The sequence below is a fragment of the Acinetobacter courvalinii genome, assembly GCF_014635545.1.
In the GTDB taxonomy this organism is placed as follows: domain Bacteria; phylum Pseudomonadota; class Gammaproteobacteria; order Pseudomonadales; family Moraxellaceae; genus Acinetobacter; species Acinetobacter courvalinii.
Window position 1 is genome coordinate 346,028 of sequence record NZ_BMDA01000002.1, and the last position, 57,061, is coordinate 403,088.

Here is a 57,061-nt window from a genome sequence, read left to right on the forward strand (position 1 = left end):
GAAGATATTTCGGAATCAATCGCGCCGTTTATTCCATACAAAAATGACATTTCAGTATTAATTACCCACGTACCTGCATTTATTCGTGAGATTGATGCAATTGTTCAAGATAACTATCCTGACTTTGAAATCTGCTGGTTTGGTCATATTGGTGACGGTAACTTGCACTTAAATATTCTAAAACCTGAAAACCTGACCAAAGATGAGTTCTTTGCCAAGTGTCAGGTGGTGAATAAATATGTGTTTGATACCGTGAAAAAATATGATGGTTCGATCTCTGCTGAGCATGGTGTCGGTATGACCAAAAAGCCATATTTGGAATATTCACGTTCGCCTGAAGAAATTGAATATATGAAGGCATTGAAGTTGGCGTTTGACCCGAACGGGATTATGAACCCGGGCAAATTATTTGATCTTTAATGCTTGATTAAATAAAACAAGCTCTGCTAAAAGCGTATCGAAAGATGCGCTTTTTTTATTATTAGGAAAGAATAAATGATAGAAAAACAAATGATTTGTCAGGGATATATTTGCTTACATCGCAAAGACATGGCTGCTGACTACGTTGATTTTCATAACAAGAATAATGATTTATATATCAGTATGATCTTGTTTATGAAAATAGAAGATTCAACTCATATGATACGCTTATATCTGAAAGATGACGAAAAGAAAATTTTGGATGAGTTCTTGGTCTGTGAAATTGTATTTGGACAATTTTTAGATCAAATTTCTTTGATGAAAAATTATTCAATATTGGATTTTCAAGGTAAAAGTGTAGGAATCGCTTATCTAACAGAAATCGGAGAATAAAGAGGGAATACCTATTTTCTTCTATACGCTTTCCAACCTGTCAAAATATGATAAATCAGCGGTAAAAGACAGAGTGCAAAGAAGCCACAAATCGCAACAGCCCAGACAGGTATATTCTGTGGGTTGCCCAAAAAGAAATAAGCAAAAACCGAATAAGACAGCATCCCAAACATCACCATTGTGCCGAGTGGAAGGGTAATTCTAAAAATTAAGGCGTTAGCAAAGGCTTTGTAAGGCTCCATATTCCGATTCAAAGCATAGGCAATAATCATGACCAAGATATAGCCCATAATAAACAGCATAAATAGGGTAGCGGCAAACAGTAAACCTGTGCGCCAACTCTTTTCTTGAGCAGACTGATCACCTGCCTCATAAACGACTTGAATATGATCTCCGACTACAGGTACATCACCTGAACGGATTGAATTGTCCACGACTAATGTTCTGTTTTGAGCATCTTTGAATTGCACCTGAGCCGTATGCATTAAGGTTTTGGTTTTGTATTTACGCCCGTTGGAATCTGTACGTTCGGTATCGACCCATTCAGAGGTATAGCTCACGATAGTTGCATCGTAGCTCGGTTTGGTTGCTAAACCATATACAGCTTGCGACACCCAATAAGTAAAAGGGAAAAATAGGGAGCTGATGCTAAACACCACAACAAATAAATAAGCAAATTCAAACTTACTGCTGTTGCGATTTTTAGCTAAACGTTTTAGCCAAAACTTTGTCAGCACAAAAGACCAGACACACAAGATCGCAACCACCACCAAGAAAACCTGTCCCGCATAAGTCAGTTGCATGCATGATCCTATTTGTTATATTGAATAGAGATTGATTTTATCAAACGATAATTTTTTTAAAATCAAATTAATGAGTACGATAAAATAGTATTGTCTCTCACAAGTATAAATTTTTAAATAATGTAGTCATCGCAATGAATATCCATCACGAAATCGAAAAACTGTTTCAACAACGTCAAGATATCCCACTGTTTTATATCGAAAGTGGCAGCCGTTTATGGGGCATGGCCAGTCCTGATAGTGACTACGATGTGCGTGGTTTTCATCTACCCAGCAAAGACCAATATTTTGATTATAAAAAATATCGTGATCTGATTGAGATCATGGATGGGGATTTTGACTTTGTTTCTTATGACCTCGATAAAATGTTTGGGCTACTGACAAAAAGCAATCCAACCGTTTTAGAGTGGGTGAGAGCGCATATAGTGTATTTTAATGCCTTTCCAGAATGGCAAATTTTTCGAGATGGCTTGCTAGAGCGAATTGATTATAGCGCGTTGTATCACCACTATTTATCATTGGCAAAAGGTGGAATGAAAGTGATGCAAACCGCGGATAACTTTACCTATAAAAAAGTGTTTTATTCGATTCGTGGTTTGATGTCAGCAGAGTTGGCAACCCAAGAGCAGATGCCTGAATTATTGATTACCGATCTGTTTGCGCAAGTGGATGTAAATGATCCATTACGTCATTGGGCAGAAGATTATCTGGAAATTAAAAAGCAGCAACAAGAAAAAGCACAGCTACCCCAAGCGGAGCAAGCTGCAATTCTTCAGTTGTTGGAAAGCAAGATAGAGCAATTGGCAGCAAAATCGATGCCCAAGGCTGATCGTCGTGCCAGTTTGGAAGCTTATTTAACGGATTATAGCCGTCATTTAAAGCAGCATTACTATCAGTAAAACAAAGCGTTTATTCGTCAGCTGAGTTCGACTTAAATATTCAATAATTCCATATTTTGTCGGACTCAGATTTATGATGTTATCTGTTAAATCCCGCTTTCCAGAATACGAATATTCACATTAGCCACATGGTCTTTGGTTGCTTCAAAATGTTGCTGCATATGGGCAGTTTGCATGTGAGCTTCTAGATGAGCAGTACTTTGCCATTTCTCTAACATGACAATGGTATTCTCATCAGTGGTCTGCATCTCAATTGCAGGCAGGTGATCAATCAAGGCTTCATAACCATGACAGCCATCTTCTGCCAGTACGGTTGGCGTCACTTTTTTAAATGCATCTAATACCGCTTGACGATGCTCGGCGCCTGCATGGGTACGGATTTCGGCAATAATAATTAGCATGATCTGTTCTCGCTTAATGTGCTGCAAATAATTGATCTAAATGCGCTTTGTACGCTTCAAGATAGCTTGGTACATTCGGTGCCTTGATCACATCATTGACAATAAATGTTGGAAGCGATTCCATACCCAGGAATTGATTGGCTTTGTGGAACGGGAGATAAACACCATCCACACCAACACCGTGGAAGAACTGGTCAGGATCGGTAAAGGCTTCCATCGGTGCATTCCAGGTTAAAGACAACATGTACTTTTTACCCTGGATTAAACCACCTGAACCATATTTTTTAGAGGCATCTGAACGGCTGCGACCGTCGCTGGCATAGAGTGAACCATGCCCGATGGTGAAGATATCATCAATATATTTTTTCATGGTCCACGGTGCACCCATCCACCAGCCTGGCATTTGGTAAATCACCACATCTGCCCATAAATATTTGGCAATTTCGGCCTGAATGTCATAGTCACTGTCGGTACGCGTCACCTGTACCTGATGACCTAAGCTGCTTAGATGTGTTTGAGACATCTCGGTCAGGGTGTCATTCAATTCACCATTGGAATGTTCAAACTTTTTCGCGCCGTTAATAATTAAAATATTGCTCATGGGATTACTCAAAAATAGATACTAAAAACTGAGCGTATTTTAGAAAATCTATTCATGAGTAAAAATGCATAAATGAGCAAAATACTATTGATCAAAAGTCAATAATTAAACTAGTCAGCTTTTGACTTTTTTGCCTTATAGCAACGGCGAATACCCCATAAAATTGCAATCGCGAGATACAACGGCCATAACATCACGAGCCAGATGATCGTCTCTCTTAAGCCATAAAGCCCGATTTTAATCGCTTCCCAGATTCGGCTGAGTAAAGGATCGCTGTCTAAGGTTGCAATGCGATTGATATTGAGATCACGGGTCTTGCGCACTTGCGCTTGCTGGAAAAACTCTAGTCGGATGGTGCTATAGGCCAAACGGTCTTTGACTTCCAGATTGGTCAGTTGCTGCAATTGGTTGTTGACCACATTTGATGCACTGTTACTTTGGTTGGCGGTATTCAGTTTTTCTTCAAGCAGTTTTAATTCATAACGTTTGGCTTCATAGCTTTGGCTATTAAAGTTCAACATCAAGGGTAATAACTGATTCAGGAAAGGCGTAACCTGTTGATTGGGGATACGGACCGTGAGTTGTACCGTGGGGGTGATTTTTTCATAAATATCGACACTGCCATCGATACGATCCCGTTCAGATCGGTCACTGACTTGATAATTAATCTGTTTCTCTTCGATATAGCCTTGGTATTGCGATAACTGCTGTTCCAGTGCCGATGTGGTTTTTAATACGTCTTTGACTTCAAAATGGAGTTGGGCACTTTTAACCAGTTGACGGTTCTGCTCCAAGGCATTTTGTTGCTGACTCACCAGTTGTTCCGGATTTTTCGCGGCATTGTCCTGAATCGCTTGACTGTCTGCAGCGGCAGTTTCAGTTGCAACAGCAGCCTCATTTGCCGCATGATCTGGATGTTTTGAACAGGCAACCAGGCTACTGCTCAGTATTAAAATAACAGTTAATTTTTTAGTAAAATCTGACATCTCTGCATGCCTAAATTGTTGTGATATGAAGGTCGTAAAATCAGTATCTTCGATTTATTTGTTTATTTATAAGCAGATTGTTGAATCCAACAAATCTCTAGCACGTCATAACATTTTGTTGCCTGACCATGCAGTTTTGTATAGTAGCATAAATGAGCAACATGAAGTGCAGAGGGCAAAATGTATAAAACTGCAATGATATTGGGATGTGCTTTATTCCTCAGCGCATGTAATCAATCGATTACTGAATCGCAACAACAAGCGGCAGTTCAAAAAAGTACGGCCATGCATGCGGTATTACTGGATCAGCCGAATTTATTTCACGATGATAATAATCTAAAGATAGATCAGCAGTTTAATACGGCAGAGAATCCAAGCGATGCACAGATTACGGTGGAACAGGCGCAACTAGATGATTCTGTGGTGGCGGTGCGTACCGAATATCAATTAAAGCGCGATCAGGACGTCTGGAAAATTGTGAATAAAAAGCAGAGCTACCAATGTGCCAGAGGTGAAAATACCGAAACTTTCCAGTTTGAGTTATGCCCATAATGATCGGGACTCTATTGTCCAGTCTAAAATCTATTCAAAAATGTGGATAACTTTCAGGTTATTCACATTGTCACAATCGCTGTGGAAGATGGATTCAAATTGCTGTCATTTTAAAAAAGTGCTAAAGTTGCGCCTGGCGATTGTGCCAAAAGGTAAAACATTTACCAGTCTCACGTAAATAGATTGTTTTTCTTATATACACCTAGTGAATACGGTGTTTTCACATTTATCACATGCTTTTTTAGGGCATGAAATCAAAATTTAATTCTAAACCATAAAATCTCGTGGTCGTGATCCTGTTTTCTTTTTTTGAAAATGGGACGGGCACTAGTTGGTTATTTTTGTGAATAAAACATGATGACGAATAATCAGAACATGACGTTAAACCGTATAACGCTCATGTTTCCTTTAGCTTTAGTGCTATTTGAATTTTCGGTTTATATCGGTAATGACCTGATTCAGCCAGCCATGCTGGCCATTACCGAACAGTTTGCCGTGAGTGCAACCTGGGCGCCTTCATCCATGTCGTTCTACCTGTTGGGTGGGGCCAGTGTGGCATGGTTACTTGGCCCGCTTTCAGACCGGCTGGGACGAAAAAAAGTATTACTGGCAGGTGTAGCTTTCTTTACGATCTGCTGTTTACTGATTTTGCTGACGCATAATATCGAGCAGTTTTTAACGCTACGTTTCCTGCAAGGCATGGGTTTATCGGTGATTTCAGCAGTGGGTTATGCTGCGATTCAGGAAAGCTTTGCAGAGCGTGATGCCATCAAGGTCATGGCACTCATGGCCAATATCTCTTTGCTTGCTCCTTTGCTCGGGCCGGTACTGGGTGCTTTCCTGATTGATTATGTGTCATGGCATTGGGGCTTTGTCGCCATTGCGGCAGTGTCTTTCATGAGCTGGTTTGGTTTAAAGAAATTTATGCCTGCCACACAGGAAAGTCGCAAACAGCCGAAACAGCCATTTAGCTATATCTTGGATGACTTTAAAAAAGTGTTTAGCAATCGCCGTTTTCTTGGTTTAAGTATTGCTTTACCTTTGGTCGGTATGCCGTTAATGCTGTGGATCGCCTTGTCACCGATCATTCTGGTAGATGAGTTAAAGCTCAGCAGTGTGCAATATGGCTTGGCCCAGTTCCCGGTGTTCTTTGGCCTGATTATCGGTAATGTGATTCTGATCAAGATTATTGACCGTTTCCCTTTAGGTAAAACCATTTTAATGGGCTTACCGATCATGTTACTGGGAACGCTGTTCTTGGTGCTGGGAGTGATCTGGCCCATTTATCTGGTGTCATGCTTATTGATTGGTATGACCTTGGTCAGTTTAGGCGAGGGGATCAGTTTCTCAGTGATGTACCGTTTTGCCTTGATGTCTTCTGAAGTATCAAAAGGGACGGTCGCTGCGGCGGTTTCAATGCTGATGATGGTCAGTTATTTTGTCATCATTGAACTGGTACGGGTGCTGTATACCCATGTGCATATCTGGGCCTTTGCACTGGCGAGTGTGGTGCTGATTGGATTCTGGTTTGCACAACCGCGCAAGGTGTTAAAACAGGTGATGCTGGAGCGTAAAGCAGAAGGTATCAACTAATAAAAAAAGCTGAGATCAATATCTCAGCTTTTTTTATGCTGCTCAAAACAGCAGCAAAACTGTGGATATCTTTTTAGATACCCACAGTATTTAAATTATTTAATCACACCACAGGCAATACGGTCTCCGCCACCACCTAAAGGTTTTGGTGAGTCAGAATAATTATCGCCACCGACATGGACCATGATGGCCCGACCCTGAATATCAGCCAGTTTTAAACGTGGTGCAATCACAGGTTGGGTGGCAAAGCCTTTTGCATCTACAACCAGAACCGGTAAATCACCCAAATGACCATTTTCCGGGGTACCGTGATGAGGGGCCTGATTCGGATTCAAATGACTACCAGCTGCAAGCGCTGCACCCATTTTGCCATCTTTCATTGCGGCTTCACATGAGCCATTTTCATGAATATGGAAACCATGTTCACCCGGCGAAAGCTTGCCGAGCGCAGGGGTGATGAGCAAGCCTTTTGGCGTTTCCTGAAAAGCCACTGTACCAATAGAAGATCCCACACCTTTGGTATCGACCTGATAGACCTGTACCAGTTGTTTTTGTTGTTGCGTGGTTGATTGGGTCTGGATTTTTGATGCATTGTGATCTAAATCAGCAGAAGAACAGGCAGCAATACTCAGGCCCAGACAGCCCAGTAAAGAGAGTTTTTGAATCGTTAAAGTCATTGCGAAGATATCCTTATAAATTATCTTTATTTGACGATTCAAACAAAGTCTGGGATATCCCGCAAGCAAGTTAATCAATTGGTGACAAAAAATTAAACAAAATAAACCTATTTGGTTTCAGATGGAGCATCCAGTGTTGCAACCGGTTCATCCACATTTTCATGCAGCCATTCACGCCAGATCGCCAATAGAATCGCCAGAATCACAGGACCAATGAATAGACCGACCAAACCAAAGCTGGCAATACCACCCAGTACCCCAAACATAATCAGGATAAACGGAATCTGGGTTGCGCCTGAAATCACCAATGGACGAATCACATTATCCGAACTGCTGACAATCAATACACCCCACAGCACCACCCCAATCGCTTCCATAGTTTGGCCTTGCGCAAAGAGCCATAGGCCAACACCCAGATAGGAAACCGGTGTGCCAAAAGGAATCAGCGCGAGGATAAAAGTCACCATAGTAAGTAGCATCGGATTCGGTACACCTGCGACAAAGTAGCTCAGACCTGCCAGCAGGGCTTGTGCCACTGCAGTTAAACCAACGCCATAGACTACGGCACGGGTAGTTTCTGAAATGGTGTCCAGATAATGATGCACACGTGGGCCAATTACCATTTCCAGAGCACGACTCACCTGAGCCAGAATCATTTGCCCGTCACGATAAAAGAAGAACAGGGTCATGATGGCAAAGGTCAGTTTGACCAGATTACGGCTAATTTCACTCAGCACAAAACGTCCATAACTCAAGTGGCTTTGAATCCATTCTGCAATATTCTTGGTAATGCTGTTCGGATCATTGCTGAGTTCATTTACGGTACGGCTGATATCCTTACCAATGATGGGCAGGTTCCTGATAAAGTCCGGAATCTGGATATGACCCGAGAATAGTTGACGTTGTAAATTAAAATATAAATTGCGTCCTTCCAGTTGCAACATGAAGATTGCAAAAATAAAAGGAATTCCGATCACTAAAATCACCAGCGTAATCATTAGTGTGGCATTTAGGGTAGGACGGTTTTCACCAAAGAAACGACGCTGTACCCATAAATAAACAGGCCAGGTCATATACGCAATAATGGCCGCCCAAAGTACAGGGACAATAAAGTATTTGAGAATACTGAATCCCAAAAAGAGCAGGACAAAGAACAGTCCAAATAGCAAAACGCGTTGTAATATGGGAGCGTATTGTTGCACAAGCGTCCGTCTCTAAAAGTAAAATGCGAATAAAATCATATTAACTGAAAAATCTGCACAGTAAAATTTCATTCGGTAATTTCAGCTTTAAATGTTTTACTCCAGCAACAGCATAAAATTTAAAAGGTCAGCGCGTTCGATGGTGATACATGTAAAAAACAGGAAATAATGTTCAGCACAAAATACATGAACTCACGCTGGCAACATTTACTATCGAGTTTAATACAGGAGTCGGCAACGAGTTACAAAGCGTATTGTTAGATTAAATCCATCACGCATCCATAAATGAATTTTAAGGAGTAGTTCGATGGCTTATTCAAATAATCACAATCAATCACCTGAAAAAGCAGAATCGCAGAATCAAGCAAAAACGAATCCTAACGATGTTTCCCAGCCCAATGACAACGTTGCGAACCTATTCAATAACGATAAAGCCAGCTATCAAGAGATTGAAGGGCTCACAGACACCGAGCAATTGCAACAGAGCTTAGACCAGAACGCAACTTCGCAGAACCCTGAGGGAAGTCATGGTAATGAAAATATTCGTAAAGCAGTTGAAAATCTGGACCGTGACGAAATGAAGCATAATCTGAAAGATGAAAGTGCTGAAAAAGACGGGCCGAGTGAAAACCCTGCTCCGTTTATCAGGCCTGAATAGACATTAAAGCTTGCTAAATCGAGCGATATCGAGAACCAAGCCTTTCACTGGTTTCATCTTTATGATGGAACCAGTGTATTTAAAACCATTCACTGGGATCGTCGACTAACTGGTTTAACACCGGTTGCCACTGGCTTTGGATACTGACAAAGTTTTTCTGGGTTTTATCAAAAATACTGAGGCCCTGCATGGCCAATGTACCATAGGCACTCCGCTCTGAAATCCAGGCCACAGGTTCCTGTTCAATCTTGTTAAAGAAGTCCTGAATATCTTTAGAGCTGGAACTGTTCGGTTTGACCCGATTGGCAATCAGCAGGATTTGGACCTTTCCTTTACGAATGCGTTTAATGTCTTGCAAATGCTTGAGGAAACGGCGGGTACTATCAATGTCAAAGAACGAAGGTTGCAGCGGCGTCACGATGGCATGCGCTTCGCTGACCAGTTGCTCCGCATGTTCACCTGACAGCGCACCAGGCGCATCAATAATTAAATAGTCCAGATTTTTTGGTGCTTCACCGATCGATTTTTCATGTCGCCAATCCAGACTCTGAATGCCAGTCACCGTCGCCGGACGCTGCTTTAACCATTGTAAAGAAGATTTCTGGTTGTCTGCATCGGCCAGCGCGACCTTATAGCCTTTTTGTGAGAGTGCGGCAGCGAGCGTGATCGCCGTCATGGTCTTGCCACAGCCACCTTTTTGATTTGCGATTAATATGGTTTTCATGAAATTAGATTTATTTAACTTGGCTCTCGTATTCAACCATACCTTAGCATCTTTTTAGCGCCAGTGTGTTACACATGACAAAAGTTTAATGTTGCAGTTAAATAGCGATATTCAGAAAAAGGAAGGTTTTATGTCGGTTTGGCTTGCAATGTTGATCGGTGGCTGTATTGGCGTCGTCATCACCACCATTATTTTGTCCAGTACCCGCAATGGTCGGGTACAGGCCGAATATGAAAAGTATATTGCCGAGCTGGAACTGGAACATAAACAGGCCTTGCTGGATGCACAGAAGCGCAGTGTCAATACCAGTCGGGCGGTGTTGAAGGGGAAAATGGCGGAACAGTTTGCACCGATCTTGCCTGAATTCCAGTATCTGCCTAGTGATGCCAAATTCCTCGGTGATCCTGTCGATTATGTAGTGTTTGATGGTTATACCGATTTCCGTGATGGTGACGGAACTGCCGAAGATATCGAAGTGATCTTGCTCGACATCAAAAGCGGTGGGGCACGCTTAAGCAAAGGGCAGCAGGCCATTGCCCAAGCGGTTCGCGAAGGCCGGATCCGTTTTGAGACCTTAAGAATCGATTTTGAAGATTAATGCGGGATCTGTAATTTCTGTGCCCGGGCGAACAGCATCTTTTGCGCAATGGCCGGAATGCCTTCCGCATCAAAATATTGTTTTTCGATCAGTTTAAATTTAGCTTGTAACAGGTGTCGCTCCATATCGCGATTGAGGTGGCAACCATCAGCAATACGTTTCTGGATCGGGGTGAGTAAAGTTTGCAAGGACTGTATCTTCGCAGAGTCTGGATGTTTGACATGTTCTACCAGATGAAAGGTCCCTGTCGGCTTGAGCACGCGATAGATTTCTGCCAGTGCCTGATCAAGCTGGGCAATACTGCACAAGGTCCAGGTTGAGACCACATGATCCAGAGATGCGGTGGCAAAAGGCAGTTTTTCTGCACTGGATTGGATATGCTTGATAAAGAATGGCGCCTGTTGAACCCGTTCAACCGCAAGCAGATAAATGTCCGGATTTGGCTCCAGCGCATAAAGCGTATCGACATTGCCATAGAAGGGAATATTCAGACCTGTACCAAAACCAATCTCGAGGACTTCTCCTTCGATCGGGAGCAATAATTCACGACGTCGATCCATCAGGCTGGCGGTTTGCATGACCTGATTCAGTAAATGAGGGAATATACGGCGTTGGTAAAATTGGTAAATCATACAAATCCATTCATTGATTCAAAATAAGCGGAGGGTCACTGCACCACAAAAATATGACCAAAGTGAGTTTGATTGTTACTAAAAAAAGCACTTTTTTTCACCATCTAAGCATACTATGAAGAGACGTGCTTTTCTAAGTTTTTCGTTATGTTGAGGATGATTGAGCCATGAAAAAACGTCTGTTGATGAGTTTATGCATGGTTGTTGCAATTGGGCAGACACATGCATCGACCAATGGGGAAGAATACAATATTGCCAATGGTTTAGCGCCCGTTGTGAAATATCAGTCGATTTCGGTACTCAAGCCGTTTGACGGCAACTTCCGGATTCTCGGTTCAAAACTCTATCATGACGATGAGCAAGCCAAATTTTCTCCGATAGATTATGCGGTCAGTTTGGGTCTGTTTGCGAATCCCGAGATTGCGCGAACCATTGATGTTCAACAATATGACCGTTACCTGAACTGGAAAATGAAAACCTTACCGGTCCCACCCGATCAGGCCATCAAAATGGTATCGAATATGCACATTATTCCTGCCAATCCAGAGATTGCCAAACAGATTAAACAGGTGAAACGTGGTGATCTGGTGCAGTTAAAAGGTGAACTGGTTGAGATTCGTGATAAGGATCTGGTGTGGAAATCATCGCTCACTCCAGGTGGTGTCGGTGATGGGGCCTGTGAACTGTTCCGTGTCAGTTCAATTCAGTGGATTGAGAAACAGAATATTTAACTTGATGCTGTATTTAAATAAAAAAGAGGGCGCGAAATCCCTCTTTTTTTATGCATGTCAATTATTCTTCCTGTGCTTTTGTTTCAGCGGACTGAGTACTTCTCCAGTGATGTAACTGGCTTTGAGCATGTAGATATTCATTGAGCTGATCGACCGGCTGGCGAGTCTCTGTTTTAGCAGTACCCGTCTGGTCCAAAATTTTTGCCTGCTGTTCCCAATAATCATACAGTAAGCCTTGAATATAACGGCCTTGCTCGGTTTTTAGTTCCAGATCTTTCAACATCGACAGCGCAGATTTAACATTGTCCTTTTGGCGTTGCTGTTCAAATTTCGGGGTTAAGGTATTGGCTTCTTTCATCTTGGCCAATTCCATTTCCATGCTATCGCTCATATCGGTAAAGCGGCGGTCATAGTCATCCAGTATGGCAATATCATGGCCATCATCTGCGGTTGCAGGGAACTGTTTGATCGGCAACTGCTTTAATTGACCAATCTCATCGTGGGCCGAACTGCTTTGCTGCTCCTGTTTGGCTGTCGGTTCTTTATCTTTATTACAGGCGCTCAAGAGCAGGGCTGAACTGAGCATACAGCTCAGGGCAAAGGTGGTTTTCATACTCGGCATGGATCAACTCGACAAATATTTAGTTTGCAATTTTCTGAAAATGATATGCAAAGGTGGTATAGGGGAAATCAATCTGATCTTGCGCAGTTAGACCGGTAAAATCAAATACGATTTGTTCGAACTTTGCTTTTAACTGTTGCTGTTCTGCGACCGGCATGGCGGCAATAAAACTGGTCGACAATAAACGCTTACTCACCACTTGCTCAACCGTACCGTGATGTTTCTGCTGGAAGGTTTGTAATTCAACAAAGCTAAACAGTTGCTGCTGTTCAAATACCTGTTTCCATTGCTCACTGTGATAACGTGGAGTATCTCCTTCTAGCGGAGCAATTTCCTCCGCCAGTGCGTTGACCCAGTCCACCGTGGTGTCGCGTTGATTCCAGATCAGCCCTAAATGTCCCGACGGCGTTAATACCCGATGCATTTCCGTCAAGGTTTCAAGATTGGCAAACCAGTGGAAGGATTGGGCACATAGAATCGCATCAATCGAGGCATCTGCCAGTGGCAAATGATCACTGGATGCCTGTATACATTTCACCTGTGGATGGTTGTGCTGAAGCTGTTGTAACATTTCAGCGACAGGCTCGACCGCAATCACTTTGGCCTTGCTTTGCAACAGGTAGGGTAAGAATTTGCCAGTCCCGGCACCGAGGTCAATAACAGTGGAATTTTCACCTATCTGGAGGCGATCTTGCAGCCAAACCGCAATATCTTGCGGGTAACTGGGGCGAACCTGCTGGTACAGTTCGGCACCTAAACTAAAGCCTTTTTGAGCGGCAGGGTGTAAGGATTGTGTCATCTTTTGCGCTTTTTAATCTGTCTTATCTCTATAAAATAAGATACTCCGCAATTATGGTTTGGCAAAGCCATCATTTGGTGACTTTTTGCTACAGACCCTGGATCAATTTCTCAGTGTGAGCATGGATAAGCAAATCGTATTTGAAGATGAACATATTCGCGTTATTTTTTTAAAAGGTTCAAGTGACACTTTAGTGGTTTCGTTCGGCGATTTGATTAGTCGCGCCAAAGGAATGTCCATTAATGCTGAAAAATCATTAATAAAATATCAATACAACGTCCTTGGCATAATGCCAAAACAAAAATCATGGTTTCCTAAAAGCAGCATGCTGCAAATGCAGCAACAGATTCTGCCAATTTTGCAACAGTTTAAACAGATTGTCGGCTATGGCGGCTCCATGGGGGGCTATGCTGCAATTAAATATTCCAACTTGTTGGATATGCAAAAAGTGGTGGCTTTTGTCCCACAGTATTCGATCGATCCCGATGTGGTTCAAGATCGCCGTTATGCCGAGTTTTTTGATGCCGGCATTCATCAAGACATGCAGATTCAGGCTGATGAAGTCGATGTATCGCGTGAATATATTATTGTTTACGACCCTTATTTTGCCGAAGATAAAGAGCATTTCTTAAAAATTCAGCCTTTATTGCCGAAGATGCATGTCATTCATTTGCCATTTACTGGCCATGAAGCACTTTCGGTGCTGGCAAGCTCGCAATTGCTGAATGATTTTGTCGAAAAACCTTTTGAAATTACTTATTTCTACAAGCGTGTACGTGAAGTTAAAAAGCAAAGTAAATTCTATTATCGTCATGTACTGGATGCCTTATTGGCAAGACATCATCAGGCCTTATTGAAGATTTTAGAAAACAATGAGTTTGAGCTGGATGAGCGCTATTTTGATGCGGTCATCAAGCAGAAGCTGGTACAACAGTTATTTAAGCTGAAACATGCCAGCGAGCAGAACCTGCATAAGTTGGGGATTCAGCCGCATTTCGTACAACACACTGATCATTCGAAGCCAACGCTCATAACGGCTCAACAGAGCTGTCTGGTCTTTAATCTGGTGAGTTTAAAACTGGAAAGTTATAGCGCTGAGACGCTTGCAGCCAATCTGAATTATCTTGTTCCGTTAAAAATTGCGGACAGCGCATTGGTGCAACTCGAGCTGAATGATGAAACTTATTTATTGACTATGAATGATCGTGGTATTCACAAGCTGGTCAAGGTTGGTGAGGCTTTGGCCTTGGATCAGTCGCCGCTGGTGTTTAAATGTTATGCCGAGTTTTGTAGCATCAGTTATAAGCAACTGAGCTTAAGCTGTGATGAACAAGGCTTCACGCATTTTGTTGAAAATAATGTGGATGAGCAGACCAAACTGCAATTATTTAATTAATTCTTTGCCATAAAAAAGCCCTTTGCATTGCAAAGGGCTTTTTTTTAGAACGGACTTAAAGGATTAGTTTGCACCAATTTTTGCATTAGTATTCACATTGGCATTGACGCCTAGTACTTTAACACCGACATTGGCACCTGTTTGCAGGCCTTTCTTATCTGCATTCAAGCCGGTTTGGGCATTTACACCGGTAGTTTTACCGTTTACCTGTGCTTGTGCATTGGTTTGAGCACCTAAATTTAATGATTTAGGTTGGTTAGATGCCTTTTTGTCTTCAATACGTTTTTTGACATTTGCAGTAGTCTCCGCTGCAAACTCTTTCCCATCAACAGTTTTCTCTACTGCATAATCTTTAGTGTTTTTAACGGCTTCACCGGTTTTGTTCACGACAGTTGAACCGATATGAGTTGCTGTTCCAACGGTTTTCTGAGTTGCGCTTACGCCTGTATTGACAGCAGCGTGACCGACATTGTGTGCTGTATGACCTACGCCTTGTGCCACGTGACCAACGCCTTGAGCAGTATTTTTTACTGCGCCAGTCACACCCTTAAGCAAGCCACCAGACTGTACGTTGACTTGAGCTGAGCCATTCGCATTGACTTCAGCGCTCTGTGCAAAAACAGAGGCAGAAGCAAGGATAGTTGTTGTCACGATAGCTGTTTTGATCATTTTTTTCATTGCGATTTCCTTAAGCGATGTACCGTAAAGCGGTACTTCATTAACGCAAGTGCATCATAGCGAGCAAAAAAGCAAAAATGTGTGATTTTCATCAAAAATTACATCCAGATTACAGCTCAAACACACTTTGGTGAGAAATTATGAAGACTGGTTATCATAATAAGCACGTGAAAAGTGATGTTTTTTAATTAATATAAAATCCTGTAAATCATCATTTTTATATTTTTAGGGCAAAACGGTTTTTAATCATTTCGAGTTATATTTTATCGGACCAAATATGAAAATTTAGAATATTTAAATAGGATTAAACCGGTTTAAAAATAATCAAAATCATGGCATTTTTATTGCTTGGTATAAATAGGTGAAATCGTCGTTGTACTTTTTTGAGTCATTTAAAGTTTTAGGACCCATTTTCGATTCCACCTGATTCTTCATTTTGAAGTATGAAATCGAGTTAAAAGATTTAAGGGGTTTAGGTCCCATGAAATTTTTAATCGTTTTGACTTGAAATATATATGTGAAATTTAAAGTGAATTTTTAAATTGTATTCGCATTATTTATAGAAAAACAACTGACAACCAGGTAATGACCAGTAACTCAAGCACTGGAGAATATAAATGAAACAGATTGCCGCATTTTTATTTGTCCTGATCGCACTTGGCGTGGTGGTGTTCTATTTTGAACCCGCAACGCCGAGCAATGCCTCAGACGATACCGCAGTTTACCAGATGCGTCCTGAGCACTCAGGCAGCAGTTCAAGCGTTTTAAAATCAGAGGAGGCCAAAACAGCAACACACACTACATCCGATATGTTGAATCAATTAAATACAACACAAAAAGATGTTCAATTTTATGACACCAAAAGTGATCCTTCGATACAACCGATTGATCCGGAAACCGACCCAGCGAATGAAATTAAAAAACTTTAAATACGCTGGATTTCTTTATCCAAGAAAACCAAAAACTCAAAAGTTCTTTATCCAAGAACGATGGAGATCCACAGTGAACAATAAAATTTTATTACTATTAAGCTTATCCGCTTTTCTAACTACCACCACCTCAGCTGCAACACTGAATGCAGTCCAACTCAAACAACGCCTGAGTTCTGCGGCATTAAATAAAGTACAGCAGGGTAAAATTAATATTGAAGCCCTGATCGATAATGATTCAAATGATTTATTGATCGAATATGATAACAGTGCAACCAGCACCACTTTGGGGCGAGAAAAACGTAGCCTGATTGCAGTGGGTAAAAATCAGTTCAAAAGTAAATACAGCAAAGCCGCAGGCTTTCAAACCTTACGTGAGTTTAATGGCCTGCCTTTGGGCTTGTACCGGATTCAAAACCGCGAAACCTTGGCACAAGTGTTAAATGATCCGAGCGTTAAAGGGGTGTATCCAAACCGTAAAAATGTAACCACCACCATGGAAAGCCTTCCCTTAATTAACCAACCGCAAGCGGTTACAAATGGCTTTAGCGGAGAGGGAACCAGTGTGGTGGTGATCGACACGGGCGTGAATTATAAGCATGCTGATTTTGGCTGTACCGCGGTAAATACCCCGGCATCGAGTTGTCGGGTGGTATATGCCTTTGACAGCGCTCCGGATGATAATAGTCTGGATGATGATGGGCATGGCAGTAATGTGTCAGGTATTATTGCCAAAGTTGCACCGCAAACCAAAATCATAGGGATCGATACCTTCCGTAAAATTCGTGTCAATGGTCAATGGGGCAGTACTGCCTATGACAGTGATATTCTGGCGGCCTTAAACTGGACCGTGAACAATGCCCAGACCTATAACATTAAAGCGGTTAACCTGAGTTTAGGGGTGCCAGGGGTGAAATATACCTCTGAATGTAGCAATAGCAGTTATAGCACTGCCTTTGCCAATGCACGTGCTGCAGGTGTTGTGCCTGTAGTCGCGTCCGGTAATGATGGCTTTGCTGATGGTATTTCCTCACCGGCCTGTGTTGCAGGCGCTGTACGGGTAGGCGCTGTTTATGACAGTAATATTGGGGGTGTTTCCTGGGGTAATCCGGTGAAGTGTTCAGATCCGACTACTGCAGCCGATCAGGTGACCTGCTTTAGTAATGGCGGTTCACTGGTGACCTTGCTGGCACCGGGTGCCATGATTACCGCAGGCGGTGAAACTCAAGGCGGCACTTCACAGGCGGCCCCGCATGTTGCAGGCGCGATTGCCTTATTACGTGCCAATGATGTCAGCCCATCCGAGACGATAGACCAGACCGTGAACCGCTTGAAGGCAACAGGTAAGCCGATTCGCGATAAACGTACCGGTTTGATCTTCCCGCGTATTGATTTAGCTGCGGCCACCAGTGGACTCAATGCGAATTAAGCTGGGTTTAGAAGCTCAAGACTGATCCAGACAATAGTTTAAAAGCCATAACTCGTTGCAGCTAGAGATAGCCGCAACGAGTTTTTTTATGGCCTCAATGGCATTGCGCCAGTGTGCTGGCACTAAAATTACTTTGCAGTTTCTTGAAATTTGCCTGCACTGCCGGATCTTCAATATCAAATGCTGTGGAGGTGTTTGCAGAGGCACGGGTGGTATATTGTGTCGATGAATTCGCTGAAATTAATCCAGAGTGATTGAATGTCCAGTGCTCTATGGCTTGTCCGCCGTCAAAGTAGCCTGTGAATTCAATAATGCAATTTTTATCCTGTTTCATCAGTTTCGCAATATTGCCTTCTGTTGTTGGAGAAGCGCCAATATTTTTAATCTGCTCTAATACTTTGGGGGTGTCTGGGCTCTGGTTCTGCAAGGTTGAACAGGCGGTGAAACTCATTCCACTCAGCACTGAGACTAGCATGATCTTGAAGGGGCGATGCAGCATGGGCAAAATTCCGGTCCTGTGAATTAATCATTTCAGTGTGTGGTCTAGGGTCGTGAAGTTCAATGCATGTTTTGAGATAACACTGTAAATTTTAAGCTTATTTTTTGAATGAATTCAACAGCAGCATGATTTGGCAAATTCTGTCAAAAATAACGCTATAAACGGCCTGTCTTGATAATGACCGTTTTAGAGCTTAATGCCATAGTGTTTTGGGCTTTAAGTACAGGGAACAAGAGGTCATGAATACGAAGTCGAAAGCTGTAGCATTTCATCGGGTCATCGTCATTGGTGGCGGTTTTGCAGGATTAGGGGCTGCAATCAAACTGAAAGAAGCTGGCATCCATGATTTTATTTTGCTTGAGAAAGCGGATGAGCTGGGTGGCGTATGGCGTGAAAATACCTATCCCGGTTGTGCCTGTGATGTGCCTTCTGCCTTGTATTCCTATTCTTTTGAACCGAATCCTGCGTGGAGTCGGGTGTTCGCTGGACAGGCTGAAATCAAACAATATTTGCAAAATACCGCACTGAAATATCAGGTCATGCCGCATGTTCACTTCAATCATGAAGCCTTAGCCGCAACGTGGTCAGATGCTAAACAGTGCTGGATCATTAACACTAATCAAGGTGAGTTTCATGCGCAGTTTGTGATTATGGCGTGTGGCCCGATGCATGAACCTGTGATACCGGATGTCAAAGGATTAAAACACTTTAAAGGGGAAATTTTTCATTCATCGCGTTGGCGACATGATCTGGATTTAACTGGGAAACGCGTAGCCGTTGTTGGCACGGGTGCATCAGCGATCCAGTTTATTCCCCAGATTCAACCTTTGGTAAAGCAACTGACTGTATTTCAGCGCACACCGCACTGGGTTTTACCGAAGTCGGATATGCCTTTACCTGCTCCGCTCCAGACAGTTTTTAAATATCTCCCTGTTACCCAATCGCTGATGCGTGGTTCGGTATATGGTATTTTTGAGAGCTTAAATGGTAGCTTACAGAGTAATACAGCGATGCGACAGATACAACGTATTGCTGAATTTCATATTAAACAAGGGATTAAAGATCCTGAATTACGCTGTAAAGTCACGCCGAATTATGTGATTGGTTGCAAGCGGATTCTCCAGTCTAATGAATGGTATCCTGCTTTGGCACAGCCGAATGTTGAAGTGGTAGCTACTGCTCTCAGTGAAGTTAAAGACAATCAATTATTTACCAGCGATGGTCGCTGCGTCGAAGCGGATGTGATTATTCTCGGGACGGGGTTTGAAGTGGCTGAACCGCCGATTGCCCAAAGGGTGTTTAACCGTTATGGTCAAAGCATGTCAGAAGTTTGGAAGGGTAGTCCGGAAGGTTATATGGGAACCATGGTGGCGGATTGTCCAAATGGTTTCTTGATGTTTGGTCCCAATATTGCGGTGAGTTCTTCGGCATTTATTATCATTGAAGCGCAGCTGGCCTATATTATCGATGCACTCAAACAGGCAATTCAGCAAAATATCCAAACCATTGAAGTTGATCCTGTGCGCATGGCCCGGTTTAATCAGCGTGTACAAGCAGCCTTAAAAACCACGGTCTGGAATAAAGGCGGCTGTCAGAGTTATTTCATTGATCGTAATGGACGCAATAGTACCGTATGGCCGTGGACGACGTTTAAGATGCGCCAGCAACTCAGTCATTTTAATTTAAATGAGTATCTGATTGATCGTCAGGTCGAACCACAAACTGACCCCGTTTCTGTCTGATCAAGTCAAAAAAACCTCTAGTGTAAGCTAGAGGTTTTTTGATTAATTCGATGAGGGCTGACTGAGTCCGGCACGCTCAATCGGCACATTGCCTTCGTTGGTTCCGACCACCGCATCTTTGGTGTCCTGCCATTTTTTAGCGGTATATTGTTTGGCTTTCTGGGTTTGTTCTTGCACGATCTCGGATTGTTCAGCGCTATATTGTTTGGTGCTTTGCCATTTTTCACTCATTTTTTGAGAGGTGTTTTCAGATGCACCTTGAATCGAGTTGCCCAAATTCTGCATGCCTTTGCCTGTTTTATACAGCAATACACGACCGATGCTTGGGTTGTCGCCATATGGCATCACTTTTTCAGCTTCGGCATTTGATACTGTTGCGGTGTGATTTGTGGTATCCGCTGCCCAGAGAGAAGACGAGGCCGCAAGTGCAGTGGTTAAACATATGAGTTGTACTTTATTCATCATCTTTTCTGTCCTTTCAGCGATCGTGTCGCAATCGAGATTTTATATCTTATCGTTGAGTTGAAGAAAAGAGTGAGGATGATATGAAATTGATACGCTACGTAACCTTTATCAAAAACTTATGCAGAAAAAGAAGAGAAATAAGCAACTAAAAATACCGAGCACAATAAAATAGTCTTGTTTGCGTAAACTTGCCAAACGTATAACAGACAGATAGATTGAGCTGAAAAAAAACCAGTGCAAAAACAAGGATACAAGCTAAGGGGAGATTAAATAGCCATTGGGTATTACTGAATAGAATAAAAATAATGCTACTCGAAATCCAGTAGAGCAGGGCATATAAAAATTTCTTGAGTGCTAATTGGCTGACAGATTGATCTAAACGCGGTAATACGACGGCCAAAATAATCAGTGCAATCATTCCGCCTAAAAAAGAAATGATCATAAAAAACAGTCCACTCATATCGGGTTTAGTTCGAATGAATGGAAAGCGTGTATAGCTTGCCCAACCGATCAAGAGTAAAGCGGCATGTATAGCTGCAATAATGATATCGATACGATAATAATTTTTAGATTGAGACATTTATATAAATTTAATGCACATAAAAAACCTGCTATTACTAACAGGTTTTTTGGAAGGCTTCAAATATCAGTTTACCTTTATGCACTGAAATTCGTCATCACGATGGTATCTTTAATGAATGTGATAATTGTGGATACATCAGGTTGCGCAAATTGATTTATTGGATCCTTACAACCTTTTCTACACGATCCGATGAGTCATAGATCACTTGAATAATTACCTTAGCGCCTCTAGTCGCTGATTCAGGTATTGATATCGTTTCTATTAATGAATCAAACGGTAATGTACTTGCGACTAAACCATTGTATAACGCTTGTCCCAATCGTTTGGATGTATTGCCTTGCTTATAAAATATAAAAGTATCGATCCGTTGATCGCCGATTAATTTACTTGAGCTTGGCGTAATCACTTTGCTAATAAATTCACTGCGAGCCATTCCAATAGCAATAGGATTTTGTATATTTTGATGATTTTCTATCTCGGGCTGGGCTTTGGAACTAGGGTTAGAATTACAACCAGTTTGCCCCATAGTGAGTATAAGAAGAAATGATAGAACGTATTTATTCATATGCTTATAGATCTTTTTAAAAGAAAATAAATAAAAACCCGCTTCTAAAAGCGGGTTTTTATAAAAAAGTAAATTAACCCTGCAATACACTTACATCTGCAATCGCCGTGAATAAATCACGCAACTGAGCCAGTAAACGTAAACGGTTGGCTTTTAATTCTGCATCATCTGCCATCACCATTACACCTTCAAAGAAGGCATCGATTGGTGCACGAAGCGCAGCAAGCTTAGACAAGGCTTCTGTGTAGTTACGTGCAGCAAGCAATGGCTGAACTACAGGTGTTAATGCCTGAAGCTCTGCATAAAGTGCTTTTTCAGCCGCTTCAACCAGATTCGCTTCAACCACAGCACCTTCAGGCGCTGCTTCTTTAGCAAGAATATTGGCAACACGTTTATTTGCCGCAGCCAATGCAGCTGCTTCTGGCAAGGTGCGGAAATGATTGACCGCAGTCACACGCTTGTCAAAATCAAGAGGAGATTTTGGTGCAAGTGCTTGAACCGCCTGAATCACATCAACCGCAACGCCTTGATCTTCGTATTTAGCACGGTAACGTCCTTCAAGGAAAGCAACTGCATCGGTACGTGTCTTGTCATGATCTTTGATGATGTCGCCATAACCTTGCAAGGCAAAGTTCACCAATTCTTCAATCGTAATGTCTAATTCATTTTCAATGATTAAACGCAAGATACCGATTGCAGAACGACGTAATGCAAATGGGTCTTTCGAACCTGTTGGTGCCTGACCAATCCCGAAAATACCGACCAATGTATCTAAACGGTCCGCAAGGGCAATGGTTGTACCCGTCTTGGTTTGCGGTAATACATCGCCTGCAAACTTAGGTAAATATTGCTCACCTAAAGCTTCAGCAACTTCATGATTCTCACCTTCAAGACGCGCATAGTACGTGCCTGCAATCCCTTGAAGTTCTGGGAATTCACCCACGAGCTCAGAGGTTAAGTCGCATTTAGCCAATAACGCTGCTTTTTCTGCATCGACTGCATTTGCACCGGTAATTGGCGACAATGCCACCGCCAGTTTGGCAATACGTTCAGATTTATTCCAAAGCGTACCCAACTGTGCCTGAAAGACCATGTTGGCTAATTTTTCTTTACGAGACGCAAGCGGTTGCTTCTGGTCTTGTAAGAAGAAGAACTCCGCATCGGACAAACGAGGGCGAACCACTTTTTCATTCCCTTCAATAATTTGAGCCGGATCTTTAGACTCAATATTTGAAACGGTAATGAAGTAAGGCTGTAATTTACCTTCGGCATTGATTAAGCAGAAATATTTCTGGTTATCCTGCATGGTCGTGATCAACGCTTCTTGCGGAACCGCCAAATAGCGTTCTTCAAAAGTCGCACGTAAAGCAACCGGCCATTCAACCAGACTGGTCACTTCATCAAGTAAGTCTGCTGGCACAATTGCAGTGGCATTGACTTCATCTGCCAAGGTTTTCACTTGTGCTTGAATCGTGGTTTGACGCTTTTCAAAATCAGCAACCACATAGGCTTGTTCTAACGTTGCCAAGTAGTCATGCGCATGTGCCAAAGTCACAGCTTCAGGTGCATGGAAGCGATGACCATAGGTCACATTACCTGTTTTATGATCTTGAATGGTTGCATCAATCACTTGAGCATCTTTCAGCAATACCACCCATTTGACTGGACGAACGAATTCAGTACGGCTTGCAGCAGAACGCATACGTTTTGCAATTGGCAAGTTGTCCAGTGCAGTCTGTAAAATTTGCGGCAGTAAAACGTCTAGGCTTTGACCTTTGACATCTTTCAGGAAGCACACTTTTTCAACTTTACCTGCCTGGAAAGTCGAAAGCTGGTCAACGGTAATGCCTTGACCACGCATAAAGCCTTCAAGTGCTTTGGTCGGTTTGCCTTCAGCATCATAAGCCGCTTGTACAGCAGGGCCGTCAAAACGTTTTTGTGTATCTGCCTGAGCTGCATCGATATCAACAATTTTTAATGCTAAACGACGTGGCGCAGCATACGCTTCGATAGCAGCGAAGTTTAAGCCCGCATCTTTTAAGCCTTTTTCAGTTTCTGCTTTGAGTGCATCACGTAAGGTTTTTAAGCTTTTTGGTGGAAGTTCTTCACAGCCAAGTTCGAATAAAACTGTATGCTTGGTCATTATTTATTCTCCTTCGCTTTTTCAGCTTGGGCTGCTTCTGCTTCAACTTGTGCCTTGAGCTGAGCCAATACTTCATCACGCAAATGCGGTTCTGCCATCGGGAAACCAAGTTTGGCACGGGCAGCCACATAACTTTGTGCAATTGAGCGTGCCAAAGTACGCACACGTAAAATATAACGCTGACGTTCAGTCACGGAAATCGCACCACGCGCATCGAGCAAGTTAAAGCAATGCGATGCTTTGATCACCTGTTCGTAGGCAGGAAGTGGCAATTCAGCTTCGATTAAACGAGAGGCTTCAGCTTCATAGAAGTCGAACAGTTCAAACATTTTATCGACAGGTGCGTATTCGAAGTTATAGGTGGATTGCTCAACTTCGTTTTGATGGAATACATCACCATAAGTTACGGTACCGAATTGACCTTTAGTCCAGACCAGATCGTAAACTGAGTCTACACCTTGCAGGTACATTGCCAGACGTTCTAAGCCGTAAGTGATCTCACCTGTTACTGGGTAACATTCAATACCACCGACTTGCTGGAAGTAAGTGAACTGAGTCACTTCCATACCATTTAACCAGACTTCCCAACCCAAGCCCCAAGCGCCAAGTGTTGGAGATTCCCAGTTGTCTTCCACGAAACGGATATCGTGTGTCAGTGTATCGATGCCGATTGCTTTTAATGAATCGAGATAAAGCTGCTGGATATTGTCCGGGTTTGGTTTAAGCACCACCTGGAACTGATAGTAGTGTTGTAAACGGTTCGGGTTTTCACCATAACGACCGTCTTTCGGACGACGTGAAGGTTGAACATAAGCCGCGTTCCAGGTTTCTGGCCCCAACGCACGTAAGAAGGTTGCAGTGTGGAATGTCCCTGCGCCCATTTCCATATCATATGGTTGTAATACGACGCAGCCTTGCTCCGCCCAATAGTTTTGTAGGGCAAGAATCAAGCCCTGAAAGGTATCAATATGCGATATAGCACGACTCATGGTGCATCCACTGGAATCAAACAAAAATTGTGCTTAAGTATAAGGATTTTGGTGGTGGGTGGCAAAGGCTTCGAGCGCTTCACTCACAAGTTCTGATCAGAAATAAAAAAAAGTTATTTTATTCCGCATTCATTTCTACTTTTGGCAGAGAGCAAACCTTTCATATAGGTAATTTCTTGGTTAATTTTCATTTGTTGAATGTATTTTTCTATCTGTTGATCAGCAGTTGAACTTCGAGAGGAGGTTTGGGGTGGATTTCTCGGTGTATTATCATCGACTAAAAATGCCTTACCCTGCATGAACCCCCAGTTTTTATTGATTTCAGTTCCATCTTCAAGAACTGCTGATGTCTGTAAAAAACATGTTCTGTCATATTTAATTAAAGTAAATGCTTTTATAAAATATGGGCTTTGAGTGGATTGAAAAGTCTTTACTTCGATGAATTCGGGCTCATTTTTAGAGCTACAGGCGGCTAGTAGGAAGGTTAAAAATAAGCTCGGCAATAAAGATAAAAAATTGTACATAAGATGGAAGAGATAAAGTTTTCTACATTTTATTATAGATAGATTATATTCCCTTGAAATCAACAATCTGTACTGAAGAGGAAAATCCTCACGTCACCCCATGACGTGTAGCATCTCTCATGCTCTTAATTTCACACCGTGGACATGTTAATTTTTAAACGATCTTCTCTGTTTTCTTCAGGTCGTTTGAAATGTCTGATCGCATTCGTGAAAAGCTGCAAATTTTAGCGGACGCTGCCAAATATGACGTGTCCTGTTCTTCCAGTGGCAGTGACCGTAAAAACAAAGGCAAGGGGCTTGGAGATGCCAGCCATTCAGGGATTTGCCATAGCTATACTGAAGATGGACGCTGCGTTTCCTTGCTAAAAATCCTGTTCAGTAATGTCTGTATTTTTGATTGTGCTTATTGCGTATCACGCCGTTCTAATGATGTAAAACGTGCGGCATTTACTGTGCAGGAAGTGGTTGACCTGACCATTAATTTCTATCGTCGTAACTATATTGAAGGGCTATTTCTCAGTTCAGGTATTTTCAAGTCCGCAGATTACACCATGGAGCGCATGCTGCAGGTGGTGAAGAAGCTGCGTCTTGAAGAAAATTTCAATGGTTATATTCATCTCAAGACCATTCCAGGTGCTTCCCCAGAACTGATTCATGAAGCAGGGCTATATGCCGACCGGATGAGTATCAATCTGGAAATGCCGACAGAAGCCGGACTGAAAACCTTTGCGCCTGAAAAATCGCATCAGGAAGTACAAAAGGATTTGGGGCTGGTTCGCGATCGCCTGATTCAGTTGAAGGATGAGCGACAGGTGATCAAGCATGTGCCAAAATACGTACCTGCGGGACAGACCACACAAATGGTGGTGGGGGCGCATCAGGAAACCGATCAGGATGTGCTGTTAATGGCGGATCGGCATTATAAGGAATTTAAACTTAAACGGGTTTATTTCTCGGGTTATATTCCGATCAATACCGAGAATCATTATTTACCGGCTGTGGGTTCAGCGCCACCGCTATTACGTGAAAACCGACTATATCAGAGTGACTGGTTGATGCGTTTTTATGGCTTTCAGGTCAATGAAATTGTAGATGAGCGTTTTCCGCATCTTGATCTGGATATTGACCCGAAACTGAGCTGGGCCTTACGCCATCCTGAACAGTTCCCGGTGGATTTAAACCGTGCCGATTATCAGATGGTATTGCGTGTGCCCGGCATCGGGGTGAAATCAGCCAAGAAAATTGTGCAGGCAAGACGTTTTGGCAAAATCCATATCGATTTATTGAAACAGCTCGGTGTGGTCTATTCGCGGGCAAAGTTTTTTATTCGCTGTGAAGACAGCCCACGTTTTCAGAAAGAACTCTCTCCTCATTATATCCGTCAGCAAATCCTGACACAGGGTTCCTCAAAATACGTGCAACAACTTTCACCGCAGCTGAGTTTAGGCTTTTAAGCGTGTTCACTGATCCAGTGGCGTATTGCTTTGATGGTTCCATGGCGGGACTGCTGAGTTGTGTTTTTCGGGCCTTTCAGTTCAAAGAATTTGAGGTGCAGCTGTGTCTGCACAATCAGGTCCAACATGGCCTGTTTGCCAGTCTGATTGAGGTGCCGACCCATGAACAGCAGGCGCAACGGGTCTGGGCAGGCCTGCAACAGAAACTATCGCAATCGGCCTTGAGACAATTCTATTTTACGTCTTTATCAGAATCGCTGGAGGCCTATCAGCATTTATTTAATTACTGTATGTATGTGTTCCAGCAGCAAGTTTCCGTTGAAAAAGACTATTCACATCCTAGTGTGCTGGCTATTGCGCAATGGACCAAAAAGGTCGGGCGTGAAAAACACCGTATGGAGGCATTTATACGTTTTAAGAAAACCTCGGATGGGTTGTTTCTGAGTTTGGTACGACCAGATTTTAATGTATTGCCGCTCATTCAGCCGCATTTTAAACGTCGTTATCAGGATCAACGCTGGCTGATTTATGATGAGCAGCGCCAATATGGGCTGTATTATGACTTGCATGAGATTCATGAAGTCTCGATGGAGGTGAATGAGATCGACCGTAATATCGAAACGGGCTTTAGTCAAAGCTTCCAGTTAGAACTGGATGAGCAGGAAGCGTTATATGATCAGTTATGGAAAGATTACTTCAATAGCGTCAATATTAAAGAACGGCAGAATATCAAGCTCCATGTGCAATATTTGCCAAAACGATACTGGCGTTATCTGAATGAAAAGTATCTTTAATGCTTGGGCGAGGGACCTGAAAAGAAGTGTGCTTGAGAGCCACTTGCACTTTTAATTGAATCTGAGTAAAAAATAAGCTCGTCCTTACTTCTTGAACACGATTTTAAAAATGACAAAACCAAGAGCTATAAAATGAACAAATTAAGTTTTAAATGCCTATTACTAGCAATGACCTGTTTAAATGTGGAGGCCATGGCGGAAACACCGGATAAATCTACCGATGCTTATAGCCTTTGTGTGGATGAAACCATTCAGGAATTGGGACTGGGTAATATCAATAATGCCGTGGTGGAAATCTGTAGTAGCAGAACCAAAACATTATATAGCAAGCAGATCGTACAATTACTCGACCAAATCAAGAAGCAGAGTCAAGAATATCAGCAGCCTGAACGCTATAACGACATTATGAAATCACAACAATTGTGGAAAAACTTTGTGGATCAGGAATGCCGTAATGCGGGTGCCTATATCGGCTCGCCGATGTATGAGTTTTGCCCGATGCAAAAATATGGCGAGCGAATTGAGCAGTTAAAAGAATATCTGAACTGATAAAATTTATTTTCAACAGCTTTACTCATAATCTAAAACTATAATTTAAATACACCTTCAGCTTGAGTCGGCGTATACTTCTGCCTCGAATAAAACAACACTATTCCAGCAAGGTGCATTGTGAGCTCTACCCAATCAGACTGGCTAAATCTGCTTAAACCTAATTATAAAGTTCTGCCTTTGAGGGAGAGGATGCTGTCAGGCGTGGGTGCTTTATGCGGTCTGGCGATTTCCTCACTCATCAGCTGGTATGTGCTAGGGGGCATGAATGCCTGGTATATTGCACCGATGGGCGCTTCTTCAGTGCTCCTCTTTGCGGTACCCAATAGCCCCTTGGCGCAACCGTGGAATGTGGTGGTCGGTAATACCCTGGCAGGTTTGATTGGGGTTGCCTGTACTCAATTATTGCCTGATATGACCACTGCTTTTAGTGTGGCCGTTGGCCTGGCAATTTTTATGATGATGACCACAGATTCGCTGCATCCACCCAGTGGGGCAGTGGCGATTACCGCCGTGTTGGGCGGGGAGGCAGTCCATCGGCTGGGTTTTCATTTTATATTATATCCGGTGCTGCTGAACTCGATTTTATTACTGGTTTTCGCGGTGGTGTTTAACCGTTTGATTGGGCGTCATTATCCTTTGACTGCACATGTTAATGAGCGCTCTAAAGACCCGACACCGACACAGAAAGTCTCGATCCAGCCGAAAGATATTGAATATGCTTTAGAACATCACACCGAGCTGTTAGACATTAGCCAATATGATCTGGAAAAAATCATTTTAGAAGCGCAAGAGCATGCCAATGAGCGACTGGTCAATTCATTTGTCTGTCAGGATATTATGAGTCGGGACGTGATTAAACTGCATGAAAATGATGATATCCATCAAGCCGTAGATAAATTCAAGGCGGTTAACCTGATGAGTTTGCCTGTGGTCAATGCAGAGGAAAAACTGGTCGGGACGCTGGCTTTATACGAAGTGGTGGAATGGTTTAAGGGCGCGACTGATCCACGTAATTCATGGCAGCATTTTGTGCGACAGATTATGAGCCGGAGAGTAGTGACGGTTGATCCGTTACAGCCGATTCAGGATTTGGTGCCTTATTTTGTAGAAAAGTCTTTTAACTATATTCCAGTGGTTGAAAACCAGCGGCTGGTCGGCATTATCAGTCGTGCCGATATGATTGCGGCCTTACAGCAGCAACTGAATCAAAAATTAAGTTAAAAAAAAAGCTACGGTTGGATTAGGGGTAATTTCAACCGTAGCGACCAAAAAGGAAAGTGAGAAATTAACGTTTTATGCCTTGGTCTTCATAGACAGTTTTCACAGGCTGGTTATAGCCTTGAACATGGTCAACACGCGCTTGCTGACGTTTTGGAATGACCAGCCATAAAATGAGGTACACCAAAATACCCGGGAAAGCGGCGCTCATAATCGAGATCACAACAAAGATCAGGCGTAATAAATTTGCATTCCAACCAAATCGTTCCGCAATACCGCCCATCACACCAGCGATCATGCTTTGTTGGTTTGAGCGATATAAACCAGAGTTGGTCATCGAGTGTATCTCCTTAAATTCATGAAATGGCAGCAAAAAGTAAAATATGAGTTGAAGAGCTGCTGTTATTTAAGAGATATGGGCGATGAATTTTTTTTAAAGTTTAAACAGATGAGAGATTAGTTAAGTTGTGTAAATTCTTGCTGGAAAAAACAACAGTATCGCCTAAAATGCACCGACTTAAAGCACACTGCTTTGTTAATTTGCTATTTCCATCCTATTGCGACGGTCTACATTACCTATCACAGGTATGTAGCAGCACTCAATGAAGTCCTGTTAAAAACCTAGGGGACAGCGTGAAAAGTACGCGATAGCGATGTTGATGTTAGAGATTTGTAGATATGCAGTTCAGGTTATCCTTACAGCAGCTTAGTGTAGGAGTCTTATTGAGTCTAAGTTTGATGGCGTGTGATAGTCATCATCCGGAACCTGTAAGACAACAACCGCAGACGCAATCGGATCATGAAGCGAGTTATGTACTCGCAGATGAACAAGAGCAAGCAACTTCTGATACAGAAGCGATGTCGCTCAATCAGGTTGCTGGACAAGCCACCTTGCCACACCCTGTGGTGCGTCAAGATAATCATAGTCAACCCTCGGAAGCCGATCTGATCTATGTCGGTCGCTATCATGCCCGCATTCCATGTACAGACCCTTTTGCAGGCTGTGTAAATAATGAAAAAGAAGCTGAATATATCCTGAATTTATTAAGTGATGGTTCAGTGTACTGGACCAATACCAGCTTTGGGCGTCTCGGTTCCGATCCAACACGTAGTGTGGCCAAGATCGAACAAACCTGTAAACAGGTGCACTGGCATGTTCATAAAGAACTGAATGAGATCATGGTGCGTTGTGATGCCGCAGATCTAAATCTTTACTATCAGATCAATCAGCAGCAGGATCTGGTATTAAATCTGGACAAGATGTGGAATGAAGGCAATGGCAATAACCGTAAGTTCTTTAAAGAATATCCTTTTCCGCAGCAAGCCTATGTCTTTAAAAGAGTAGAATAAAAATTGTTTTTATCATAAAAAAAGAGCGCAATGAGCGCTCTTTTTTTACAGCCCGGATTAGTAATCGAAGCTAAAGTGTTCTGGTGCCAGTGAAGTCAAGGTACGAGATGTTGTTACCATTGACTCGGCATGGCCTTGAGCGCGTGGTAATAAACGGTCGAAGTAGAAATCAGCAACCTTGATTTTTGCTTTATAGAATTCAGGAGTTTCAATGCCGTTACCTGCTTCCAATTTCTCAGAGGCAATCACTGCTTGTTGCGCCCAGAAATAAGCCATCATGACGTAGCCAGAGAACATCAAGAAATCAGCAGAAGCTGAAGATACGATATCACGGTCCTTACGTGCAGCCAGCATGATACGAACAGTTAAAGTGTTCCATTGTGCGCAAAGCTTGGTTAAGTCCCATGCGAAACGGCGGAGGTATTTGTTACGTGCGTGGGCAGCACAGAATTTCAGGATTTCAGCCGTGTAATCACGAACCACTTTACCTTTAGAGCTTAACAGGACTTTACGACCAATCAGATCGAGTGCCTGAATGCCTGTTGTGCCTTCATACAAGGTTGAGATACGTGCATCACGTGCGATTTGTTCCATACCCCATTCACGGATATAGCCATGACCGCCGTAAACCTGCATACCGTGGTTAGCTGCTTCTAGACCCATTTCGGTCAAGAAACCTTTCAAGATCGGCGTATAGAAACCAAGCTTGTCATCATAAGCTTCATAAGCTGCCTGATCGCCACTGACCAATGCATCTGTCATTTTGTCCGCAAGTTTTGCAGCATGGTAGATCATTGAACGACCACCTTCAGCAATTGCTTTTTGCGTCAATAACATACGACGAACATCAGCATGGTGAATAATCGCATCAGCTACACGTTCAGGCTCTTTCTTGCCAGAAAGGGCACGCATTGACATACGGTCTTTGGCATAAGGTAAAGCACCCTGGAAAGACAGTTCAGCATGTGCAATACCTTGTACTGCGGTACCGATACGTGCTGTATTCATAAAGGTAAACATCGCATGTAAACCTTTGTTGATCTCACCGATCAGGTAACCTGTGGCATTGTCAAAGTTCAACACGGCAGTTGCAGAGGCCTTGATCCCCATTTTGTGCTCGATAGAACCACAAGACACTGCATTGCGCTCACCCACGCCACCATCCGCAGTCGGGATGAATTTAGGCACGATGAATAGAGAGATACCACGTGTACCTGCAGGCGCATCTGGAAGGCGAGCCAATACGATATGGATGATGTTTTCAGTTAAATCGTGTTCACCCGCAGAGATGAAGATTTTGGTCCCAGAAATTTTATAGGTACCATCTGCATTTGGTTCTGCTTTAGTTTTTACCTGACCTAAATCTGTACCACATTGAGGCTCGGTTAAGCACATGGTGCCTGACCAGGTACCTTCAACCAGTTTAGGCATATAGGTATTTTTTTGCTCGTCTGTACCAAACTGCATGATGGTGTTCATACAACCTGTACTTAAACCTGGGTACATGGTGAAAGACCAGTTCGCGGTTCCCATCATTTCTGATTTGATCAGGTTTAAAGACATTGGCAAGCCTTGACCGCCAAATTCTTCCGGATAAGAAAGACCTTGCCAGCCACCCATCACAAACTGGTCATACGCTTCTTTAAAGCCTTTCGGTGTGGTTACCTCACCGTTATTAAACGTACAGCCTTCTTCATCACCTGACTGGTTAAGCGGAGAAAGTACGTTTTCGCAATAATCTGCCGCACCTTCAAGAATCATATCAACTGTATCAGCATCCGCATTTTGACCACTTGTCAAAGTTTGGTAATGTGCTGGATAATCTAACATTTCGTTCATTAAGAAACGAATATCACGGAGCGGGGCTTTATAAGCTGGCATAATCTTAATCCTGTATTTGAATCATTTTGGATTATCTGTTTCGATACTTTGATTATTCACAATGGTGATAAAAATACATTGATAATCACTGGGGAAAAGAATGTCAGAAAAGCGAATCTCCTGGATTTGAGGGAGATGGAAAAATCACTTTTCTGTGGGTGTTTAAACTTATATTAAACGTGAAAAATACTTAATTCTATACTTGAAAATATAATGATATAAAGGTGTTTGGTAAAGCTATGCGTCTAAAATATTTAACTTTATGTTTAATGGGTCTCAGTCTTTCGGCCTGTTCTCAACATGTCATTAAAACCAATCCAGCGACGGTCAACCTCGAGCAGAAGGCAGTGAATAGCCTGAATGCCATCTACGAATATCCAAGCTATGACTACCGTGGCAAATTCAATATTCATGTTGATCAGGAGCCAAGTAAAAATACTGCAAAAGCTGAACCTGCATCTTTAGAACCGGCACTCAAGCAAAAAGTGGATCAATACTTACGAGAGCAAAGGGTCAACTTAAACAATAAACAGAAGCAGGCTTTGTATACCGCACTGGCGCAGCAACAGAAAAGTGCTGGTCGCTCCAAGGCCGATAAGTTTACCCAAGTCATGGCCAATATCCTGAATGAGATGCAGTTTGAATATGAGGGTTCGGTGCATTATCGCCAGAAAATGGGTTCCTTGAACCTGACTGCACGTTATGAAAAGCCCACCTTGCTGGTACAGGCCAAAGTACCGATGGTGCTTGATCTGAACCATTATAAATTCTATATCAACTACTTTGCCTTGATGCCTTATCTGGTCAATAAAGACAACCAGAACAAGCTGGCCTATCTGGATTTTTCAAAATATCAGGATGCTTTCAAGCAAGTGGATTACAAAAAATTTGCTGAATATGTCAAAGCATCAAGTGCGGTTTATTATCGTCTTGCAGATCAAAAGAATATTCAGGCCTTATCCGTTTCCTCCGTTGATCAGGCTGCAGGCGTGGTGGAAAAAATCCGTTTAAAAACTTCGGTTGAAGAACTGATCCTGCAAGCGAATTTATATAGCAAGGTCAATGAAAAATATTTGATGCAAAGCGTTTTAAATCTGAACGCGCAGAATTTAGAAAAACTGGTTGTAGATGAAGTGGCGAATGCCGAGCAGGCAAAATCTACAGCATCGTTACTGGACGCAAAAGATTCGGCAGATGATGCCAGCTTGGTAAGCCAGCAGCTATACCGTCTTGTAAATCAGCATTTCGGTGTTGAGAATATCGAAGAAGCTGATGCTGATGAAAGTGCAGATACGGCAGAAGCAGCGGCGGCACGTGCAGCTGCAGCAGCGGCTGACGATCCCAAAGCATCTGAATATCCGGAAGAATCTGATGATCTGGAAGCAGTTGAAGATGAGCAGGCGGGTTTATCTGAGCAACAATGTACAGCCCTGCAAACAGCGCCAAAAACCACCTATGGCGATGTGCAATATTGTCAAAGTATATATGGCATTGATGTGTTCTCGGATCAGCCAGTAGAGCCGGGTTTCTTGACTTATATCCAGAAATTACAAGCGGTTGAAAAAGAATTCGCAGTTTATGATCAAAACCAGTTTATTGATGATCAGGCATTTAAAGCACTTTGGCTGAAACATCAGGCGGATATTGAGAAAGCTTTACCGCCTGTCGACAAACGCAATCCATTTGTGATGGATGTTGGACTGGATGCTAAAGGACGTGCTGTAAAGATTGACTATGATTTGAATTATGGTCTGCCTGAGTTGAAATCACGATTTAATATCAAGGCCGATATGCTGATTTCCAATTATGGTAAAGGCACACCGATTGACCAGGCGCAGTTGAAGCAGGCGAAAACATGGGCTGAAGCCAGCAAAGGTTCAATGCTTGAGCAGGCAGTGAACAGCTTCTCGGAAAAGTTGGGGCAGGCGGGTATTCAGGAGCGTTCAGCCGAGCCATATCGCTTATCTTTAGATGATCAGCTCAACCTTATTGCCGAGCAGCGTTACGACGCAACACGTGCTTATGAGCCAACGTATAAGGCGGTATTCATTGCCAAATTGACAGAAAATTCACCACACATTGTCCAGCGTTACTCAAGCCAAGAGTTGCAGGAAATAGCTGCTGTATATGCGTATTGGTATGCCGATGAGGATGTTTATAATCCGGAAGGCAAAGCACTGCAAAAGATTGAAACTTTGCAAAACAAACATCATCTGCAAGATGAAGACCAGTTTGATGATAGTTTAGGGCGTTCGGTTTACCATATTGTCAGTGAGGCGATGCAGGGTGAACAAGACCGTCAGGCATGGAAAAAGCTACAGGCTCAATATAAGCAGCCGCAACAGTTATTTGCCAAGCAATACCAAATCCAGTTCGAACAAGAAAATGGTGCTTCAAGTGAGGAAAAAGTCTTACTTGCGCAAACGGCAAATATTCTGGGACAAGTCTATGTCGATGCACGTAAAAACCGACTGTCTGAACAATCCATTAAAGCCTTAAAGATTGAACATAATGAATTTATTGATTATGAAATCTTTAAACAGGTCTATCAGAAGATGTTAAATCTGAAGTAAGCCAGCACAAAAACAGCCTGTCACCTACAGGCTGTTTTTTTATGTAATTTTCAAATGATTATAAAAAATCTTTCAGCTCAGGTTTAACCCCGTTCCAGATGGAGAAGGCTTCAATCGCTTGACCCACCAGCATGCCGAAACCATCCGTCGCAGGCACTTGGCGTTGTTGGGCCTGATCGAGAAAACTGGAAGGTTTGCCATAAGCCATTTCATAAGCATGATGGAAAATCAAGCTTTCAGGCAACTGCAAGGTATCTCCCGTTAAACTTGCTGAAGTTGCATTAATCACCAAATCAAATTCACCTGACAGTTGATCGAGACCGATCGCTTTTAGCTCAGTTTGCGGGACAGCATCTTTTAAATCTTCAACCAGTTGTTCTGCGCGGGCGAGAGTACGATTCGCAATCACAATCTGTTTTGCACCTGCCTGTACTAGAGGATAAATCACACCACGGGTTGCACCGCCAGCCCCTAAAATCAGAATACGGCTATCTTTAAGTTCCCAGCCTAGTGCTTGAATCGCAGCAACCAGACCCTGACCATCGGTATTATCGCCATACAGTTTGCCATCCTGCATCCAAAGCGTATTTACGGCTTTAGCAATTTTGGCACGTTCAGTCAATTGATCACACAGCGCAAAGGCCTGTTCTTTAAACGGTACGGTGACATTCATTCCCGCACCATTCTGGGCAAAGAAGTCTTTGGCCGTACCTTCAAAACCATCCAGTGGCGCAAGAATTTTTCTATAGTTTAAGTCGACCCCGGTTTTTGCTGCGAATGCATGATGTAACTCTGGTGAGCGTGATTGTTCAATCGGGTTTCCAATTACAGCAAATTGTTTGGTCATGGGCGAATCATTCTTGTGCGTTAGTTGAAGTGTATAAATTTGGGGCAAGTGCTGCAATATTGATTTACATCTGAATATGTCAGGAAGGCATGATTTCAGCACCAGAACATGATTTGATATTTTTAGATCGTTGTAAACGTTGAGACTGGTTTTAAGGATGAGTATTTATTTAATTCGGCATGCACAAAGTGAAGCGAATATGAATGGCCGTACACGATCACATGCTGCCATTGAACTAAGTGAGCAGGGTTGGAGGCAGGCAAAACAACTTTGCGAAGCCTTACCACCTATTGACCATGTCCTGATTTCTAAATACCACAGGACCTATCAGACCGCACAACCAATTTTACTCAAGTATCAGATTACAGCAGAAATCGACGACAACTTGCATGAGTTTAGTTATCTTTCGGAAAGGAGGTGTGCCAATACCAATCTGGATGATCGTAAGCAATGGGTCAATGCGTATTGGGAAAGAATGGATGATGAATATCGTGATGCCGATGACGCTGAATCTTTTGCTGACTTATATGGGCGAGTGCAATGTGTTCATGAAAAATTAAGTCAATTAGCGCAGCAATATGTGCATAAGAATTTGGCCGTATTTACGCATGGTCAGTTTTTACAATTATTGCTCACGCTAAAACATGCACCGCAGCCTTTGAGTCGAGAACTGATGCAGGATTTTAGAAAGAATTTAATCCAGCAACCCATCCCAAATACCGCAATCTTTTTATTTTAGGATTCTCCAAAAAAACTCATCCCTGACATATAGTTCAGGGATGAGTTTTTTCATTTATTGATTTAGACCTAACCAGTCTCTTGGTTTTAGATAATAATCGGTGAGACGCTTCTCTGCTGAATCTGCATCCCATTCAGGTCGATATGACCAGCCCGCCAGATTAGGCAAGCTCACCAGGATTGATTCAATCCGACCACCTGTCTGTAGGCCAAACAAGGTACCACGGTCATAGACCAAGTTATATTCGACATAACGGCCACGACGATATAACTGGAACTCACGCTGTGCTTCGGTATAAGGCTGTTCACGATGCTTTTCAAAAATCGGCAAGATCGCGTCTAAGTAACCATTACCAACGGCCTGCATATATTTAAAACAGGTCTCAAAATCCCACTGGTTCAAATCATCAAAGAATAAACCACCGACACCACGCTGTTCATCACGATGTTTTAAATAGAAATAATCATCACACCATTGCTTATGTTCCGCATAGACCTGTTCACCAAAAGGCTGGCACAGATCATAAGCTTTTTGATGCCAATTTAGCACATCCTCATCATCTGGATAGAATGGGGTTAAGTCAAAACCGCCACCAAACCACCACACTGGATCCTGACCTTCAGGCTCAGCGACAAATAGGCGAACATTTGCGTGAGAGGTTGGGATATTTGGATTTTTTGGGTGAATGACTAAGGATACGCCTAAGGCTTGTGCCTTAGCACCCGCAATTTGTGGATGACGTTCTGTCGCAGAGGCGGGGAGTTTACTAATGTTGATGTGGGAGAACATGACCCCACCTTTTTCAATGACTTCACCATTTTGCAAAACACGAGAGCGACCGCCACCGCCTTCAGTTCGTTGCCAATCATCAATGATAAACTCAGCGGTTCCACCGCCTGCACGTTCCTGTTGCTCTAGTCCTGCACAAATGCGTGCCTGTAGATCGAGTAAAAACTCGCGAACACGTTGAATATCAGCTGAAGTTGGATGCTGCATGATGATCCTCTTGATAAGATCTAGGAATTACTGATATCAAAACATAAATCCATAAAAAAAGTAAGGGATTTTTGAATCTATATGAAATATGCATGATTTAGGGTGAAAAAATCATGTTCTGTTAATCTTGGTTTTTACTTTGGCCTTTGGAACGGTTCTTTTCAATAAGCTCATTAATTTCTTCATTGTATAGCCAAGTATTTAAAATACCTTCAGAACTTTCCAAGCCAGTTATATCTAAAAAATGTTCAAATGTACCAGCAACCTGCTCTCTATCATCGGTACCGAGTGAATCGGGATCAATTTGATGGATGCCGTCCGAAAGTATTTTTAGCCGTTGCTGTTTACTTGGTTGAGCAGAGTGCTGATAGAGTTGGATATACGCTTCAGCAGTTTCAGCTACCTTTTTATTCAATAACTTTTTTAATTGGGGATCTTGAACGCCAGAATATAGATAGCCATCCGTTAAAAAATGATCTTGTTGCTGGAACTGATTCAATTGATTGATAATTCCAGCGTTTGATGGATGAGCTTTATTCTCTTCTGCTTGAGTACAGCCACAGAGTAGTAGAACAGCTGTGGCTAAGAAAATACTGAATAATTTCATTTTGATAAATTCTCTTCTCTCAACAAAAGATAACTCTAAAGTCAGAAATCATCTTTTTTATAGAGATGATCCATACGTTCACGTTTGGTCTTTAAATATTGTTCATTGAAGGGATTACGACCCACCGTAAGCGGAACACGTTCAACCACATTAATCCCCAGGTCAGTCAACGCTTTGAGTTTGAGGGGATTATTGGTCACCAGTTTCACTTCTTTGATTTGAAGGTGATCCAGCATGATACTGCACATATCGTAGCGACGCGCATCGGCAGGCAGGTTTAATAACAGGTTCGCATCAACCGTATCATGACCTTGATCCTGTAAGGCATAGGCGCGGATCTTGTTGGTCAAGCCAATACCACGTCCTTCCTGACGCAAATATAAAATGACACCTTGGCCCGCTTCATTAATCAGGCGTTGGGTAGCTTGTAGCTGCGGTCCGCAATCGCATTTAAGCGAAGCGAAAGCATCACCCGTCAGGCATTCAGAATGGATACGCACAAGCACTGGCTTATCTGGAGCAGTTTCTAGCCCTTTAGAAAGCGCCACATGTTCCTCACCCGTTTCCGGATCTTGAAACACGGAAATATTGAAGTCACCAAAGGCAGTCGGCAGCTTTGATGTTGCAATAAATTCAATCGGCACAGAGAACTCACTATGATCATAAAAACTGTCTGAGTATAGCTTAATGTGTGAAGATTGCGCGAACCGGAATTTCTGATTTTTTATATAAGTTTTTCTTTTTCATACAAAGCACACAATAATGGTTGATAAACAGTGACATAATTCAGGATAATCTACGGGTCATTCTTTAAAAATTGTAGAAGAATGTTCAGCACTACATCATTCGCACGTGTGGCTGATTGAAGGTAGATCATATTTAATTGTATGATTGCCCCCATTTAACCCAGCTTCGGACTTGCCAGGCTTAAAAAGGCTTTGCCACATTATGTTGTATACCGAAATTCCAACTCAACGCCCTGTTACGCCATTGTTAGATGGAATTGATCATCCACAACAATTACGTCAGCTCGAGCAAAGCCAACTCGTTCAAGTGGCGGATGAGTTACGTCAATATATTTTGTATGCAGCTGGGCAGAGTGGCGGACACTTTGGTGCAAATCTAGGTGTGGTCGAACTGACCGTAGCCTTGCACTATAGCTTTAATACCCCAGATGATCGTCTGATCTGGGATGTCGGACATCAGGCTTATCCGCATAAGGTGCTGACGGGGCGTCGTGATCGTATCGCGACCATCCGTAGTAAAAATGGTTTGGCTGCGTTCCCTGCACGTGATGAATCTGAATTTGACACCTTTGGTGTAGGCCATTCTTCGACTGCCATTTCAGCAGGGCTGGGTATGGCGTTGGCGCGCCGTTATCAAAAAGATCCATGTGATGTTGTTGCAATCGTAGGTGATGGGGCAATGACCGCAGGCATGGCATTTGAAGCCATGAATGATGCCGTTGCGCATGATGCCGACTTGATCGTGGTATTAAATGATAACGATATGTCGATCTCATGCAGTACTGGTGGTTTTGCCAAACATCTGGCTGCAATCTGGGAAACAGGGCAGTTGATTAATGTGAATGAACAGGGTGAAGCCTATGTTCAGCCGCATCCTAAGTGGACTTATAATTCACGGTTACATCAATCAGCGACCGATGCCGCTGATAATTTATTTAAAGCAATTGGTTTTGATTATTTCGGACCATTTGACGGGCATGATGTGGAGCAACTGGCGCAAGTGTTCCATGCGCTGAAAAAGCGTAAAGGCCCACGTCTGGTTCATATTTATACCAAAAAAGGGAAAGGTTTTGCGCCAGCGGAAGCCGATCCGATTACCTATCATGCCATTACTAAAATTGCGCCAGCCGCAGCAGCACCAGTAAAAAAATCACCACCTAAGTACTCCGATGTATTTGGACAATGGTTATGTGATGAAGCCGCTCAAGATCAGCGTCTGCTCGCTATTACACCGGCAATGTGTGAAGGCTCGGGTATGGTGAAATTTGCACAGCAATATCCTGAACGTTTCTTTGATGTGGCGATTGCGGAACAACATGCAGTGACTTTAGCTGCGGGTATGGCGTGTGAAGGGTTAAAACCGGTTGTCGCGATTTATTCAACCTTCTTGCAACGTGGTTACGACCAGTTGATCCATGATGTGGCCTTGCAAAATCTGGATGTCACTTTTGGAATCGATCGTGCAGGTTTGGTCGGTGAAGATGGCCCAACCCATGCGGGTGCTTACGATTACGCCTATATGCGTACTGTGCCTAACATGGTGATTATGGCGCCGAAAGACGAAAATGAATGTCGTCAGATGTTACATACCGCCTACCTCTATGAAGGGCCGACAGCAGTCCGTTATCCGCGTGGCGCAGGCACGGGTGTTGAAATTCAACAACAGATGACGGCTTTGCCAATTGGTAAGTCGGAAATCGTGGCTGAATTTAATGTTGATGCTGAGCAGCACATCAGTATTCTGGCCTTTGGTAGTCGGGTTGCACCATCGGTTGAAGCGGCAGAACAGTTTGCACAGAAACATGCGATTAGTGTGCGGGTTGTGAATATGCGTTTTGTGAAGCCACTGGACGAGCAAATGATTCGTGACCTGGCAGCGACCACTCAACTATTTGTAACGGTTGAGGAACATGCCGTGATGGCGGGCGCAGGCAGTGCGGTGAATGAATTCATGGCACATGCCAAGATTGTCAAACCGATCCTGAATCTGGGTTTGCCCGATACATTCTTACACCAAGCCACGCATCAGCAAATGCTACAAGATTGTGGTCTAGATGCTCAAGGGATCTTGGCGTCCATTGAGCAAGCCTGGTTCTAGTTTCTAAGTTGATGTAAAAGCGAAAATAATTTTTCGCAACATTTTTCCCCTAAAAGCGCTTATATTTGCTAGAATATACGCGCTTTTATGCATTATTCTTTGTCAAAATCTTCAAATTTGTAGTGGGTGTTCAATGGAACCTATGGTGGTTATGGCTGCGCGTGCGGCTCAAACAGTTGGTCAAGAGCTTTTAAAGGCACATCAAAATCGTCATAAACTCGATTTACAAGTTGAAGAAAAAGGCATTGATGGTCCGGTAACACGTGTTGATCGTTACTTGGAACAACTTACAATTGATACACTTCGCAAAAGCTATAAAAACCACAGCTTCCTTGGTGAAGAGTTTGGTATGCAAGAAGGTAAAGGTCACGATGCAGACTGGTGCTGGGTGATTGATCCTTTAGATGGTACACAAAACTTTATCAACGGTTTCCCGCATTTCTGTATTTCTATCGCAGTACAACATAAAGGTGTGACTCAACACGGTGTGATCTATGATCCAGTACGTGATGAGTTGTTCTCTGCAAGCCGCGGTCGTGGTGCAGTGATGAACCAACGCCGTATCCGTGTCAATGTTAAAGAAAACCTTGAAAATACTTTCCTTGCAGTCGGTCATCCGTACCGTGCCAAGCGTAATGGTGAAATCGTTTCTTATGCCGAGCAACATTTTGCTTCATTATTGGCAGTGACTAAATCTGGCGCGCAAATCCGTCGTGGTGGTTCAGCTGCTTTAGACTTGGCCTATGTTGCTGCAGGTCGTTTTGATGGTTTCTTTGAGCTTGGCTTAAAACCGTGGGATATCGCTGCGGGCGAATTAATCGTGAAAGAAGCGGGCGGTGTTGTTGTTGATGCGCGTGGTGGCAATGAATCATTTGACAATGGTCAGGTGCTTGCATGTTCATTGAAGATGTTAAAGCCATTGATGCAAAACGTTGTTCCAGCTTGGGGCGATGCTGCAAAATAATTTGTAGATTAAAAAAAGAGTAGCATCTAGCTACTCTTTTTTTTGTGTAATAGAACGGGAATAATAAATAGCTGAGATAAAAGTAAAATAACGGTATTGATTAAATAGGCAGCCCAATACGGTGGAGCATGCATTGATCCGAAAAGGGCAATCAGGAATTGTCCAATCACGATGCAGCTGTAGGCTGTATAGGTGAGGATGGGATAGGTTGTATCCAGTTTCAGAAAGGTTGAGAAGCCCCGGGCAATAAAATAAATTGAAAAAAGAACACAGGTTAAAATGACTCCTTTAATCGGATACTCAAAGACGTATCCAGCATCATGAATAAAGGGGTAGGGATTTTCCTGCTGTCCATGATAAATAATATTCAAACACCCGAATAACCATAAACCCAGTAATAATCTGATCAGCATAAAATTATTTTGTAGTTTATTTTCCATGTTTTATTTAAAGTAATCTGTTGTTGTCACACAGAATAATTGTACATTTATTAGAAGTGTATCGCTTATTTGTGATCGCCAGACCCAGTATTTTCTAAAAAAACGTGACTTTCTTAAAGTTTCTGCTATAATCCGCCCACGCACTTAAATTCCAGTTCATTACCTGAACATTCAGTTCTATTCATATTAGCGCACGCTGTCCATAGAGAGGACCACATCTTGCGCCCAAATCGCTTAGCGATTCTTCAGGTTGAGGCAGTAATCAAGCGTGCGTTTAGTCCACATCGTCGTTATTCGGATCGCCGCTGAATTTCATATATTTTCAGCTTGAGTCGCTTTGCCGCTTGTTGCCGATGTCTATTTTTTGTATTTATTAAAATGGAGCACCCACAAGGGTGAAACTCTCTATGAGCAAAACTTTTGCCGAATTTTCTTTGCACGAAACCTTACAACAAGCCCTAGAAGGTTTAGGTTTTACGACACCAACTCCTGTGCAAGAACAAGCGATTCCAGCTGCATTAGAAGGTAAAGATTTATTAGTTTCAAGCCAGACCGGTTCTGGTAAAACAGCAGCATTTTTACTTCCTACATTAAACGCTTTAGCGGGTGAAGATACTTTTGTGCCATTCAAAGAGCGCATGAAAGCAGTCACTCAACCTACGATTTTAGTTATTTCTCCTACGCGTGAATTGGCTCAACAGGTAAGCCAAGACGCGATTGCATTTGTACGTCACATGAAAGGTGTTCGTATTGCTGCAATTATGGGTGGTATGCCTTTCGGTAAGCAAATCCAGCAGCTTAAAGGTGCACAAGTTGTCGTTGCGACTCCAGGTCGTTTACTTGACCTTGTAAACCGTCGTCAAATCAAACTTGATAAAGTTGAATCATTAATTGTTGATGAAGCAGACCGTATGCTTGATCTTGGCTTCTCTGAAGATTTAGAAGCAATTGGTGAATTGGCTGCAAACCGTAATCAAACATTAATGTTCTCTGCAACTTTTGCTGATCGTATTATCCGTCTTGCTGAACGCATGATGAATGATCCGCAACGTATTGCGATTGAAACTGGTCACAGCACTAACACTGATGTAACTCAAACATTACATTGGACTGATGGCTTTGAACACAAGAAAAAATTATTGACTCACTGGTTATCTGATGAGTCTGTAGATCAAGCGGTTGTATTCGCAAGCACGCAAGAAGATACCGATATGCTTGCTGAAGAACTGGCTGAAGCGGGTCATTCTGTTGTTGCACTCCATGGTGCGATGCCACAAACCGTTCGTAACCGTCGTTTACGTAGCATTCGTGAAGGTCGTGCAAAAATCCTGGTTGCAACCGATGTTGCGGCGCGTGGTTTAGACGTACCAACCATTTCACACGTCATTAACTTCGGTTTACCGATGAAAAATGAAGACTATGTACACCGTATTGGTCGTACAGGTCGTGCGGGTCGTACCGGTCAAGCCGTGACTTTGGCAACTTACCGTGAGCGTGGCAAAATCCGTGCTTTGGAAGATTATTTAGATGCACGTTTAAATGTATCTGAAATCGAAGGTTTAGAACCATCTCCACCTCCTGCACGTTCAGGTCGTGACGGTGGCGGTCGTGGTCGCGGTGGTCGTGATGGCGGCGGTCGTGGTCGCGGTGGTTTTGGCGGTGGCCGTCGTTTTGAAGGTGAAGGTAACTTCAAACGTCGTGAAGGCGGTGATGATCGTCCACGTCGTAGCTTCGATGACAAACCACGTGGTGAGCGTCCATCTTTTGGTGGCGAAGATCGTCCACGTCGTGAATTCAACTCTGACCGTCCACGTCGCGAGTTCAATTCAGATCGTCCACGCCGTGAAGGTGGTTTTGAAGACCGTCCACGTCGCGAATTTAATTCAGATCGTCCACGTCGTGAAGGCGGTTTTGATGATCGTCCAAAACGTAGCTTTGGTGGTGAAGACCGTCCACGTCGCGAGTTCAATTCTGATCGCCCACGTCGTGAAGGTGGTTTCAACGATAAACCGCGTTTTGACTCAAATGATGACAACCGTGGTAACCGTGTAGATTACAAACCGCGTCGTGAAGGTAGCTTCGGTGACCGTCCTAAACGTGATTTTGGCGATCGTCCACAGCGTGAAGGCGGTTTCGGTGATCGTCCAAAGCGTAGCTTCGGTGATGACCGTCCAAAACGCAGCTTCGGTGGTGATGACCGTCCAAAGCGTAAGTTTGGTAGCGATGAGCGTCCAGTACGCGGTTCACGTGAAGAAACTTTCGGTGGCGACCGTCGTCGCAAAAACGATTTTTAATCGTTAAAAACCGATAGAATGAAGAAGCCAGTTGAAAAACTGGCTTTTTTATTTCGGTTTAGTCATGTAAAATTATAAAAATGTGTACTAATTCAAACTTTATATAAGAAATGAATAAGGTGAAGCAAAATAAAAGCCTTTTGAGTCAAGCTTGGTCTTTCATGTGTAGTGAAGGGCTGCCATGCCTATTCGTCATTTTAATGCTGTGTAACGGTTTGTTTTTTGCTTATGCGTTGTTTGATATGATTAATACGGAATCATTTAATGTTAATTCTCATCCAACCACCAGCCAAATAGTTCCCAAGAATAACTACATAAATTAAATACTCTTGATACATGGTTTATCAAAATGGAAACAAGCGTTTAGTGTTTCAGTGTATAGTATGCGTGCATAAAAAGTGCAGGAAAGAATGCCATTATGAATAATCCATCTCCTCTTGATCGTGAAGCCTTAATTGAAGTTAAAAACTTAAGCTTTAATCGGGGAGAGCGCGTCATTTATGACGATATCAGCCTTAAGATTCGTCGTGGTCAGATTACTGCCATTATGGGACCGTCCGGTACCGGTAAAACCACTTTGTTGCGTCTGATTGGTGGACAGTTAAGCCCAGATCACGGCGAAGTGCTACTGGATGGTAAAAATATTGCCACCATGTCACGTCATGAGTTGTTCGCTGCGCGCGCGCGTATGGGCATGTTATTCCAGAGTGGTGCATTATTCACCGACATGTCGGTATATGAGAATGTCGCATTTCCAATCCGCGCACATACCAAATTGCCAGAACATCTGATTGCAGAACTGGTGGCATTAAAACTGGAATCGGTTGGATTGCGTGGTGCTGAACAGTTGATGCCAACCGAGCTTTCCGGTGGTATGAACCGTCGTGTTGCCTTGGCGCGAGCGATTGCACTGGATCCTGAGCTGATCATGTATGATGAGCCATTTGCAGGCCAAGACCCGATTGTAATGGGCGTATTGACCCGTCTGATCCGTTCCTTGCGCGATGCTTTGGATCTGACCACGATTATCGTATCGCATGATGTGGCTGAGACCTTATCGATTGCGGATTATATTTATGTGGTTGCAGAAGGTAAAATTCAGGGTGAAGGTTCACCAGAACAATTAAAAAACCATGCTTCACCTTTTGTCCGTCAGTTTTTAACAGGTTCGGCTGAGGGACCTGTGGAATATCAATTTACTCATCAAGCATATTTAGATAACGAGGTTCGTCCATGAATGCGATTGCCTGGCTAGGTAGACTCGTTATTGAGCGAATAAAAGGCATCGGTGCTGCCGCATTGATGCTCTTGCAAGTTTTATTTTCCATGCCATCAAAAGGTGGTTTTCGGCGCTTTGTTTACCAGATGTATCGTGTCGGGGTGATGTCCCTGCTGATTATTGCGGTTTCCGGTTTGTTCATTGGTGCCGTGCTGGGCTTGCAGATGTATAGCATTCTGGTCACTTTTGGCAGTGAAGCAATGCTGGGTACTGCAATTTCACTGACCTTGCTGCGAGAACTTGCTTCTGTCGTTGCTGCCTTATTGTTTGCAGGGCGTGCAGGCTCGGCCTTAACCGCTGAAATTGGTTCCATGAAACAGAGTGAACAGCTTGCCAGCATGGAAATGATCGGTGTTGATCCACTGCGTCAGATCGTGGCTCCTCGTCTATGGGCCGGTATTGTCAGTTTGCCAATGCTCACGGTCATTTTTGCGAGCATTGGTATTATTGGCGGCAAGCTGGTTGGTGTGGATTTTTTAGGTGCTGATGAAGGTTCGTTCTGGAGTGGTATGCAAAGCAGCGTCCAGTTCTGGCATGACATTTTTAATGGCACCATTATTAAAAGCATTGTCTTTGCTTTGATTTGTACATGGGTGGCGGTATATCAGGGCTATGCCTGTGAACCAACCCCAGAAGGTATCGCGACTTCAATGACCAGAACGGTCGTATATTCTTCACTTTGTGTATTAGGTTTTGATTTCGTGTTGACTGCGGTCATGTTCGGAGGGATTTAATGAAATCACGTACTAGTGAGCTGGCCGTAGGTATTTTTGTCATTATCTTCGGTGTCGCTCTATTTTTTCTGGCGATGAAGGTCAGTGGCTTGGTGGGTACTAATCTGCGCGACAGCTACAGCATGACAGCACAGTTTGACAATGTGAATGGCTTGAAGCCACGTGCCAAAGTGACCATGAGTGGTGTAACCATTGGTCGTGTTGAATCAATTACGCTTGATCCGGTTTCCCGTCTGGCCACCGTTAAATTTGATCTGGATGGTAAGCTGACCAGCTTTAATCCGGAGCAGCTCAAAGAGGTGCAGAACAATGCGCTGGAAGAGTTACGCTATAGTTCTGACTATGAGCAAGCGAATGCTGCGAAACAAAAAGAAATGGAACAGCAACTTACCAGTAACATGACCTCCATCACCACACTCGATGAAGATGCTTATATAATGGTAGCAACCAATGGTCTATTGGGTGAGAAATATTTGAAGGTTGTTCCGGGTGGTGGTGTGAACTACCTCAAACGGGGTGACGTGGTTTCAAATACCCAGGGCACCATGGATTTAGAAGATTTGATCAGTAAATTTATTACCGGTGGTGCTGGTAAAGCCACATCAAGCTCAACAGCGTCAGAAAGTCCAGCTTCACAGCCTGCTGCTGAAGCAGAACCTTCTTTTGTTGAGTAATTCAGGTTAGGAGATTGAAGTGAATACATTATTGAAACAAACGCTAACCGCAAGCGTATTATCGACAATGCTTGCAAGTGCGGCATTTGCGGCACCAACTGAAACCCCGCCTGACTTTGTTAAACGTGTGGCTGATGGCTTAATTACGCGTCTAAAAGCGGATCATGCTAAGTTGCAGAATAATCCGGCACTGGTGAAAAGCATTATTCGTCAAAACCTTGACCCGTATGTGGATTCTCAAGCGTTTACCCGTATTGTGTTAGGTACTTATGCCAATAACCAATATACCAATGCTGCGCAACGCGCACAGTTCGAGAAGAACTTCCGTGAAGTGATTATCGAGAACTATGGTGGTGCTTTCGCAAAATACACCAATGAAAGCTATACCATGCGTCCGTTTAAATCGACCAACAGCAAAACCCCTGTGGTGACTTTGGACTTCTTGCACAATGGCGAGAAAATTCCGGTGTCGTTCCAGTTAACCGACAAGGGCGACCAGTGGAAAGTACGTAACATCAATGTGTCTGGTATCGATTTGGGCTTGCAGTTCCGTAACCAGTTCGCTGCAACGGTGCAACGTAACGGTGGCGATATTAATAAAGCGATTGCGACCTTTAAACCAGATGCAGATGCTGCAGTTAGCAAAAAATAAGTAGGTGACGGGTGATTCAGTATATTGATCAGCAATTGGTCGTTTCCAAAACGATTAATTTTGCAAATGCAGAGCAGATCTATCAAGCTGGCTTAAAGCATATTCAACAGCATAAGAATTTTCCTCTGGTTGTTGATCTGGGCCAGCTTGAACAGGGCAATACTTTATCGTTAGCGGTACTGGTGCAATGGTTGCGTCAGACACCAGACAGTAAAGGGCTGCATTTCAAGAATGTGACTGAAAAAATGCTGAAAATCATTCAGGCCTGTCATTTGCAGGATGATCTGAAATTAATTTAAAGATCACTTGTCGCAATAAAAAAAGCACCGTCAGGTGCTTTTTTTATTAGATCCATTTCTTCCAGCGGAAGTAGATGGTCGGACCAATCAGGAAGGTTAACACCAGCGTGATCACGATCCAGAAACTGGTACTGCCATGTGAAAACGGTAATACTTCGGTATTCATGCCATAAATACTGGCCACCAGCATTGGAGGTGCCAGCATGCTTGGAAGAATAGAGAAGCGTTTGAAGGTCTCATTCATCTCGGTATTGGCAAAACCGGTGGTAATATCCAGTAAGAATTTTAGTTTTTGAAACAGGAAGGTATTGTGCTCCAGTAAAGAACGCACATCCTCACTCATCTCCCGAATATCGGGGTCATAAATATGGCTGCCTAAGGCACGTGGCCGCGAAAGGAAAGACAGAACTCGGCGCAGGTCGGTCAGACAGAGCTGAGCTTTCCCTAACATGTCTTCCTGATGCGCGAGCCGTGTGATCATGTCATCCAGATCAAGGATCTGTTCACGATGGTGATCGTTTAACACCTCGGCTGAATATTCTTCCAGATACTTATGCGTATCTTCCAGAATATCTGAAAGCTCATCCAGTTTAGATTCCAGCAAGCCTAATAAAATCCACACCGGATCTTTATAATCGATGCTGTAATCATTGCGTCTTGCCCGGGCGCGAAAGGCTCGGAAGGCCACCAGTTTTTCGCCACGTAGCGTGATCAGTTGCGTTTTATCCAGTAGAAACGCAACGGTGTGGACGGTAGCGGCGAGTGTATTCTCGAGATCTTCTTGTTCACGATCCGATTGAAAATTTTTATTCTTTGTTAAAAAATAGGTGCTGATATGCAAAATTCCGTCATCATCACGGTAGAATCGTGCTGATGAGGAAATATCTTCAAGTGACTTTAAGGTAGGTAGGTTTCGCTCATATGCATCCAGAATCCATTGTTGTTCTTCTTGGGATGGGGCGATGAGATCGATCCAGACCAGTTCAGGATGAAGGTCGAAACTGCCATTGATTGTTGCATCTTCTAGACTACCGCGCTCAGTGGCATAAAAGGCTTCAAGCATGTCTTTTTTCCTTGCGCAGTCGAGGTAAAGTTTCCGGTGTTTTTCCGAAAAGCAGGGTGTATTTTAGACAAGGATGAAACGAAAAACACTTGCCTAAACGTTATTTTTTAAAAAATCTTGTTACATAGCCTACTTTATCAGCATGACAGTTCTATAAAACGGTTTTAATTGTATGAATTCTATATGTGTTTTCTGTGGTTCCTCTCTCGGGAATGATCCTATTTTCAAGCAAATGGCCCAGTTAACCGGGCAGGTGATTGCCGCACAAGGCAAAACGCTGGTCTATGGCGGTGGACGTTCGGGGCTGATGGGGGTGGTGGCTGATAGTGCGCTACAGGCGGGCGGCCGTGTGGTTGGTGTGATTCCCCATGCCTTGGTGGATCGAGAGCTGGCCCATACCGGTTTAACCGAATTGTATCGGGTCAACAATATGCATGAGCGCAAGACCAAAATGGCTGAGCTATCTGATGCATTTGTGGCTTTGCCCGGCGGTGCAGGCACACTCGAAGAAATCTTTGAGCAATGGACCTGGAGTCAGTTGGGTATCCATCAAAAGCCTTGTGCTTTTTTAAATGTGAATGGTTTCTATACCGATTTGTTGAAAATGCTGCAAGCCTCGGTTGACAGTGGTTTTACCCAAGCACGTTTTGTGGATAAGCTGATTGTGGCCGAGCAGATTGAAGAGGTTCTGGCTGCATTTGCGGCTTATCAACCTGCGGCACCGAAGTGGCTATCTAGCACTGAAATTCAGGCCTGAGGATACGATTGTGAAAACCATTACTGTTGCTGCTGCCATTATCTTGAACGAGCACAATCAATTGCTGTTGGTGCGTAAGCAAAATACCCATGCCTTTATGCAGGTCGGCGGTAAGCTTGAGCTGGATGAAGCACCTGAGGTGACAATTCAGCGTGAGATTCTGGAAGAAATCGGCTGTGAGTGTGAGCTTAAAGAGTTTGTCGGTGAATTTAAAACAGCAGCAGCCAATGAACCTGATCATGCCTTGATCAGCTATGTATATGCGGTTGAGTTAAAACAGCAGCCACAAATCGCGGCTGAGATTGCAGAGATGAAATGGATCGATCTGGATGACCAGTCAACGGTACTGGCGCCACTGACTAAAGAAGTGGTGATTCCGTGGTGTCAGCAGCAGCATTTGAATTAATTTCCTGATGCTGTGCGGCTGCCAGACACAGACTATAGACCTGTTGGCAGCCCAGTTGTTGCAGCACCTGAGATAATGCAGTAATCGAACTGCCTGTGGTGACCACATCATCGACAATGAGGACCTTGCGATAGCGAATCTGGTTCGGTGCAGCAGCAACAAATTGCTGTTCAATATTTTCCAGCCGCTCCAGGCGGCTTAATCCTTTTTGAGAATGCTGGGCCAAGCGCTGGACCGGTTGCCAGACGGGAATGTTCAAGTGCTCACTTAAGGCTTGCGCCAAGAGCAGGCTCTGGTTAAAACCACGCTCGACCAGACGATCTGTTGAAATAGGCATGGGCACAATGGCATGTACTTTGGGCAGTCTGGGTTGCAATAGCAAGCCATTTAATAGACGTTGATGATGCAGTTTCTGCTCATATTTAAACTGTTGGATAATCCGGTCAATCGGATACTGATAATGGCAGGCCACCATGATTTGCTGTTGACTGCGTTCAATGGTTTGCTTGAGCCAGGGCAATTGTTGCCAGCAGCTTTGACAGACACCGAAGTGCCGTTTCATGCCAATATCACACATGCTACATGGGGTAAAATAATCAAATAGCTGCTGTGCTGATCTGCCCAATAATTTAAACATAGGCATATCTTGGTGCTTCGGGTAACCAGCGTTTCAGTAGACCTTCTGCATGTTGCGGATAATCTTTCAAGATTTGCTCTGCGACATAATGTGCCTGAGTCAGCAGGTGGTCATCGCGTTCTAGACGAGCCACACGAAAGCCCATATCACCAGTTTGCTTGGTCCCGAGTAATTCACCGGGGCCACGAATTTCCAGATCTTTTTCCGCAATCACAAAGCCATCATTACTTTCCCGTAAAATAGAAAGCCGTTCCTGCCCATTTTGTGATAACGGGGTTTTATAGAGTAAGGCACAAAAACTGGCGGTGGCGCCACGACCGACACGGCCACGTAGCTGATGCAGTTGAGACAGGCCTAAACGTTCTGCATTTTCAATCACCATAATCGAGGCATTGGGGACATCAACCCCCACTTCAATCACCGTGGTGGCAATCAATAGTTGCGATTGATTGTCCTTAAAAGCTTGCATCACAGCCTGCTTTTCATCGGCTTTCATCTTGCCATGTACCAGCCCGATGTTGATGTCTGGGAAGCGTTCTTTAATCTCTTGGTAGGTTGCTTCCGCCGCTTGAGCATCCAGTGTTTCCGATTGCTCCACCAAGGTACAGACCCAGTAAGCCTGTTTACCTTCACGACAATTGCTGGCAATGCGTTGCAAGACCTGTTCCCGCCGTTCTAGGGGAATGGTGACGGTCTGGATCGGGGTACGACCGGGTGGCAGCTCATCAATAATCGAAGTATCTAAATCTCCATAGGCACTCATGGCGAGGGTGCGGGGAATCGGGGTTGCTGTCATGACCAGTTGGTGCGGAGTGAACTGGTCCGCGCCTTTATTGCGCAAGGCGAGGCGTTGATCAACCCCGAAACGGTGCTGTTCATCGATAATCACCAAGCCGAGCTTGGAAAAACCGACCGTATCCTGAAACAGCGCATGGGTACCCACGATCAACTGGGCATGACCTTCTTTAATTTGTTGCTCTGCCTGTGTTCTGGCTTTGCCTTTTTGTTTACCCGACAGCCAAGCCACCTGAATGCCTAAAGGCTCAAACCAGCGTTTAAAGTTTAAATAATGCTGTTCAGCCAAAATCTCGGTCGGTGCCATCAGTGCCACCTGCCAGTCCGCTTCCAGCGCATGACAGGCAGCGATTGCGGCCACCAGTGTCTTGCCAGCACCGACATCGCCTTGCACCAGACGTAACATCGGTTGATCTTGTTTAAGATCTTGCAAGATTTCCTTAGAAACGCGTTTTTGCGCATTGGTCATCTGGAAAGGCAGCCCTTCTAATAATGTCTTGGCCAGTACTTTGCTGCTACTAAAGCGTGGTGCTGAAATCTGACGGATATAGGCACGGCGTGTGAGTAAACTGATTTGATGCGCCACCAGTTCTTCAAAAATCAGCCGTTGCTGTGCCGGATGTGAGCCTTGATTGAGCTGCAACATGTTGGCATCGGTAGGCGGCTCATGAATGTAATGCAACGCCTCTTTCAGCTCATAGCCATTGCTATATTTACTGGGTAATAATTCGGGTAGGTCATCACTGTGATGGGTGAGTGCCTGACGGACATACTCACGTAATTTGGGCTGGGTCAGGCCTTCGGTACTGGGATAAATCGCGGTCAGCTGGGTCTTGGGCAGGGCCGTATGTTGCTGGATCACCTGAATTTCAGGATGATACAGTTCCAGCCCACGTGCACCAACGCGCACCTCACCAAAAATGCGCAGCCGTTGCCCCATTTTGATACGGTCCGTAAGACCTTTATAAATATGATAGAAGCGTAAGGTGACCTTGCCGAAATCGTCCTGGACCAATGCAGCAAGAGATTTCTTTTTTCCGGGTGGAAAGTCAACAGAGCGGACTTCACCTTCAAGCAAGTAACTTCGTCCAACGACCAGCTGATTCATTGGAATAATAGTGCTACGATCTTCATAGTCACGGGGAAGATGGAATAACAAATCATCCGTGCTAAAAATATGAAGCTTTTCTAAGAGGGTCGCTGCGGCAGCACCAACGCCTTGTAATTGCTGAACTGATGTCATCTCTGGTCAAAGGTGTGTATGCATATTTTATTTATTGGTTATGGTAAAACATCTCAGCGTGTCGCTAAACACTTATTTGAGCAAGGACACCACATTAGCACAATAAGTCGCAGTGCAAAAACAGATTGTTACGCGACCCATTATATTCAGGACATTCATCAACTTGATTTGACCGGGCTAGCGCCTGTAGAGGTGGTGTATATCATTCTGGCGCCTTCTGAAAGTGGGATTGAGGCTTATCAGCAGACCTATGTCGATAGCGTGGAGCCGATTGCTCAGGCCTTAAAAGCCCATCCGGTGCAACGTATCGTGATCGTGTCTTCCACGCGCGTCTATGGCGAAAATGCAGGGCAACGCATTGATGACGAGAGCGAGATCCATCCTGCTGATCCACAAGGTGAGCTATTGCGAAGTATGGAGTTGCTGTGGCAGCAGTATTACCCACAACACAGTATCATTGTTCGCCCTACGGGTATCTATGGCACTTCAATTGCCCGACTGAAAAAACTGGCTGAGCAAAGCACGACTTATCCCACTGTTCATTATAGCAACCGGATTCATATTGATGATCTGGCTAGGTTTTTAGCATTACTGGTGAATTTGGTTCAAGTTGAACAGAGCTATATCGTCACCAATAATCGACCGCTTCCGATGCATGAAATTCTATTATGGTTTCAACAGCAATTGCATTTAGCGCCTTTAAAGTTGCTTTCGGACCGACCGAGCGGCAAGCAAATTTATGCCACCCGCTTGCCAAAGACCGGATTTAAATTTGACCATTTGATTTGCTTTAATGACTACGCTGCGGCCTTATCTGTCCATAGTAATGAAAAATAATTCGATTACACTGTAAAGAAAGCTTAAAGAGTTGGTATGGATTTTGAACTTAAAATACCAACAGATTCCGCAAAGGAACTGCCTGAATTAAGCACGGGGTTTGCTGCAAGGCATAAAAGGTGAAACATGAAAAAAATAATCTGCATGAGCCTGCTTGGATTGATGACGACAACGGGCTGGGCAGCAGAGCAAAGCTGGTGTGTATTTGATCCTTTAAGCACGCAAGGCGATATTAGTCGCCGTTTACAAGATGTGCGGGCCTATGCCTTAAAAAATCAGGTGCAATTAAAACTGAAAATCTTTAAGAATGAAAAGGATGCAATACGCTCATTTGAGCAAAAGCAATGTTCTGGTCTGGTCGCTTCGAATTTCAATACCTATCGCTACAATCGTTTTATGGGCACCACCGGGGGAATTGGACTCATTCCGAATAATCGGGTGGCCCGGGCTTTTCTGCAACTGCTGAATCATTCCAATGTCGAAAAGCGTATGGTGGCAAAGGATTATGAAGTGTTGGGCATGATTCCGATTGGAACGGTTTATATGATCATGAACACACAACAGATCAATAAGGTTTCACAATTACGCAATAAAACTATTGGAATCCTGGCAGATAATCCGCCGCAACTGGCACTGGTGCAAAGTGTTGGTGCCAAACCGCTATATGTTGATTTTTCCAATGCAGTGGATTCATTCAAGCATAAAAAGATCGACATTCTGGCAGCGCCTGCCTATGGCATACTGCCTTATAATCTTAAAAAGGAATTTGGTGAGACGACGCAGGTGGTGAATTTTCCTGTAGCTTATTTTGCAATGAATGTGGTCATCCGGCCACAAGCTTATCCGGCCGGATTCGGTCATCAGATACGCGACTGGTTTGTGAATAACAGTAATGTATTAGCCGCGCAGGCGATCCAGTGGGAAAACCATTTACCCGCTTATTACTGGGCAGATATCTCGGGCTATGAAAAGCAGGGATATGATGCGTTAGTGGCTAAAATCAGTAAACGTTATGTCGATGCTGAGTATTACGATGGCTACTTTGTCGAGCTGATTAACCGCTTGCGCTGTCAGGATGATCCTAAATATCTGGCATGCCGCCGTTAACAGTGTAGGGAAAAGGCAACCGAAGTTGCCTTTTTTTATGCTTATGCTTTCTTACGTTTTAAACGACGTTTGGCTTGTTGTGACGCCACGGCTTCCAATGCTTCAGCCAGTTCTTCATCGCTAAAAGTGGTGATGTGCTGCAACATTTGCAAGGTGGTTTCATCCAGTACCAGTTGGGCACCTGCAGCCATTTCGCTGAAGTTGTCATCATATTCAATGAAGCCTTGTTCATTGTTACGAATATAATTTTGCTGGGTCAGCACTTTAATAAAGCTCTGGAATAATGCTTTATCGAAGAACTCTGGCGAGTTGAACTCATACAGCACAGACAGTCGCTGACCCAATAAATGGCTTAGCTCTTCAACCTGCTTGGTCGAGATATTGCCTGAACCGCGTTGGGTAATCAGGGCTAGCGTCATGTAGTAACGTTCTAGGCTCTGTTTGACTGGCATTGCCAAAGTCACCAGTTTCTGATGTTCTTCACTGTTTGGTGTTGGGCTAAACAGATTGCCATCGTGATCCTGGAAAATCAGGCCAATCTTCACCAAAGCATCGATATAGCTATCAATCTGCTGCTGCAAGTCGCTTGCTTGCCACTTCATAAACAGTTCAGCTTTCAAGAATGGATATAAGGTGCGAATCACGTTACTTAAATCATTCTTGTGAATTTTTCCGTTGTGCTCAACCAGAGATGCGACCAATGACGGTAACACAAAGGCATGCAAAATATTATTACGGAAGTAAGTCAGCAACACGGCCTGATTATCTTCAATCGCAATAATATCGCCCAGCACGTGTTGTACACGTTTGATCAGCTTCAGCTTGAGACCATAGGCAACGATTTCTTTACCTGATAATGAGGTCACTTGAGTGCGTTCATCATAAGGTTGCTGGGTGGCCAGATCACGATAGATGTCGAGTTGTTTGGCACAGATCTCTTCATCTAAGGTGTGTTTCGGTGTCGCCAATAAAATTAACGAGAGCAATGAAACCGGATTAATCACGACAGCGCGGTTGATATTTTCCAGAATCAGATGCGCTGAGTCTGCAACCACGGTTGAAATCTCGGTCGAGCTTGGTACGTCAGTCGGGTTTTGTTCTACATTATTCTGTTTCAGGATGTCATTCAGGAATACCGGTTCGCCGAAATTCACATGCACTTTACCGAAGATACGTTCAATTTTGCGTAAGGTTTTAACAATACCAAAAATGGATTCGGCTTCTTTCGGTTTACCTTGCATTTCACCGACATAGGTTGAGCCTTCCATCAGACGCTCATAACCGATATAGGTTGGTACGAATACGATCGGTTTGGCCGGGCCGCGTAAATGCCCTTGAATGGTCATTGCCAGCATACCGGTTTTTGGCGGGAGTAAACGCCCTGTACGTGAACGGCCACCTTCAATGAAGTATTCGATTGGGGTGTTGCGCGATAAGATACTGTATAAATATTCTTTAAATACAGAGGTGTAAAGCGCATTGCCGCGGAAAGAACGGCGAATAAAGAAGGCACCGCCCCCACGTAATAACTGACCGACAAATGGTAGATTCAGGTTATCACCGGCTGCGATATAGGGAATCATCAAGCCACGTTTATAAATCACGTATGACAATAATAAATAATCGATATGGCTGCGGTGACACGGGGTGTAAACGATTTCATAGTCTTTTGCTAGTTCACGGACCGTACTGAAGTTATGTACTTCAACGCCGTCATAGAGCTGTGTCCATAAACGGGTCAGGGCCATATCGGCAAAACGGACTGCCGAGGCAGAATAATCCGAAACGATCT

General features: G+C 43.6%; 59 protein-coding genes (2 of these 59 cut by a window edge). 31 read left to right on the plus strand and 28 right to left on the minus strand.

Translation table 11 applies throughout. From position 1 onward, the window contains the following. Both IEV39_RS11200 and IEV39_RS11205 read left to right on the plus strand, forming a co-directional pair. On the plus strand, positions 1 to 420 hold the 3' portion of the coding sequence (locus IEV39_RS11200; protein WP_005282795.1) for a D-2-hydroxyglutarate dehydrogenase. Its footprint begins 990 nt before the window's first position; 420 of the gene's 1,410 nt are visible here — the last part of the coding sequence; its start codon lies beyond the left edge, outside the window; it ends in the stop codon at positions 418 to 420. A gap of 75 nt (positions 421 to 495) precedes the next feature. Further along, a complete protein-coding gene (locus IEV39_RS11205) occupies positions 496 to 813 on the plus strand; it encodes a hypothetical protein (protein ID WP_005282797.1) in 318 nt (105 codons plus the stop codon). Positions 814 to 824: 11 nt separating this feature from the next. On the opposite strand, the gene IEV39_RS11210 is transcribed toward IEV39_RS11205, so the two are convergent. After that, the gene (locus tag IEV39_RS11210) at positions 825 to 1,616 is read right to left on the minus strand and encodes a hypothetical protein (RefSeq protein ID WP_005282799.1); all 792 of its coding nucleotides are present in this window, start codon (positions 1,614 to 1,616) and stop codon (positions 825 to 827) included. A gap of 134 nt (positions 1,617 to 1,750) precedes the next feature. On the opposite strand from IEV39_RS11210, the gene IEV39_RS11215 reads away from it, so the two are divergent. Then, positions 1,751 to 2,515 (plus strand): nucleotidyltransferase domain-containing protein, encoded by a 765-nt coding sequence (locus IEV39_RS11215; protein ID WP_005282801.1) that lies wholly within the window; start codon positions 1,751 to 1,753, stop codon positions 2,513 to 2,515. 86 nt (positions 2,516 to 2,601) lie between these two features. Here IEV39_RS11215 and IEV39_RS11220 read toward each other — a convergent pair whose 3' ends face one another. From IEV39_RS11220 to IEV39_RS11230, 3 genes are all read right to left on the minus strand, one after another. Next, positions 2,602 to 2,916 (minus strand): putative quinol monooxygenase, encoded by a 315-nt coding sequence (locus IEV39_RS11220; protein ID WP_005282803.1) that lies wholly within the window; start codon positions 2,914 to 2,916, stop codon positions 2,602 to 2,604. Positions 2,917 to 2,929: 13 nt separating this feature from the next. Continuing rightward, positions 2,930 to 3,517 (minus strand): NAD(P)H-dependent oxidoreductase, encoded by a 588-nt coding sequence (locus IEV39_RS11225; RefSeq protein WP_005282804.1) that lies wholly within the window; start codon positions 3,515 to 3,517, stop codon positions 2,930 to 2,932. A gap of 110 nt (positions 3,518 to 3,627) precedes the next feature. Then, the gene (locus IEV39_RS11230) at positions 3,628 to 4,503 is read right to left on the minus strand and encodes a DUF4349 domain-containing protein (protein WP_005282806.1); all 876 of its coding nucleotides are present in this window, start codon (positions 4,501 to 4,503) and stop codon (positions 3,628 to 3,630) included. 180 nt (positions 4,504 to 4,683) lie between these two features. On the opposite strand from IEV39_RS11230, the gene IEV39_RS11235 reads away from it, so the two are divergent. Both IEV39_RS11235 and craA read left to right on the plus strand, forming a co-directional pair. Continuing rightward, positions 4,684 to 5,055: a hypothetical protein gene (locus IEV39_RS11235; RefSeq protein ID WP_005282830.1), complete on the plus strand. Its 372-nt coding sequence runs from the start codon at positions 4,684 to 4,686 to the stop codon at positions 5,053 to 5,055. 357 nt (positions 5,056 to 5,412) lie between these two features. Further along, a complete protein-coding gene (craA, locus tag IEV39_RS11240) occupies positions 5,413 to 6,648 on the plus strand; it encodes a chloramphenicol efflux MFS transporter CraA (RefSeq protein ID WP_371873719.1) in 1,236 nt (411 codons plus the stop codon). Between the two features lie 95 nt (positions 6,649 to 6,743). Here craA and sodC read toward each other — a convergent pair whose 3' ends face one another. Further along, on the minus strand, positions 6,744 to 7,325 hold the full coding sequence (sodC, locus tag IEV39_RS11245) for a superoxide dismutase family protein (protein ID WP_005282839.1): 582 nt from the start codon (positions 7,323 to 7,325) through the stop codon (positions 6,744 to 6,746). Positions 7,326 to 7,432: 107 nt separating this feature from the next. After that, entirely contained in the window at positions 7,433 to 8,527 is a 1,095-nt protein-coding gene (locus IEV39_RS11250) for an AI-2E family transporter (RefSeq protein WP_005282842.1), read from the minus strand. Between the two features lie 307 nt (positions 8,528 to 8,834). Between IEV39_RS11250 and IEV39_RS11255 the strand changes: the two genes are divergently transcribed. Further along, positions 8,835 to 9,185 (plus strand): hypothetical protein, encoded by a 351-nt coding sequence (locus IEV39_RS11255; RefSeq protein WP_005282844.1) that lies wholly within the window; start codon positions 8,835 to 8,837, stop codon positions 9,183 to 9,185. Between the two features lie 79 nt (positions 9,186 to 9,264). On the opposite strand, the gene IEV39_RS11260 is transcribed toward IEV39_RS11255, so the two are convergent. Continuing rightward, positions 9,265 to 9,909, minus strand: a complete 645-nt coding sequence (locus IEV39_RS11260) for a ParA family protein (protein WP_005227525.1) — start codon at positions 9,907 to 9,909, stop codon at positions 9,265 to 9,267. Between the two features lie 130 nt (positions 9,910 to 10,039). Here IEV39_RS11260 and IEV39_RS11265 point away from each other — a divergent pair, with 130 nt between their 5' ends. Continuing rightward, positions 10,040 to 10,507: a Holliday junction resolvase-like protein gene (locus IEV39_RS11265; protein ID WP_004775965.1), complete on the plus strand. Its 468-nt coding sequence runs from the start codon at positions 10,040 to 10,042 to the stop codon at positions 10,505 to 10,507. Here IEV39_RS11265 and IEV39_RS11270 read toward each other — a convergent pair. After that, the gene (locus IEV39_RS11270; protein WP_005282845.1) at positions 10,504 to 11,139 is read right to left on the minus strand and encodes a class I SAM-dependent methyltransferase; all 636 of its coding nucleotides are present in this window, start codon (positions 11,137 to 11,139) and stop codon (positions 10,504 to 10,506) included. The two genes, IEV39_RS11265 and IEV39_RS11270, sit on opposite strands and share 4 nt — an antisense overlap. A 167-nt stretch (positions 11,140 to 11,306) precedes the next feature. Between IEV39_RS11270 and IEV39_RS11275 the strand changes: the two genes are divergently transcribed. Continuing rightward, complete coding sequence (locus IEV39_RS11275; RefSeq protein WP_005282846.1) at positions 11,307 to 11,870, plus strand: hypothetical protein; 564 nt, start codon at positions 11,307 to 11,309, stop codon at positions 11,868 to 11,870. A 61-nt stretch (positions 11,871 to 11,931) separates the two neighbouring features. Here IEV39_RS11275 and IEV39_RS11280 read toward each other — a convergent pair whose 3' ends face one another. Continuing rightward, positions 11,932 to 12,492, minus strand: coding sequence for a hypothetical protein (locus tag IEV39_RS11280; RefSeq protein WP_005282865.1), 561 nt, complete (start codon positions 12,490 to 12,492; stop codon positions 11,932 to 11,934). 19 nt (positions 12,493 to 12,511) lie between these two features. After that, a complete protein-coding gene (locus IEV39_RS11285) occupies positions 12,512 to 13,291 on the minus strand; it encodes a class I SAM-dependent methyltransferase (protein ID WP_005282869.1) in 780 nt (259 codons plus the stop codon). 121 nt (positions 13,292 to 13,412) lie between these two features. On the opposite strand from IEV39_RS11285, the gene IEV39_RS11290 reads away from it, so the two are divergent. Continuing rightward, on the plus strand, positions 13,413 to 14,687 hold the full coding sequence (locus IEV39_RS11290; RefSeq protein ID WP_005282872.1) for a hypothetical protein: 1,275 nt from the start codon (positions 13,413 to 13,415) through the stop codon (positions 14,685 to 14,687). A 63-nt stretch (positions 14,688 to 14,750) separates the two neighbouring features. On the opposite strand, the gene IEV39_RS11295 is transcribed toward IEV39_RS11290, so the two are convergent. Further along, entirely contained in the window at positions 14,751 to 15,365 is a 615-nt protein-coding gene (locus IEV39_RS11295; protein ID WP_005282875.1) for a hypothetical protein, read from the minus strand. Positions 15,366 to 15,982: 617 nt separating this feature from the next. On the opposite strand from IEV39_RS11295, the gene IEV39_RS11300 reads away from it, so the two are divergent. Together IEV39_RS11300 and IEV39_RS11305 are read left to right on the plus strand one after the other, a co-directional pair. Next, positions 15,983 to 16,294: a hypothetical protein gene (locus IEV39_RS11300; protein ID WP_005282877.1), complete on the plus strand. Its 312-nt coding sequence runs from the start codon at positions 15,983 to 15,985 to the stop codon at positions 16,292 to 16,294. A 73-nt stretch (positions 16,295 to 16,367) separates the two neighbouring features. Then, positions 16,368 to 17,723 (plus strand): S8 family serine peptidase, encoded by a 1,356-nt coding sequence (locus tag IEV39_RS11305; RefSeq protein WP_005282881.1) that lies wholly within the window; start codon positions 16,368 to 16,370, stop codon positions 17,721 to 17,723. A gap of 94 nt (positions 17,724 to 17,817) precedes the next feature. On the opposite strand, the gene IEV39_RS11310 is transcribed toward IEV39_RS11305, so the two are convergent. Further along, on the minus strand, positions 17,818 to 18,222 hold the full coding sequence (locus tag IEV39_RS11310; RefSeq protein ID WP_005282884.1) for a hypothetical protein: 405 nt from the start codon (positions 18,220 to 18,222) through the stop codon (positions 17,818 to 17,820). Between the two features lie 239 nt (positions 18,223 to 18,461). Here IEV39_RS11310 and IEV39_RS11315 point away from each other — a divergent pair, with 239 nt between their 5' ends. Further along, positions 18,462 to 19,964, plus strand: a complete 1,503-nt coding sequence (locus tag IEV39_RS11315; RefSeq protein WP_005282888.1) for a flavin-containing monooxygenase — start codon at positions 18,462 to 18,464, stop codon at positions 19,962 to 19,964. Positions 19,965 to 20,006: 42 nt separating this feature from the next. On the opposite strand, the gene IEV39_RS11320 is transcribed toward IEV39_RS11315, so the two are convergent. The 6 genes from IEV39_RS11320 to IEV39_RS11345 all read right to left on the minus strand — a co-directional run bounded on the left by IEV39_RS11320 (position 20,007) and on the right by IEV39_RS11345 (position 25,233). Then, a complete protein-coding gene (locus tag IEV39_RS11320; RefSeq protein ID WP_005282891.1) occupies positions 20,007 to 20,429 on the minus strand; it encodes a hypothetical protein in 423 nt (140 codons plus the stop codon). 145 nt (positions 20,430 to 20,574) lie between these two features. Beyond that, a complete protein-coding gene (locus IEV39_RS11325) occupies positions 20,575 to 21,009 on the minus strand; it encodes a hypothetical protein (RefSeq protein ID WP_005282893.1) in 435 nt (144 codons plus the stop codon). Between the two features lie 157 nt (positions 21,010 to 21,166). Next, positions 21,167 to 21,577: a hypothetical protein gene (locus IEV39_RS11330; RefSeq protein ID WP_032883214.1), complete on the minus strand. Its 411-nt coding sequence runs from the start codon at positions 21,575 to 21,577 to the stop codon at positions 21,167 to 21,169. 73 nt (positions 21,578 to 21,650) lie between these two features. Further along, positions 21,651 to 23,720: a glycine--tRNA ligase subunit beta gene (gene glyS, locus IEV39_RS11335; protein ID WP_005282900.1), complete on the minus strand. Its 2,070-nt coding sequence runs from the start codon at positions 23,718 to 23,720 to the stop codon at positions 21,651 to 21,653. Further along, complete coding sequence (gene glyQ, locus IEV39_RS11340) at positions 23,720 to 24,709, minus strand: glycine--tRNA ligase subunit alpha (protein ID WP_004775941.1); 990 nt, start codon at positions 24,707 to 24,709, stop codon at positions 23,720 to 23,722. The genes glyS and glyQ overlap by 1 nt, the downstream gene beginning before the upstream one ends. A gap of 113 nt (positions 24,710 to 24,822) precedes the next feature. After that, entirely contained in the window at positions 24,823 to 25,233 is a 411-nt protein-coding gene (locus tag IEV39_RS11345) for a hypothetical protein (RefSeq protein ID WP_005282902.1), read from the minus strand. Between the two features lie 191 nt (positions 25,234 to 25,424). Between IEV39_RS11345 and IEV39_RS11350 the strand changes: the two genes are divergently transcribed. The 4 genes from IEV39_RS11350 (at position 25,425) to IEV39_RS11365 (ending at position 29,254) form a co-directional block, all read left to right on the plus strand. Then, positions 25,425 to 26,687 carry a putative DNA modification/repair radical SAM protein gene (locus IEV39_RS11350; protein WP_005282905.1) on the plus strand — a complete coding sequence of 421 codons (1,263 nt, stop codon included), beginning with the start codon at positions 25,425 to 25,427 and terminating at the stop codon, positions 26,685 to 26,687. A 2-nt stretch (positions 26,688 to 26,689) separates the two neighbouring features. Beyond that, on the plus strand, positions 26,690 to 27,481 hold the full coding sequence (locus tag IEV39_RS11355; protein ID WP_005282908.1) for a TIGR03915 family putative DNA repair protein: 792 nt from the start codon (positions 26,690 to 26,692) through the stop codon (positions 27,479 to 27,481). Between the two features lie 132 nt (positions 27,482 to 27,613). Beyond that, positions 27,614 to 28,030, plus strand: a complete 417-nt coding sequence (locus IEV39_RS11360) for a lysozyme inhibitor LprI family protein (RefSeq protein ID WP_005282911.1) — start codon at positions 27,614 to 27,616, stop codon at positions 28,028 to 28,030. Between the two features lie 120 nt (positions 28,031 to 28,150). Next, positions 28,151 to 29,254 carry an HPP family protein gene (locus tag IEV39_RS11365; RefSeq protein WP_032883136.1) on the plus strand — a complete coding sequence of 368 codons (1,104 nt, stop codon included), beginning with the start codon at positions 28,151 to 28,153 and terminating at the stop codon, positions 29,252 to 29,254. Between the two features lie 64 nt (positions 29,255 to 29,318). Here the strand turns inward: IEV39_RS11365 and IEV39_RS11370 are convergent, their stop codons facing one another. Further along, entirely contained in the window at positions 29,319 to 29,588 is a 270-nt protein-coding gene (locus tag IEV39_RS11370; RefSeq protein WP_005227485.1) for a PspC domain-containing protein, read from the minus strand. Positions 29,589 to 29,929: 341 nt separating this feature from the next. Here IEV39_RS11370 and IEV39_RS11375 point away from each other — a divergent pair, with 341 nt between their 5' ends. Further along, the gene (locus IEV39_RS11375) at positions 29,930 to 30,601 is read left to right on the plus strand and encodes a hypothetical protein (RefSeq protein WP_005282918.1); all 672 of its coding nucleotides are present in this window, start codon (positions 29,930 to 29,932) and stop codon (positions 30,599 to 30,601) included. Between the two features lie 57 nt (positions 30,602 to 30,658). Here IEV39_RS11375 and IEV39_RS11380 read toward each other — a convergent pair whose 3' ends face one another. Further along, complete coding sequence (locus IEV39_RS11380; protein WP_005227481.1) at positions 30,659 to 32,482, minus strand: acyl-CoA dehydrogenase C-terminal domain-containing protein; 1,824 nt, start codon at positions 32,480 to 32,482, stop codon at positions 30,659 to 30,661. A 239-nt stretch (positions 32,483 to 32,721) separates the two neighbouring features. Between IEV39_RS11380 and IEV39_RS11385 the strand changes: the two genes are divergently transcribed. Further along, complete coding sequence (locus tag IEV39_RS11385) at positions 32,722 to 35,055, plus strand: hypothetical protein (protein ID WP_005282922.1); 2,334 nt, start codon at positions 32,722 to 32,724, stop codon at positions 35,053 to 35,055. Positions 35,056 to 35,113: 58 nt separating this feature from the next. Here the strand turns inward: IEV39_RS11385 and aroE are convergent, their stop codons facing one another. Beyond that, positions 35,114 to 35,902, minus strand: a complete 789-nt coding sequence (aroE, locus tag IEV39_RS11390; RefSeq protein ID WP_005282925.1) for a shikimate dehydrogenase — start codon at positions 35,900 to 35,902, stop codon at positions 35,114 to 35,116. 157 nt (positions 35,903 to 36,059) lie between these two features. Here aroE and IEV39_RS11395 point away from each other — a divergent pair, with 157 nt between their 5' ends. Next, positions 36,060 to 36,641, plus strand: a complete 582-nt coding sequence (locus tag IEV39_RS11395; RefSeq protein ID WP_005282927.1) for a histidine phosphatase family protein — start codon at positions 36,060 to 36,062, stop codon at positions 36,639 to 36,641. 54 nt (positions 36,642 to 36,695) lie between these two features. Here the strand turns inward: IEV39_RS11395 and hemF are convergent, their stop codons facing one another. The 3 genes from hemF to ribA all read right to left on the minus strand — a co-directional run bounded on the left by hemF (position 36,696) and on the right by ribA (position 38,888). After that, the gene (hemF, locus tag IEV39_RS11400) at positions 36,696 to 37,637 is read right to left on the minus strand and encodes an oxygen-dependent coproporphyrinogen oxidase (RefSeq protein ID WP_005282929.1); all 942 of its coding nucleotides are present in this window, start codon (positions 37,635 to 37,637) and stop codon (positions 36,696 to 36,698) included. Positions 37,638 to 37,758: 121 nt separating this feature from the next. Then, a complete protein-coding gene (locus IEV39_RS11405) occupies positions 37,759 to 38,244 on the minus strand; it encodes a DUF4844 domain-containing protein (RefSeq protein ID WP_005282932.1) in 486 nt (161 codons plus the stop codon). A gap of 41 nt (positions 38,245 to 38,285) precedes the next feature. Continuing rightward, on the minus strand, positions 38,286 to 38,888 hold the full coding sequence (gene ribA / locus IEV39_RS11410; protein ID WP_005282934.1) for a GTP cyclohydrolase II: 603 nt from the start codon (positions 38,886 to 38,888) through the stop codon (positions 38,286 to 38,288). A 304-nt stretch (positions 38,889 to 39,192) separates the two neighbouring features. On the opposite strand from ribA, the gene dxs reads away from it, so the two are divergent. The 8 genes from dxs (at position 39,193) to IEV39_RS11450 (ending at position 48,424) form a co-directional block, all read left to right on the plus strand. Beyond that, a complete protein-coding gene (dxs, locus tag IEV39_RS11415; RefSeq protein WP_005282936.1) occupies positions 39,193 to 41,088 on the plus strand; it encodes a 1-deoxy-D-xylulose-5-phosphate synthase in 1,896 nt (631 codons plus the stop codon). A 133-nt stretch (positions 41,089 to 41,221) separates the two neighbouring features. Beyond that, positions 41,222 to 42,052: an inositol monophosphatase family protein gene (locus IEV39_RS11420; RefSeq protein ID WP_005227466.1), complete on the plus strand. Its 831-nt coding sequence runs from the start codon at positions 41,222 to 41,224 to the stop codon at positions 42,050 to 42,052. Between the two features lie 847 nt (positions 42,053 to 42,899). Next, complete coding sequence (locus tag IEV39_RS11425) at positions 42,900 to 44,786, plus strand: DEAD/DEAH box helicase (RefSeq protein ID WP_005227464.1); 1,887 nt, start codon at positions 42,900 to 42,902, stop codon at positions 44,784 to 44,786. 418 nt (positions 44,787 to 45,204) lie between these two features. Beyond that, entirely contained in the window at positions 45,205 to 46,023 is an 819-nt protein-coding gene (locus IEV39_RS11430) for an ABC transporter ATP-binding protein (RefSeq protein ID WP_005227462.1), read from the plus strand. Next, on the plus strand, positions 46,020 to 46,799 hold the full coding sequence (gene mlaE, locus IEV39_RS11435) for a lipid asymmetry maintenance ABC transporter permease subunit MlaE (protein WP_005227460.1): 780 nt from the start codon (positions 46,020 to 46,022) through the stop codon (positions 46,797 to 46,799). Before IEV39_RS11430 ends, mlaE begins: the two co-directional genes overlap by 4 nt. Further along, complete coding sequence (gene mlaD, locus IEV39_RS11440) at positions 46,799 to 47,473, plus strand: outer membrane lipid asymmetry maintenance protein MlaD (protein WP_005282943.1); 675 nt, start codon at positions 46,799 to 46,801, stop codon at positions 47,471 to 47,473. The genes mlaE and mlaD overlap by 1 nt, the downstream gene beginning before the upstream one ends. Positions 47,474 to 47,492: 19 nt before the next feature. Then, on the plus strand, positions 47,493 to 48,125 hold the full coding sequence (locus tag IEV39_RS11445; protein WP_005227457.1) for an MlaC/ttg2D family ABC transporter substrate-binding protein: 633 nt from the start codon (positions 47,493 to 47,495) through the stop codon (positions 48,123 to 48,125). Between the two features lie 11 nt (positions 48,126 to 48,136). Then, positions 48,137 to 48,424 (plus strand): STAS domain-containing protein, encoded by a 288-nt coding sequence (locus tag IEV39_RS11450; protein ID WP_005227455.1) that lies wholly within the window; start codon positions 48,137 to 48,139, stop codon positions 48,422 to 48,424. A gap of 46 nt (positions 48,425 to 48,470) precedes the next feature. Here the strand turns inward: IEV39_RS11450 and IEV39_RS11455 are convergent, their stop codons facing one another. After that, positions 48,471 to 49,487: a CorA family divalent cation transporter gene (locus tag IEV39_RS11455; RefSeq protein ID WP_005227453.1), complete on the minus strand. Its 1,017-nt coding sequence runs from the start codon at positions 49,485 to 49,487 to the stop codon at positions 48,471 to 48,473. Positions 49,488 to 49,659: 172 nt separating this feature from the next. On the opposite strand from IEV39_RS11455, the gene IEV39_RS11460 reads away from it, so the two are divergent. Beyond that, on the plus strand, positions 49,660 to 50,244 hold the full coding sequence (locus IEV39_RS11460) for an LOG family protein (RefSeq protein WP_005282946.1): 585 nt from the start codon (positions 49,660 to 49,662) through the stop codon (positions 50,242 to 50,244). A 10-nt stretch (positions 50,245 to 50,254) separates the two neighbouring features. After that, the gene (locus IEV39_RS11465; RefSeq protein WP_005282949.1) at positions 50,255 to 50,650 is read left to right on the plus strand and encodes an NUDIX hydrolase; all 396 of its coding nucleotides are present in this window, start codon (positions 50,255 to 50,257) and stop codon (positions 50,648 to 50,650) included. Here IEV39_RS11465 and IEV39_RS11470 read toward each other — a convergent pair. Next, on the minus strand, positions 50,604 to 51,287 hold the full coding sequence (locus IEV39_RS11470) for a ComF family protein (protein WP_005282953.1): 684 nt from the start codon (positions 51,285 to 51,287) through the stop codon (positions 50,604 to 50,606). The two genes, IEV39_RS11465 and IEV39_RS11470, sit on opposite strands and share 47 nt — an antisense overlap. Next, entirely contained in the window at positions 51,280 to 53,325 is a 2,046-nt protein-coding gene (gene recG, locus IEV39_RS11475) for an ATP-dependent DNA helicase RecG (RefSeq protein WP_005282957.1), read from the minus strand. Before recG ends, IEV39_RS11470 begins: the two co-directional genes overlap by 8 nt. Before the next feature lie 18 nt (positions 53,326 to 53,343). Between recG and IEV39_RS11480 the strand changes: the two genes are divergently transcribed. Together IEV39_RS11480 and IEV39_RS11485 are read left to right on the plus strand one after the other, a co-directional pair. Further along, entirely contained in the window at positions 53,344 to 54,162 is an 819-nt protein-coding gene (locus IEV39_RS11480) for an NAD-dependent epimerase/dehydratase family protein (RefSeq protein WP_005282960.1), read from the plus strand. Between the two features lie 126 nt (positions 54,163 to 54,288). Next, the gene (locus IEV39_RS11485; protein WP_005282962.1) at positions 54,289 to 55,269 is read left to right on the plus strand and encodes a putative solute-binding protein; all 981 of its coding nucleotides are present in this window, start codon (positions 54,289 to 54,291) and stop codon (positions 55,267 to 55,269) included. A gap of 41 nt (positions 55,270 to 55,310) precedes the next feature. Here IEV39_RS11485 and plsB read toward each other — a convergent pair whose 3' ends face one another. Beyond that, positions 55,311 to 57,061 carry the 3' portion of a glycerol-3-phosphate 1-O-acyltransferase PlsB gene (gene plsB, locus IEV39_RS11490; RefSeq protein WP_005282965.1) on the minus strand. 796 nt of this gene lie beyond the right edge of the window, so the window shows 1,751 of its 2,547 coding nt (coding positions 797–2,547); its start codon lies off the right edge, out of view — the gene reads right to left on this strand; the stop codon is at positions 55,311 to 55,313.

Excerpts from the sequence above, each read along its gene's own strand:
- IEV39_RS11205 (WP_005282797.1), top strand. The coding sequence starts at position 496 with ATGATAGAAAAACAAATGATTTGTCAGGGATATATTTGCTTACATCGC.
- IEV39_RS11210 (WP_005282799.1), bottom strand. The coding sequence starts at position 1,616 with ATGCAACTGACTTATGCGGGACAGGTTTTCTTGGTGGTGGTTGCGATC.
- IEV39_RS11215 (WP_005282801.1), top strand. The coding sequence starts at position 1,751 with ATGAATATCCATCACGAAATCGAAAAACTGTTTCAACAACGTCAAGAT.
- IEV39_RS11220 (WP_005282803.1), bottom strand. The coding sequence starts at position 2,916 with ATGCTAATTATTATTGCCGAAATCCGTACCCATGCAGGCGCCGAGCAT.
- IEV39_RS11225 (WP_005282804.1), bottom strand. The coding sequence starts at position 3,517 with ATGAGCAATATTTTAATTATTAACGGCGCGAAAAAGTTTGAACATTCC.
- IEV39_RS11230 (WP_005282806.1), bottom strand. The coding sequence starts at position 4,503 with ATGTCAGATTTTACTAAAAAATTAACTGTTATTTTAATACTGAGCAGT.
- IEV39_RS11235 (WP_005282830.1), top strand. The coding sequence starts at position 4,684 with ATGTATAAAACTGCAATGATATTGGGATGTGCTTTATTCCTCAGCGCA.
- craA (WP_371873719.1), top strand. The coding sequence starts at position 5,413 with ATGACGAATAATCAGAACATGACGTTAAACCGTATAACGCTCATGTTT.
- sodC (WP_005282839.1), bottom strand. The coding sequence starts at position 7,325 with ATGACTTTAACGATTCAAAAACTCTCTTTACTGGGCTGTCTGGGCCTG.
- IEV39_RS11255 (WP_005282844.1), top strand. The coding sequence starts at position 8,835 with ATGGCTTATTCAAATAATCACAATCAATCACCTGAAAAAGCAGAATCG.
- IEV39_RS11260 (WP_005227525.1), bottom strand. The coding sequence starts at position 9,909 with ATGAAAACCATATTAATCGCAAATCAAAAAGGTGGCTGTGGCAAGACC.
- IEV39_RS11265 (WP_004775965.1), top strand. The coding sequence starts at position 10,040 with ATGTCGGTTTGGCTTGCAATGTTGATCGGTGGCTGTATTGGCGTCGTC.
- IEV39_RS11270 (WP_005282845.1), bottom strand. The coding sequence starts at position 11,139 with ATGATTTACCAATTTTACCAACGCCGTATATTCCCTCATTTACTGAAT.
- IEV39_RS11275 (WP_005282846.1), top strand. The coding sequence starts at position 11,307 with ATGAAAAAACGTCTGTTGATGAGTTTATGCATGGTTGTTGCAATTGGG.
- IEV39_RS11280 (WP_005282865.1), bottom strand. The coding sequence starts at position 12,492 with ATGCCGAGTATGAAAACCACCTTTGCCCTGAGCTGTATGCTCAGTTCA.
- IEV39_RS11285 (WP_005282869.1), bottom strand. The coding sequence starts at position 13,291 with ATGACACAATCCTTACACCCTGCCGCTCAAAAAGGCTTTAGTTTAGGT.
- IEV39_RS11290 (WP_005282872.1), top strand. The coding sequence starts at position 13,413 with ATGGATAAGCAAATCGTATTTGAAGATGAACATATTCGCGTTATTTTT.
- IEV39_RS11295 (WP_005282875.1), bottom strand. The coding sequence starts at position 15,365 with ATGAAAAAAATGATCAAAACAGCTATCGTGACAACAACTATCCTTGCT.
- IEV39_RS11300 (WP_005282877.1), top strand. The coding sequence starts at position 15,983 with ATGAAACAGATTGCCGCATTTTTATTTGTCCTGATCGCACTTGGCGTG.
- IEV39_RS11310 (WP_005282884.1), bottom strand. The coding sequence starts at position 18,222 with ATGCTGCATCGCCCCTTCAAGATCATGCTAGTCTCAGTGCTGAGTGGA.
- IEV39_RS11315 (WP_005282888.1), top strand. The coding sequence starts at position 18,462 with ATGAATACGAAGTCGAAAGCTGTAGCATTTCATCGGGTCATCGTCATT.
- IEV39_RS11320 (WP_005282891.1), bottom strand. The coding sequence starts at position 20,429 with ATGATGAATAAAGTACAACTCATATGTTTAACCACTGCACTTGCGGCC.
- IEV39_RS11325 (WP_005282893.1), bottom strand. The coding sequence starts at position 21,009 with ATGTCTCAATCTAAAAATTATTATCGTATCGATATCATTATTGCAGCT.
- IEV39_RS11330 (WP_032883214.1), bottom strand. The coding sequence starts at position 21,577 with ATGAATAAATACGTTCTATCATTTCTTCTTATACTCACTATGGGGCAA.
- glyS (WP_005282900.1), bottom strand. The coding sequence starts at position 23,720 with ATGACCAAGCATACAGTTTTATTCGAACTTGGCTGTGAAGAACTTCCA.
- glyQ (WP_004775941.1), bottom strand. The coding sequence starts at position 24,709 with ATGAGTCGTGCTATATCGCATATTGATACCTTTCAGGGCTTGATTCTT.
- IEV39_RS11345 (WP_005282902.1), bottom strand. The coding sequence starts at position 25,233 with ATGTACAATTTTTTATCTTTATTGCCGAGCTTATTTTTAACCTTCCTA.
- IEV39_RS11350 (WP_005282905.1), top strand. The coding sequence starts at position 25,425 with ATGTCTGATCGCATTCGTGAAAAGCTGCAAATTTTAGCGGACGCTGCC.
- IEV39_RS11360 (WP_005282911.1), top strand. The coding sequence starts at position 27,614 with ATGAACAAATTAAGTTTTAAATGCCTATTACTAGCAATGACCTGTTTA.
- IEV39_RS11370 (WP_005227485.1), bottom strand. The coding sequence starts at position 29,588 with ATGACCAACTCTGGTTTATATCGCTCAAACCAACAAAGCATGATCGCT.
- IEV39_RS11375 (WP_005282918.1), top strand. The coding sequence starts at position 29,930 with ATGCAGTTCAGGTTATCCTTACAGCAGCTTAGTGTAGGAGTCTTATTG.
- IEV39_RS11380 (WP_005227481.1), bottom strand. The coding sequence starts at position 32,482 with ATGCCAGCTTATAAAGCCCCGCTCCGTGATATTCGTTTCTTAATGAAC.
- IEV39_RS11385 (WP_005282922.1), top strand. The coding sequence starts at position 32,722 with ATGCGTCTAAAATATTTAACTTTATGTTTAATGGGTCTCAGTCTTTCG.
- aroE (WP_005282925.1), bottom strand. The coding sequence starts at position 35,902 with ATGACCAAACAATTTGCTGTAATTGGAAACCCGATTGAACAATCACGC.
- IEV39_RS11395 (WP_005282927.1), top strand. The coding sequence starts at position 36,060 with ATGAGTATTTATTTAATTCGGCATGCACAAAGTGAAGCGAATATGAAT.
- hemF (WP_005282929.1), bottom strand. The coding sequence starts at position 37,637 with ATGCAGCATCCAACTTCAGCTGATATTCAACGTGTTCGCGAGTTTTTA.
- IEV39_RS11405 (WP_005282932.1), bottom strand. The coding sequence starts at position 38,244 with ATGAAATTATTCAGTATTTTCTTAGCCACAGCTGTTCTACTACTCTGT.
- dxs (WP_005282936.1), top strand. The coding sequence starts at position 39,193 with ATGTTGTATACCGAAATTCCAACTCAACGCCCTGTTACGCCATTGTTA.
- IEV39_RS11420 (WP_005227466.1), top strand. The coding sequence starts at position 41,222 with ATGGAACCTATGGTGGTTATGGCTGCGCGTGCGGCTCAAACAGTTGGT.
- IEV39_RS11425 (WP_005227464.1), top strand. The coding sequence starts at position 42,900 with ATGAGCAAAACTTTTGCCGAATTTTCTTTGCACGAAACCTTACAACAA.
- IEV39_RS11430 (WP_005227462.1), top strand. The coding sequence starts at position 45,205 with ATGAATAATCCATCTCCTCTTGATCGTGAAGCCTTAATTGAAGTTAAA.
- mlaE (WP_005227460.1), top strand. The coding sequence starts at position 46,020 with ATGAATGCGATTGCCTGGCTAGGTAGACTCGTTATTGAGCGAATAAAA.
- mlaD (WP_005282943.1), top strand. The coding sequence starts at position 46,799 with ATGAAATCACGTACTAGTGAGCTGGCCGTAGGTATTTTTGTCATTATC.
- IEV39_RS11455 (WP_005227453.1), bottom strand. The coding sequence starts at position 49,487 with ATGCTTGAAGCCTTTTATGCCACTGAGCGCGGTAGTCTAGAAGATGCA.
- IEV39_RS11460 (WP_005282946.1), top strand. The coding sequence starts at position 49,660 with ATGAATTCTATATGTGTTTTCTGTGGTTCCTCTCTCGGGAATGATCCT.
- IEV39_RS11470 (WP_005282953.1), bottom strand. The coding sequence starts at position 51,287 with ATGTTTAAATTATTGGGCAGATCAGCACAGCAGCTATTTGATTATTTT.
- recG (WP_005282957.1), bottom strand. The coding sequence starts at position 53,325 with ATGACATCAGTTCAGCAATTACAAGGCGTTGGTGCTGCCGCAGCGACC.
- IEV39_RS11480 (WP_005282960.1), top strand. The coding sequence starts at position 53,344 with ATGCATATTTTATTTATTGGTTATGGTAAAACATCTCAGCGTGTCGCT.
- IEV39_RS11485 (WP_005282962.1), top strand. The coding sequence starts at position 54,289 with ATGAAAAAAATAATCTGCATGAGCCTGCTTGGATTGATGACGACAACG.